This is a genomic window from Agromyces sp. NPDC127015, assembly GCF_042725165.1.
Classification (GTDB): domain Bacteria; phylum Actinomycetota; class Actinomycetes; order Actinomycetales; family Microbacteriaceae; genus Agromyces; species Agromyces chromiiresistens.
Genome location: NZ_JBHXDI010000001.1, coordinates 285763 through 341369, shown reverse-complemented (window position 1 = coordinate 341369; position 55607 = coordinate 285763). Strand labels below are relative to the sequence as shown.

Here is a 55607-nt window from a genome sequence, read left to right as displayed (position 1 = left end):
TCGGACGGCCGGTCGCGCGAGCGGCGGGAATGAGCCGGCCGGCCTCGGGCGCGAGGTCGAGCACGATGGCCGCGGCATCCGCCATCGCCTGGCTCACGGATGCCTCGGTCGCCTGCCGCGACTCGGCCGACGCCTCGCCCGGGGAGGAGAGGTAGAGCGACACGCGCTCGCCGGCGGGGGTCATGAGGTTGAGGTGCCGCTCGGTCGCGCCGGTCGGCCCGACGATGAGTTCGACCCCGGCCGCCTGCAACGCCGCCGATACGCGAGCGCCGTCGGCGTCGGCCCCGATGAGCGTGTAGAACGCGGGGCGGCGGCCGAGGCCGGCGAGGCCGAGCGCCTTGCCCGCCGAGGTGCCGCCGACGGTCTCGTGTTCGGAGAGTGCGAACTGCATATGCGGCACCGGCTCGGGCAGCCGGTCGAGCAGGACGATGCGGTTCCAGGACGCCGGGCCGGCGATGAAAACGTTTGCAGTCACGAGCTCCATCCTGTCGGACGCGGACGCCTCGCGCGATGTCGGTCTCGGCGGGCTCGCATTCGTCGAACGGATGGCTCAGAGGGATTCTGCGCCCGTGACTCGCGTGGCCCGGTCGTCGGCGCGCTGCCATTCGACGAGGGGCTGCAGCAGTTCCATGAGTTGGAGTGCGCGGGTGCTCGGCGTGTAGTGGATCGTGACGGGGGTCGTCGGGCGCACGTGCCGCTCGATCAGCCCGTCGGCCTCGAGCTCTCGCAGTCGTGCGGTGAGCACCCGGTCGGAGATGCCGTGCACGGTGTCGCGGTACTCGCTGAAGCGCCGCGCGCCGCGCACTCCCGCGAGCAGGATCGCGGCGTTCCACTTGCGGCCCGCGAACTCGATCGCGCCCGTGAACCGGCGGCACGCCTCGTCGTCGATGTGCCCGAGCTCGCGCAGGCGCGCCGAGCGGCGCGCGCCGAGCTCGTCGGCCGAACGCCCGGCCGAGCCGCCCTCGGCCTCGCGGGAATACTCCATGTGCTCCGCTCCTTCACTTACTTCGAGTAAGCAGCTTACCTGCTGTGTGCGCGGGTCGCGGCATCCCGGAATGATGGAAACCCGACCCCCGCTGGAACGGAGCACCATGCACTACGGACGCGAACTGCAGTTCGGCACCTTCGTCACGCCCGTCAACGACCCGCCGCAGCAGGCGGTGCGGCTCGCCGAGCTCAGCGAGACGCTCGGCTACGACCTCGTGACCTTCCAGGACCACCCGTACCAGCCGGCGTTCCACGACACGTGGACGCTCATGAGCTGGGTCGCCGCGCGCACGAGCCGCATCCACGTCGCCGGCAACGTGCTCAACGTGCCGCTCCAGCGCGAGCCCGCCGTGCTCGCCCGCGCCTCGGCCAGCCTCGACCTGCTGAGCGGCGGCCGCTTCGAGCTCGCCCTCGGCGCGGGCGGCTTCTGGGACGCGATCGCCGCGATCGGCGGTCGCCGACTCACGCCCGGCCAGGCGGTCGAGGCACTCGACGAGGCGATCCGCATCATCCGCGGCACCTGGGACGCCGGCAACCGCGACCGTTTCACCGTGCCGGGCGAGTACTACCACGTCGACGGCGCGAAGCGCGGGCCGGCGCCGGCGCACGACATCCCCATCTGGATCGGCGCGCTCAAGCCCCGCATGCTGCGCCTCATCGGCCGCGCGGGCGACGGCTGGCTGCCCTCGCTCGCGTACCTGCAGCCCGGTGACTACGCCGACGGCGCCGCACGCATCGACGAGGCCGCACTGAAGGCCGGGCGCAACCCGGCCGAGATCCGCCGGCTCATCAACGTCGCCGGGCGGTTCACGAACGGCGCGGGAGGCGGGGGCGACGTACGGCGCCGCGGCGGCGCGATCGAGGGCGCGCCCGCCGACTGGGTCGAGCAGCTGCTGCCGTTCGTCGTCGACGACGGGGCCGACACGTTCATCCTCGCGGGCGACGACCCGACGAGCATGCAGCGCTTCATCGAGGAGGTCGCGCCCGCCCTGCGCGAGGCGGTCGAGCGGGAGCTCGGGCCGGATGCCTCGGCCGCCGTGATCCGCTCGACCGCGTCGCTCGCGAAGCGCCGCGACGGGATCGACTACGACGCCGTGCCCGCCTCGCTCGCGGCATCCGCGATCGAACCGGGCGACGCGAAGTTCGCGCGCGTGCGCTCGACCTACCTGCGCGGCGGCGACCCCGGACTCGTGCTGCAGCCGACCACGACCGCCGAGGTCGTCGACGCGGTCGCGTTCGCACGCGCGAACCCCGACGTGCCGCTCGGCATCCGCAGTGCCGGGCACGGCATCAGCGGCCGCTCGACGAACGACGGCGGCATCGTCATCGACCTCTCGCGCATGCGCGCGATCGACGTGCTCGACGAGGCATCCCGGCTGGTGCGCATCGAACCGGGCGCCCGCTGGAAGGACGTCGCCGCCGCCCTCGAACCGCACGGCTGGGCGCTGAGCTCGGGCGACTACGGCGGGGTCGGCGTCGGCGGACTCGCGACGGCCGGCGGCATCGGCTGGCTCGTACGCGAGCACGGCCTCACGATCGACCACCTGCGCGCGGTCGAACTCGTGCTCGCCGACGGCAGCGTCGTGCGCGCGAGCGCCGACGAACGGCCCGACCTGTTCTGGGCCGTGCGCGGCGCGGGTGCGAACATCGGCATCGCGACGGCCTTCGAGTTCGAGGTCGACGAGGTCGGCACGGTCGCGTTCGCGCAGCTCACCTTCGACGCGAGCGACACGGAGGCATTCCTCCTCGCGTGGAGCGACTGGGTCGTCGACGCGCCGCGCGACCTGACGAGCTTCCTGCTCGTGCAGCCCGCGGGCGGCGGCAGGCCGCCGATCGCGCACGTGATGGCGGTCGTCGACTCCGACGACGCCGACACCGTGCTCGCCCGGCTGCAGCCGATCGCCGACGCCGCCCCGCTCGTCGGGCAGGACGTGCGCCTCACGAGCTACCGCGGCATCATCTCGAACTCGAGCGACGGCGGCCACAGCGCCGAGGGCGAGCCGCTCTCGCGCACGGGCCTCATCGGGCGCTTCACGCCCGAGTTCGCCCGCGACGTCGCGCGGTTCCTCGAGACGGGGGCGAGCTACTTCTTCCAGGTGCGGGCCGCCGGCGGTGCGGTGCACGACGTGCCGGCGGATGCCACGGCCTACGCCCACCGCGACGCCGAGTTCTCGGTCGTCGCGATGGGGACCCGCGCTCGCCGGACTTCGGAGACCTGGGACGAGTTGCTCGCCCCGCACATGTCGGGCGCCTACCTGAGCTTCGAGACCGAGGTCGGGCCGGCGCAGCTCGCCGCCGCCTTCCCGCCCGCGACGCTCGAGCGGCTGCGCCGCATCAAGGCCGAGGTCGACCCGGGCAACCTGTTCAGGGACAACGCGAGCGTCGCGACCGAGGTCGGGGTGTAGGCCTACTCGTCCTTGCTGCCGAACCTCGGCGGATTGTCGACGGCCGGCCGCTCGGCGACGACCGGGAACGCCCCCGTGTGCCCCTCGCGCTCGAGCGCCGCCTCGGCGATGCGCTTGCGGAAGGCGAACCAGCCGATGACCAGCAGCGGGATGAGCGCGAGGCTGCAGATCAGCACCCATCGCCCGGTCGGCGAGAACGCCATCGTGACGAGCACGAACGCGAGGAACGCGAGCGTGAGGTACCCGGTCCAGGGGGCGCCCCACAGCCGGAACGACGGCCGCTCGAGACGCCCCTCCTTCGCCCACTTCGCGAGCTTCATCTGGCAGAGGATGATCGTCGCCCAACCGCCGATGATGCCGACCGCCGCGACCTCGAGCACGATCTCGAACGCCTCCGACGGCACGAGCGCGTTGAGCCCGACGCCGAACAGCGTGATGACCGCGGTGAGCAGGATGCCGCCGTAGGGCACGCCGCTCTTGCTCATGCGCTCCGTGAAACGGGGCGCCGAGCCGTTGACCGCCATCGACCGCAGGATGCGCCCGGTCGAGTAGAGGCCGGCGTTGAGCGACGACAGCGCCGCGGTGAGCACGACGAAGTTCATCACCGACGCAGAGACCGCGCCCGCCTCCGGCGATCCGATGTGCGAGAAGAACGTCACGAACGGCGACTCGTCGGCCTGGTACACGGTGTACGGCAGCAGCAGCGAGAGCAGCAGGATCGAGCCGAGGTAGAACACCGCGATGCGGAGCACGACCGTGTTGACCGCCTTCGGCATGATCTTGCGCGGCTCGGCGGTCTCACCGGCGGCGGTGCCGACGAGCTCGATCGCCGCGTAGGCGAACACGACGCCCGAGATCGCGAGGATCGGCGGGATGATGCCCGTCGGGAACCACCCGCCGTTGTCGGCGATCACGCTGAACCCGGTCGGGCCGACGTCGGTCTGCCCGATGAAGACGATGAAGATGACGCCGATGACGAGGAACGCGATGAGCGCGGCGACCTTGATGAGCGCGAACCAGAACTCCATCTCGCCGAACATCTTCACCGAGACGAGGTTGAGCGACAGCACCACGATGAGCGCGACGAGGGCGATCACCCACTGGGGGATCGCCTCGAGCGCCGGGAAGTACTGGCCCCAGAACTTCACGTAGAGGGCTGCGGCCGTGACATCCACGATCGAGGTGAACGCCCAGTTCAGGAAGTAGAGCCAGCCCGCGGTGTAGGCCATCTTCTCGCCGTAGAACTCGCGCGCGTACGAGACGAACGAGCCCGACGAGGGTCGGTGCAGCACGAGCTCGCCGAGCGCGCGCAGGATCAGGAAGGCGAAGAACCCGCAGATCGCGTAGACGATCAGGAGCGACGGGCCCGAGCTGTTGAGCCGCCCGCCGGCGCCCATGAAGAGGCCCGTGCCGATCGCGCCGCCGATCGCGATCATCTGGATCTGCCGGGGTTTGAGGCTCTTGTGGTAGCCGTGCTCCTCGTTCGAGAAGTCCTGCACGGCGAGCATCTCGTCGCCGATGCGCTCCCGCGTGTTCTCGAGGTCGTCGACCGGATCGTGATCCGGGATGTGATCGTGCTGGGTCGTCATCGCGGTTCCCCCTCCGCCGAGACGGTCGCGATCGATGCCGGGACGGCATCGTCACGGTCGGCTGGGTCACACGATACGCGCGGCCCGGGCGGGTGCGCGAGCGTTTCGGGGGTGCGGCAGGCGCACGAGGGCGGATGCCTCGCCGCCGCGGTCGGGCGTCAGGCGGCGTGTCGCGCGCGCGGGGCGGACGCTGCGGCGAAGGTGAAGCGCGACCGGTGCTGCCCGTGCCGACGCGCCCGCACGCGCTGGGCGCGCGGCGGTACGGTGGCGGCGGCCGCCGCAGCCACCAGTCGGCCGTCGAACTCGTCGGCGATGCGCGACTCGGAGTTCGGGCGCAGGTGGTTGGCGCCCCGCGGGCAGGAGCAGGCCAGGCGGGTCTCCTCGCCGAGCGGTCCGAACACGAACTCGAGGTGGTGGGCCATGGCGCTTCCCCTTCCTGACGGCAGAACTGATGGCTCTACCCGAAGAGATGCACCGCGACGCCGATCATGACGCGGGTTCGCGCCAACGTTCCCGCAGCCATGCCAGTCCGGCTTCGCCCTCGCTGCGCTGGAAGGCGCGAAGGGTCGGCATCCCGGGCGGCGCGGGCCGTCGTGCCTTGTCGAAGAACATGCCGGTCACGGCCGCGAGCACCGCGTCGATCTCGTCGGCGGAGACCCCGGCGAAGACGGGATGCGCCGCCAGGGTCGCCTCGGCGTCGAACGCCTCGCGGCGGTGCCGGGCGTCGAACACGTACATGAGCGCGTCGAACCAGGGCGCGCCGATCGCGGCCCACGGCCAGTCGACGATCCAGATGCGCCCGTCGGCGTCGACGAGCAGGTTGTCGGCGCGCGAGTCGAGGTGCACGAGATGGTCGCCGGCGACGGCCGACGGTGCACGACGGGATGCCTCGGCGAGGCGCCCGAGATTCGACCGTGCCCACTCGGGCAGCGTGTCGAGTGCGGCGTCGTGCGCGAGATCGTCCCAACCGCGGGCGTCCTCGGCGATCTCGTCGGAGGCATCCGGCAGTTCGATCGCGAGCGTGCCGCGCACGCGCGGCAGCGAACCGAGCGCATCGAGCACGCGCGCCAGGTCTGAACCGTCGAGGCCCGCCCCGGGGTGCACCCCCGCGATGTCGTCGAGCACGAGCGCGACCCAGCCGCCGCGGTCGACACCGCCGAGCAGGCTCGGGGCGGCGACGCCGTCGGGCATCGCGCGCATGACGGCGAGCTCCCGCCGGTGCAGCGCGGTGGTGCCGGCGTTGTGTCCGTCGAACGCCGTCTTGACGAACGCACGGCGACCCGACGCCGTGACCACGCGGTCGGCCGTGCCCGACGAGAATCCGTGCGACTGGCTCACGGCCTCGACGACGGGCGAGCCGAGCACCGCCTCGATCTCAGCACGCAGGTCGTCGGGCAGTTCGGACCACGTCATCCGCGCCTGCGGCTGCGGCTGAGCGTCGCGCAAGTCCTCGAGCAGGACGCGCGGGTGCTCGGCCGGCGCGTCGATCCGCGTCTCGACGCGGCGGATGAGCCCCGCGCCGATGACGAACGTGATGCGCCGGTACAGTGTCGCGCCGCCGAACTCGAAGGTCTCGAGGCCGAGCGCGTTCACGAGCCGCAGCTCGGGGTCGGCGAGGAGCGGGTACGGCAGATGCAGGCGTTCGGCGGCCTCGCGCTGCTCCTCGTGCCGTTGGGCGGAGAGGCCGAGCAGCCGGTAGCCGATCTCGCCGAACTCGGCGTTCAGGTCGCGGAACTCGCACGACTCGGCGGTGCACCCCTGCGCCCCCGGCAGCGCCGCCCACTGCTCGGCGTCGGGCTCGCCGGGGCGACTGATGCGCGGGTACACGAACAGCACGGCGTCGCCGAGCATCGGATCGGCCAGGTCGACGGGCGCGCCGGTCGTCGCGGCGAACGAGAGGGGCGGCAGCGCGCGGCCCACGAGTTCGGGGCGTGGCGACGAGCGGGCGGAGGTCACCTTCTCGAGACTATCGACCGGAGGGAGCCGTACCCGCCGCTGCGTGTTGACGGCGGTCGCACGCAGCGGTAGACAGGCCGCAGGCTCTGCCGGGCGTCCGCTTCGGCGGGGAGGGAGGGGCGGAGATGACCGACGACGACGAGCGCCCGCCGATGCGGGAGATGCGGTCGGCCGAGTGCTGGGAGCGGATCGAGCAGGCGCCGTACGGCCGGGTCGGCACGTACGCCGGCGGCGAGATGGACCTGTTCCCCGTGAACCACGGCGTAGATCGGCACAGCATCGTGTTCCGCACCGCACCCGGCACGAAGCTGCTCGCGATGACCGTGGAGCGGGACGTCCTGTTCGAGGTGGACGGCGTCGACGGCGGCGAGGCGTTCAGCGTGGTCGTGAAGGGGCGCGCTGCACGACTCGAACAGGAACGGGAGATCGACGCCGCCGAGCGCCTCGGCATCACGACGTGGGCGCCAGGCCGGAAGGATCGCTGGGTGCGGATCAGCCCCCGCGACATCCAGGGCCGGGCGTTCGAACTGCCGCCCGGGGCGGCCGCCGATCGCTGAACCGCGCAGGCGGTCGGGGCGAGGGTCAGCCTTCGACGCCCCGGATCTCGAGGCTGATCTGCTCGGCGTCGAGTCCTTCGAGCGCGGCGTTGAGCGCGGCGGCACTGAAGCGACCCTCGTCGCGCGCGTCGAGCAGGGCGTCGCGCTCGGCCTCGATCATGCGCACGCGCAGGCGGCGCACCTGCCCGGGGTCGACCCTGGGGGCCGTCCGGCCGGGCTCGGCGCCGCTCGCGGCCGCGGTCGCGATCATGGCCGTGTCGAGTTCACGCCGGTCGCCGCTCGAGGGGGCGCGAGCCTCGACGGCGTCCGTCGCGTCCGCGCCGTCGGGCTCGTCGGTGCCCTCGTCCATCGACAGCTGCCAGGCAGCGCGCAACTTCTCGGCGACCGCGCGCAGTTCGGGGTCGTCGGAGTCCGCGAGCTCGCTCATCGCCGCCCGGCGCAGCACCCCGCGCAGTTCGCGCCGCTCGGCCGCGTCGGCACTCGTGTCGCGCGCGGGCACGAGCCAGCGCACGAGCCACGGCAGCGTGCCGCCCTGCACGAGCAGCGAACCGACCGCGACGAGGAAGGCGATGAACACGAGCAGCGACCGACTCGGGGTGTCGGACGGCAGCGTCTGCGCGGCGGCCAGCGTGACGACGCCGCGCATGCCCGCCCACACGACGATGGTGCCCTCGCGCCATCCGAGCCGCTCGTCGAGGTAGTAGTCGATGTCGGCGACCCGGCGGCGGAAGATCGCACGGAACCGTTCGGCCTGCGCGGGCGTCGGCTCGGGGTCGCCGCGGCGTGGGCGCTTCGCGCGCCGCGCCTCGTATTCGGCTCGCCGCCGCTCGAGCTCGGGCGTCGTCGACGGGATGCCCCTGGCCCGGTCGTCGAGCACCGACTTGATGGTCGCCGCACGCTTCGCGCGCCTCGCGAGCCCGCCGAACAGCGAGGCGACGTAGGCCGCCCTGATCAGCACCGTCGCCACGAGCGCGATGGCCGCGAGCCCCGCCGCGTGCCAGGCACCGGCATGGGATGCCTCGACGTCGTCGACGATCGCGGTCAGCTCGAGTCCCATGACGAGGAACACCGCTCCCTCGAGCACGAGCTCGACCGTTCGCCAGTTCTGCACGTCGGAGAGGCGGTGCTGCGGGCTCAGGAACTTCGCGGCCCCGCGTCCCGTCACGATACCGGCGACCACGGCGGCCACGAGTCCCGAGGCACCCAGGCGCTCGGCCGGCAGCGACGCGATGAACGGCATCGTGAAGGAGATCACCGTGTTCACCGTCGGGTTCGAGACGCGGGCGCGGACGCGCAGGTTGAGCCAGCCGACCGCCCCGCCGATGATGACGGCCACGACGACGGCGTAGACGAACGAGCCGGCGACCGACCACAGCGACACCGAGGCGGCGATGCCCGCGATCGACGCGCGCAGCAGCACGAGCGCCGAGGCGTCGTTGAGCAGGCTCTCGCCCTCGAGCAGGGCGACGACGCGCGGCGAGACGCCGAGGCGTTTCACGATCGAGGTCGCGACCGCGTCGGTCGGGCTCACGATCGCGCCGAGCGCGATGCCGCCGGCGATGCCGAGGTCGGGGATGAGCCACGCGAACAGCAGGCCGAGCAGCACCGAGGTGACGACGACGAGCACGACCGACAGCCCGCCGATCGTCGAGAAGTCGCGGCGGAACTCCATCGTCGGCATCGACACGGCGGCCGAGTAGAGCAGCGGCGGCAGCACGCCTGCGAGGATCCACTCGGGGTCGATCTCGAAGGCGGGCACGACCGGCAGCAGGCCGATGCCGAGGCCGAGGAGCGTGAGCAGCAGCGGGGCCGCCACCCCGAGCTTCGGCCCGAACGCGGTGGCGGCGGCGATGGCGAGCAGGGCGAGCACTCCGGCCAGCAGCAGGTCCATCCGCCCATTCTGGCCCCGCAGAGGGTCGAGGGGCAGCGAACCGACGTCCGGTCCTCGTCGGCGGCGATATCCGTCGCGCGGGGGATCCGTCGGCGCCGAGGCATCCGGCAGCCTTGAGCCGATGGACCTCGATCTCCTGAGCGCCGCCGCCCTCACCGGCCCCGCGCTGCTCGGCGCACTCGCGCTGCTCGCGCTCGTCGACTCGACGAGCTTCGGCACCCTCCTCATCCCGACCTGGCTGCTCCTCGCCCCCGGCCGGCTCCGACCCGGCCGCATCCTCGCGTACCTCGCGACCGTCGCCGGCTTCTACCTGCTGGTCGGGGTCGTGCTGCTCACGGTCGCCGGGGCGGCGCTGCCGCAGCTCGCGGCGATCACGACGACGCCGGCGTTCCTCTGGGGGCAGCTCGTCGTCGGTGCCGGCCTGCTCGTCGGCTCGTTCTTCATCGGCGGCAAGCGCAAGCGCAGCGGCCCCGGCAGGTTCTCGCGCTGGCGCGAGCGGGCCGTGACGGACGTGTCGGGCGACGAGGGCGGCCTGCTGCCGCTCATGGGGCTCGCGATCGCGGCCGCGGCGGTCGAGGTCGCCTCGATGCTGCCCTACCTGATCGGCATCGGCCTGCTCTCGACCTCCGACTTCGACGCGGGCGCGCGCCTGCTCGTGCTCGCCGGGTACTGCCTCGTCATGGTGCTGCCTGCGCTCGTGCTGCTCGTGCTGCGCATCGTGGCGGCGCGAGCGATCGAGCGTCCGCTCGAACGCTTCGGCGCCTGGATGGAACGCAGTGCCGCCGACCTGACCGGGTGGATCGTCGGCATCATCGGCTTCCTGCTCGCCCGCGAGTCCGTCGTGGCGCTCGGCCTGTTCGGCGGCACGGTCGGGTACTGAGCCCCATCGCGCGCCGGCCGCGCGTCGCCGGCACGCTGTCGGACGGTCGTGGTCGACTCGTGGCATGGGTTTCGACGCGACGTTCCTGGGGGTGGCGGCGCCGATGCCGCGGGTGGCCGGGCCGGGCGCCCCCGAGTGCGTCGAACTCGACTACGTGCACTTCACGGTCGTGCTCGACCCGGCGCGGCGGCTCGCACGGGTCACGGGCGTCAACGTCGACGGTGCGGCGCTCGTCGACCTCGACCGGGGCGGTGACGAGTGGCGACTCGACGACCGGGTGCCCGCCGACTGGCAGGCGGGCCCCGTGGTCTACGCCGACAACGACTTCGATCGCGGTCATCTCGTGCGGCGTCGCGACCCGGTGTGGGGCGAGCGCGCCGTCGCCGCGAGGGCGAACGCCGACACCTTCCACTACACGAACGCGGCGCCGCAGGCGTCGGGCTTCAACCAGTCGAAGGAGCTCTGGCTCGGCCTCGAAGACCACGTGCTCGCCTACGCAGAGGCGACCGCGCAGCGGCTGAGCGTGTTCACGGCGCCCGTGCTCGCCGCCGGCGACCCCGAGTACCGAGGCATCCGGGTGCCGCTCCGGTTCTGGAAGGTCGTCGCCTGGAACGCCCGTGGCGCGCTCGCCGCGACCGCGTTCATCGTCGACCAGGCGCCGCTCGTCGACACGAGCGAGGCCCGGCCGGTCGTCGGCGGGGCGCCGCCGCTCGGCCCGTTCCGCACATTCCAGGTTCCCGTGGCGGATGTCGCGGAGCTGACCGGCCTCGAGATGCCCGAGCTCATTGCCGCCGACGTGCTTCCGCCGACCGCGATCGCCGCCGGCTGGCGGCGCATCGAATCGTTCGACGAGGTGCTGCTGCACGCATCGTCGGTCGAGTAGGCGCGAAGCGCCGTATCGAGGCCACGGGCGGGGTCTCGATACGCGTGCTCCTTCGTCGTGCGCTACTCGGCCGGCGGGGGGTGGTGCCACGATGGAGGCATGGAAGCGGCGAGCGGCTCCATCACGACCGACGTGCTCATCGTGGGCGCGGGCCCGAGCGGCCTCATGCTCGCGGTCAGCCTCGCGAAGCTCGGCGTGGACGCGCTCATCGTCGATGGCAAGAGCGGCCCCACCCGCGAGTCGCGTGCGCTCGGCGTGCAGGCCCGTTCGATGGAGCTCTACGACCAGCTCGGCCTCGTCGACCGCGTGCTCGCCGAGCGCGCGCCCGCCGCCGCGATCGCGCCGGGGGCGGGCCTTCGGGCGTTCGGCACGGTCGAGTTCCGCGGACTCGGCGACGGCATCACGCCCTACCCCGACATCACCGTCTTCGAGCAGAGCCGCAACGAGCGGCTGCTCGTCGACGCGCTCGCCGAGGCCGGCCGCGAGGTGCTCTGGGGGCATCGCCTCGAGCGCCTCGAGGTCGAGCAGGGCGCGGGCGCCGAGGCATCCACCGTCGTCGCCGAGCTCGCCGCGCCGGGCGGTGACCGCCGCACGGTTCGCGCGCGGTACTGCGTGGGTGCCGACGGCGCGCACTCGAGGGTGCGTGAGTCGCTCGGCATCGCGTTCGAGGGCGTCACGAACGAGTACACGTACTACATCGCCGACGCGCTCGGCGTGTCCGGCCTCGTCGGCGACGCGATCAACCTGCGGTTCACGACCGAGCACTTCATTCTGGCGTTCCCGATGGGCGGCACGCGCATGCGGCTGCTCGGCATCGTGCGCGACGCCGACCTCGACGCCGACGGGAACCTGCACGAGGAGCGCGTGCGCGAGCTCGTCGGCCGCGAGTTCGGCGTGGAGTACTCCGAGAGCGCCTGGTTCACGACCTACCGGGTGCACCACCGGCTCGCCGCACGGTTCCGCGAGGGGCCGTGCTTCGTCGTCGGCGACGCGGCGCACATCCACTCGCCGGTCGGCGCTCAGGGCATGAACACGGGCCTGCAGGAGGCGCACAACCTCGCGTGCGCGCTGGCCGACGTCATCGTCGGCGGCATGCCCGACGCCCGGCTCGACCGGTACGAGGCCGAGCGCCGCCCGGTCGGCGAGACCCTCGTCGCGACGACGGACCGGCTCTTCGGCGAGGTCACGTCCGAGTCGCGGTTCGCGCGCTTCGTGCGCGGGCGCGCGCTGCCCGCGCTCGGTCCGATCGGGGTCCGGTTGCTGCCGTTCGTGGCGGGTCGCCGCGTGTTCGGCTATCTCTCGCAGACGCGCATCAGGTACGAGGTGCCGGATGCCTCGGCCGCGGGCCGATCGCGGCGGGAACGTCGTCGCGGGGCGGTGGTCGGAGTGCGGCTGCCGTGGACGGGCGGCAACTACGAGGTGCTGCGATCGATGCAGTGGCAGCTGCACGGCTACGGCGTGCCCGAGCGGGTGGTGCTGCGCATCGCGCGCGAGCTCGGCGTCGAGCCGCACGTGTTCCCGAGCGACCGCGGGGTGCGGGGGCGTCCACGGCTGCGCCACGACCGGGTGTATCTCGTGCGTCGCGACGGGTTCGTCATGGCCGAGGTGCGTGCACCGGGGCTCGGCACCGACCTCGATGCGGCGCACGCCGCGATGTTCGCCGACGCCCGCTGAGCGCGCCGAGTGTGCGCAAACGCACACCGCGTGTGCGGGATCGGGGCTTGCCGCTCGCATCGATGCACGGTGAGAATCGCCTGCATCGCGACCCCCGATCGCGGGCCACACTACAAGGAGGTAGTCCCTATGGCTGTCGACGCTTCGACGCCCCGCACGTCCCCGAATCCCCCCGGCTCGTCCGTCCCCACCGGACTGCGAAAGGTCGTCGCCGCCTCGATGGCCGGCACCATCGTCGAGTGGTACGAGTTCTTCCTCTACGCCACCGCCGCGACCCTCGTCTTCAACGTCATCTTCTTCCCGCCGAGTGACAACCCGCTCGACAACATCATCAAGGCGTTCCTCACCTACGCCGTCGGCTTCGTCGCCCGCCCGCTCGGCGGCATCGTGTTCGGCCACTTCGGCGACAAGTACGGGCGCAAGAAGCTGCTGCAGCTCGCGATCATCCTGGTCGGCGTCACGACGTTCCTCATGGGCTGCCTGCCGACGTTCGACCAGGTCGGCTATGCGGCGCCCATCATGCTCATCATCCTGCGCTTCTTCCAGGGCTTCGCGGTCGGCGGCGAGTGGGGCGGCGCCGTGCTGCTCGTCGCAGAGCACTCGCCCGACAAGCAGCGCGGCTTCTGGGCGAGCTGGCCGCAGGCCGCGGTGCCCGCGGGCAACCTGCTCGCCACCGTGGTGCTGCTGATCCTCTCGCGCACGCTCACCGAGGCGCAGTTCCTCAGCTGGGGCTGGCGCGTCGGCTTCTGGCTGTCGGTCGTCATCGTCGCCGTCGGCTACTACATCCGCACGAAGGTCACCGATGCGCCGATCTTCATCGAGGCCCAGAAGGAGGTCGAAGCCGCGAAGAAGACGAACTACGGCGTCATCGAGGTGCTCAAGCGCTACCCGCGCGGCGTCTTCACCGCGATGGGCCTGCGCTTCGGCGAGAACATCATGTACTACCTCGTGGTGACCTTCTCGATCACGTACATGTCGGCGCACCTGCAGATGGACACGTCGACGATCCTCACGCTCATCCTGTTCGCGCACGTCGTGCACTTCTGCGTCATCCCGGTGGTCGGCCGCTTCAGCGACAAGCTGGGCCGCAAGCCGGTGTACGCGGCCGGCGCGATCCTCGGTGCGGTGTGGGGCTTCGTCGCCTTCCCGCTCTTCGACACGAAGAACGACTGGCTGATCGTCGGCATCCTGATCGTCGGCCTCATCATCCACGCCCTCATGTACGCGAGCCAGCCGGCGATCATGGCGGAGATGTTCCCGACCCGCATGCGCTACTCGGGCGTCTCGCTCGGCTACCAGGTCACGTCGATCATCGCCGGATCGGTCGCCCCGATCATCGCGACGATGCTGCTGTCGAGCTTCGGCTCGTGGGTGCCGGTCGCGATCTACCTCGCGCTCGCCGCCGGTGTCACGCTCATCGCGGTCGTCGCGATGCGCGAGACGAACGGCATCTCGCTGCGATCGATCGACGACGCCGACCGCGCACGGGTCGCGGAGGAGGCGAACGCCTCGTAGGCGGCACGGCCGACGGATGCCTCGGCCCGGCTGGTTCCTTCGGATCCGGCCGGGTCGAGGCTTTCCCCGGCTCCTAGCCCGGCCAGGGATGCAGCCAGGACTCGACGACGACTTCGTCGGGGCCGAACTCGGCGTCGAACGATGACTGCACCTCGTCATCGCTCTCGAGCGGGACGAGCACCTCGACGACCTCGCCGTTCGTGCCGACCGAGAGGATGCCCGATTGACGACGCGAGGCTATGGCCGCGGCGATCGTCGCCAGCTCCGCCTGGCGTGCCGCATCGGCGGACGCGGCGGGAACGGTCGGCGTCGGCTGCACGCCCGCCGCCGGTGGCGGCATCGGGTCGCGGGTGAGGGTCAGCGCCCCCTCCTCGAACGTGCCGACCAGCCGCGTCCATCCCCAGGTCACGCCGTCCGCACGCTCGAAGAGCCCGGACGGGAGGTCGGCGACATCGACCCCCTGCACCGGGATCCCGCCGCCGCACTGCGGCGGATAGCTCTGCATCTCCGCGTAGCAGACGCTGACCTGCTCGTCGGTGATGTGGAGCAGTCCGACGACCTCGAACTCGACGACGCTCGGAGCGGCGGCCTTCGGGACGGCGGGTTGCGCCGACACGCATGCCGTGCACGTCAGCAGGACTCCGATGACGGCGAATGCGCCGAGCAGCCGACGGATGTTCAACGGTCGTACCTCCACAACTCCAGGTCCAGGGATGCGCATGACGACGCGTCACCCGGGATGACGCCGGGACGTCCGTCGGGGAGCGCGCAGACGACGAGCCTCAGGCGGTCGTCGGCCGGTGACGGTGTCGTCCCCGATCCCGACTGGAATCGGACGACGGCCCGCCCCAAGGTGCCGTCGTTCCACAGTGCTCGGCAGGCCGCCTCGACCTCGCGAGGGGACACGCCGCCATGCCGAGGCGCGATCGCGACGCTCTCGGCGTCCGCGGCGCCTTCCACGGCGACGAGGTCGGCCTCGTCGAGGCACGCGGCCTCGATCGGGAGCGGCGCTCGATCGGCCGTGCTCCACAGCGCCGCGGCGGTCATCACCGACGCTGCGATCGCACCCGCGGCAACGATACCTGCCGCTCGCCTCGGGTGGCGATGCTTCCTTGCGGCATCGTCTCGGACCAGGGTCTGCAGTGCGGACCGCAGCCGATCGCGGTACTGGTCGTCGATCGTCTGTTCGTCGGCGTCGATCACGATGCCGTCCCTCCGATCTCGGGCGACGCGGCCACCCGGTGCTCGTCCTGCAGTGCCGCACGCAACCGGGTCTTCGCGCGGCTGAGCCGCATTCGCACCGTCCCGGCCGGGAGCCGGAGCACCCGTGCGACATCGACCGGGGCGAGCTCCTCGACCACGCACAGCATGAGGATCTCCTGGTCGCGTGCGCTCAACCGGGCGAAGGCGTCCTTCACCCGCTCGCGGGTCGCGGGTCGCGCGATCGAATCGAGCACCGCATCGGCATGGTCGGGAACCGTCTCGATGCGCACCTTCCGGAGCAGGGCTTCATGTCGTCGGCGCGAGCGCTCGCGGTTGCGTGCGATGTTCGTGGTCGTCACCAGCAGCCAGCCGACGAGCGAGCCGTTCACGAGACGTACGCTCCGGCGCTTGCGCCACGCCTCGAAGAACACCATCGCCGTGACATCCTCGGCATCGGAGCGGCTGTCGACGAGACGCCGCGCCTGTCGGTGCACGCGGGCGACATGGAGATCGAACACGGCCGTGAACGCGGTGTCGTCGCCGGCGAGAACGCGCTGCCAGAGCGCGAGTTCATCGCCTGCGTCGTCGGTATCGCTCACACCGGGGAATGTCCGGCCGATGCCATCCGTCACACCCCTTCGGCCGGAGCGGGTTCGTACTCGATCAGCGACCGGAAGGCCGCCGCCACCGCCGGGTTGCGCAGGCTCTCCTCGCGGGTGACCGCCCAGTACGCGATCGGGTGGTCGTACTCGTCGGCGAGCACCCGCACGAGGCTCGGCTCGCGCGCCGCGAGGAAGTCGGGCATGAGCCCGACGCCCGCACCGGCGACGGTCGCCGCGAGGTGCGCGAACACCCCGGTCGAGCGCATGCTCGGCAGCGTCGGCGGCAGTTCGTCGACGGCCAGGTCGAGTTCGTCGATCTGCAGCGCCGACTCGATGTAGTAGTTGAGGCGGTGCCCCGACATCTCGGCGATCGTGCGCGGCTCACCGTGCTCCGCGAGGTACGCCTCGCTCGCGAAGAGCGCGAGCGAGTACTCGAGCACGGGTGTCGCGAGCGCCTTGCGGACGTCGGGCCGGCCCACGGCGACCTCGATGTCGACGCCCGAGCGGTTCTGCCGCACGCGCTGCGTCGCGCTCAGCAGCTCGAACGACAGCCCGGGGTTCGCGGCCTGCAGCGGCGCGAGCGCGGGCACGGCGTAGAGCGCGGTGAAGGCGTCGGGCGCCGCGATGCGCACGAGCCCCGCGAGCCCCGGCTGGTCGACCTCGACGAGCGAGCGCATCTCGAGCTCGATGCGCTCGGCGACCGCCATCGCGCGCTGGCCCAGCGGCGTCGTCGCCCACCCGCCCGCGGCCCGGATGAGCACGTGCCCGCCCATCGCCGACTCGAGCGCGGCGATGCGCCGCGACACCGTCGAGTGGTTGACCCCCAGCACTTGGGCGGCCGCGGTGTACCGGCCGAGCCGGGCGACGGCCAGAAAGGTCATGAGCCACTCGGGGTTGGGGTCGTGCGTCGTCATCGTCACCCACACATCGTGCATGAATGCACAGCGCGAGTGCAATATTCGCGGTTCTCGCCCGTTGAATGTGCATTCATCGCGACCATATGGTGATTCAGCGCGGCGCCTTGGGGGAGGCGCCGCCGCACACGCCGAAGTCGAGGAGGACACGATGGCGACGATCGCATGGATCGGACTGGGCAACATGGGCGGTCCGATGACCGGCCGGCTCATCGAAGCGGGGCACGAGGTCGTCGGCTTCGACCTCGACGAGCGGGCGAGCCGGGCGGCCGCCGAGCGCGGCGCGCGCGTCGCGAGCTCCGTCGCCGAAGCGGTGGCGGACGCCGACGCCGTCTTCACGATGCTGCCGAAGGGCGACCACGTGCGCGCCGTGTACGAGGGCGACGGCGGGGTCTGGGCCAACGCGCCGCGGACCGCCCTGCTGCTCGACAGCTCGACCGTCGACATCGAGACCTCGCGCTGGTGCCACGACGGCTCCGCCGAGCGCGGGTTCCGATTCGTCGACGCACCGGTCTCGGGCGGCATCTCGGGTGCCGCGGCCGGCACCCTCACGTTCATGCTGGGCGGCGGCGAGGCGGATGTCGCGGACGCCGCCGACTTCGTCCGGCCCATGGCCGCCAACGTCTTCGCCGTCGGCGGCCCGACCCAGGGCATCGCCGCGAAGCTCGCGAACAACATGATGCTCTTCATCTCGCTCGTCGCCGCGGCCGAGGGCTCGCAGCTCGCGTCGAGCCTCGGCATCGACCCCCGTACGTTCTGGGACATCGCCCGGGTCTCGTCGGCCGACTCGTGGGCGCTGCGCACCTGGTACCCGGTGCCGGGGATCGTCGACTCGGCCGCCGCGAACCGCAACTTCGACGCGACCTTCGCGACGACCCTCGCCCTCAAGGACGTCTCGCTCGCGCTCGGCGCCGGGGAGGCCGCGGGCCTGAACCTTCCCGCCGCGCGGCTCGCGCGCGAGCAGTTCGAGGAGCTCATCGCCGACGGCCTCGGCGGCAAGGACTGCAGCCTCATCGCCAAGCTCGTGCGCGCCGACGGCGCCGTCGCGGGCTACACCGCCTGAAAGGAACGCCCATGACCGACACCCTCACCGCCGTGCGGACCATCCCGCACGTCATCGCGGGCGGCAACATCGACGACGACGCCCGTCGCAGCCCCGTCTTCAACCCGGCGACCGGCGAGCAGACCGCCGAGGTCGTGCTCGCCGACGACGCCCGCGTCGCCGAGGCGGTGGCCGCGGCATCCCTCGCCCAGAAGACGTGGCGCGCGACCGGACTCGCCAAGCGCTCGCACGTCATGTTCAAGCTGCGCGAGATCATCGAGGCGCGCAGCGGCGAGCTCGCGCGCATCATCACCGCCGAGCACGGCAAGACCGTCGACGACGCCCTCGGCGAGGTCGCGCGCGGGCTCGAGAACGTCGAGTTCTGCGCCGGCCTCATGCACCACCTCAAGGGCGACTACGCCGAGCAGGTCGCGCGCGGCATCGACGTGCACCAGGTGCGCCAGCCGCTCGGCGTCGTGGCCTGCATCACGCCGTTCAACTTCCCGGCGATGGTGCCGCTGTGGATGGTCACCACCGCGATCGCGGCGGGCAACGCCGTCATCCTGAAGCCGAGCGAGCGCGACCCCTCGGCGGCGGTCTGGCTCGCCGAGGCGTTCCGCGAGGCGGGGCTGCCCGACGGCGTTCTCAACGTCGTGCACGGCGACAAGGTCGCGGTCGACGCGCTGCTCGGCCACCCCGACGTGAAGGCGATCTCGTTCGTCGGCTCGACCCCGATCGCCAAGTACATCTACACGCGCGCCGCCGAGCAGGGCAAGCGGGTGCAGGCCCTCGGCGGAGCGAAGAACCACATGGTCGTCATGCCCGACGCCGACCTCGACGCGGCCGCCGACGCCGCGATCTCGGCCGCGTACGGCTCGGCGGGCGAGCGGTGCATGGCCGTCTCGGTGCTCGTCGTGGTCGGGCAGGTCGCCGACCCGCTGATCGAGAAGATCACCCAGCGGATGTCCCGGCTCGTCGTCGGCGACGGCACCGATCCCGCCTCGGAGATGGGTCCCCTGATCACGCGCGAGGCGCGCGACCGCGTCGCCGGCTTCGTCGAGGGCGCCGCGGCCGAGGGCGCGAACGTCGTGGTCGACGGCCGCGACCACCGCTTCGAGGGCGACGGCTTCTTCATCGGCGCCTCGCTCGTCGACCGGGTCGAGCCCGGCATGCGCGTCTACGACGAGGAGATCTTCGGGCCGGTGCTCTCGGTCGTGCGGGTCGACGACTACGACGCGGCGGTCGCGCTCATCAACGCGAGCCGCTTCGCCAACGGCGTCGCCGTGTTCACCCGCGACGGCAAGACCGCGCGCAGCTTCGAGTTCGACATCGAGGTCGGGATGGTGGGCGTCAACGTGCCCATTCCGGTGCCCGTCGGCGCGTTCTCGTTCGGCGGCTGGAAGGACTCGCTCTTCGGCGACACCCACATGTACGGCCCGGAGAGCTTCAACTTCTACACGCGACGCAAGGTCGTGACGACGCGCTGGCCCGAGCCGAGCGAGTCGCAGATCGACCTCGGCTTCCCGACGCACTGACGGGGCCGCGGCGATGTCGATCCGCATCCGCGGGGCCGTGCTCGAGGAGCTCGGGCGTTCCCGGCCCTTCGCCGAGTCGCGGCCGATCACGATCGGCGAGCTCGAGCTCGAACGCCCCGGTCCCGACGAGCTGCTCGTGCGCATCGAGGCGGCGGGCATCTGCCACTCGGATCTCTCCGTCGTCGACGGCAATCGCCCGCGCCCGGTGCCGATGCTGCTCGGCCACGAGGCCGCCGGCATCGTCGAGGAGCTCGGCGCCGAGGCATCCGCGGCCGGCTTCTCGGTGGGTGACCGGGTGGTGATGGCCTTCCTGCCTCGCTGCGGTGAGTGCGAGGGATGCCTCGCCGGCGGCGCCCTGCCGTGCACTCCGGGCACCGCCGCGAACACGGCGGGCACGCTCTTCGACGGCGACATGCGCCTCCACCGCGACGGCGAGCCCGTGCGCCACCATCTCGGGGTCTCGGGGTTCGCGACGCACGCGGTCGTCGACCGGCGCTCGGCGGTGGTCGTCGGGCACGATGTGCCGCCCGAGGTCGCGGCCGTGCTCGGGTGCGCCGTGCTCACCGGGGGCGGAGCCGTGCTCAACGCGGGTGCCGCGCGCGAGGGCGACGACATCGTCGTGGTCGGGCTCGGCGGCGTCGGCATGGCCGCGCTCATCACGGCGGCGTCGCTCGGCTACGGCCGGGTCATCGGCGTCGACGGCGTCGCCGACAAGCTCGAGCGGGCGCTCGAGCTCGGCGCCGACGCGGCGTACACGCCCGCCGAGGCGGTGGCCGCAGGGCTGCGGGCTCCGCTCGTCGTGGAGGCGGCGGGCCATCCGCGCGCCTTCGAGACGGCGTTCGCGCTGACCGCACCCGGCGGACGAACGGTCACCGTGGGGCTGCCGCCCGCATCGGCCGTCTCGCAGATCGCGCCGCTGACCGTGACGGCCGAGGCGCGCACGATCATCGGGTCGTACCTGGGGTCGGCGATCCCGTCGCGGGACATCCCGCGCTATGCCGAACTCTGGCGGCAGGGCCGGCTGCCCGTCGAGGCGCTCATCTCGTCGACCGTCGAGCTCGACGACGTGAACGCGGCGATGGACACCCTCGCGGAGGGGCGGGCGATCCGGCAGGTCATCCGGTTCTGAGCGTCTCCCCGGTCGCGGGGGCGCGCGGCGGCGTCTCGAGACCGGCGCGATCGACCGACTCGCGACGCTCCTCCGTCGCTCCGCAACGCGCGCGGCCTCGGCGTATCGTGGGGACGGAGAGCGCTTCACGTCGACGAGGTCGGGAGGGCAGGCCCATGGCGAACATCGCCTGGATCGGACTGGGACACATGGGCGGACCCATGTCGGCGAATCTCGTCGCGGCGGGTCACGCCGTGCGCGGCGTCGACCCGATGTCGGAGGCGCGGGAGGCCGCGGCGTCGCGGGGGGTCGCAGTGGTCGACTCGGTCGCCGAGGCGGTCGCGGGCGCCGACGCGGTCTTCACGAGCCTGCCGCGCAGTGAACACGTGCGCGAGGTCTACGCGGGCGACGGCGGGGTGTGGGCGACGGCACCCGCCGGGGTGCTGCTGCTCGACACGTCGACGGTCGACGTCGAGACGTCGCGCTGGTGCCACGAGGAGTCGGCACGGCGCGGGTTCCGTTTCGTCGATTCGCCGGTCTCGGGCGGAATCGCGGGGGCCGCCGCGGGCAGCCTCACGTTCATGCTCGGCGGTGACGCGGATGCCACCGCCGACGCCCGCGAGCTCGTCGAGCCGATGGCGGGCCATGTCTTCGAACTCGGCGGGCCGACGCTCGGCATCGCTGCGAAGCTCGCCAACAACCTGATGCTGTTCGTGTCGTTGCTCGGCGTCTCCGAGGGGGCGGCGCTCGCCGACTCGCTCGGGCTCGACCCGAAGAGGTTCTTCGAGGTCGCGTCGGTCTCGTCGGGGGAGTCGTGGCCGCTACGGCTCTGGTACCCGGCACCCGGCGTGGTCGAGACGAGTCCGGCGAATCGCAACTACGACGCGACGTTCACGACCGCGCTCGCCGAGAAGGACCTGTCGTTCGCGGTCGACGCCGGCACGACGGCCGGCCTGCCGATGCCTGCCTCGCGGGTTGCGCTCGAGCAGTTCGAGCGCCTCATCGACGAGGGCTTCGGCGGCAAGGACTGCAGCCTCATCGCGAAGTTCGCGACCGCCGACGGCGGCGTGCCGGGGTTCACCCCGCCGGCTGCCTGACGCCTGCGCCGCGTCAGCCTCGCTGCACCGCCGCGATCACCTCGGTGAGCCGGTCGCGCAGCGCGCCGAGCTCGTCGAGGCTCATGCCGAGCCGGTCGACGACCTGGGGCGGGATCGACAGCGCCCGCTCGCGCAGTGCGCGCCCGCTCTCGGTGAGGGCGACGTCGAGGGCGCGCTCGTCGTGCGGGTTGCGTGCTCGGGTGAGGTAGCCCTGCGCCTCGAGGCGCTTCAGCAGGGGCGACAGCGTCGCCGGCTCGAGCTGGAGCGCCTCGCCGAGGTCGCGCACCGTGCGCGGATTGCGCTGCCAGAGCGCGAGCATCACGAGGTACTGCGGGTGGGTGAGCCCGAGCGGCTCGAGGATCGGCCGGTACACGCCGATCACACCGCGCGCGGCGACCGCGAGGGCGAAGCACACCTGGTTCTCGAGGGCGAGCAGGTCGACTGCGCCGTCGCCGTCTGCGGGGGCGGATGTCTCGGCGGTCGCCGTTCGTGCGGCTGCGGTCTGCTCGGTCATCAGGCTTCCAGTATGACGTGGGGACAAATAGTTAGTACACTAATGATTGTGACACGAAGAAAGCGACCGGTCGAGCCAGGAGTGCAGCGCGGCTACGCCGGATTCATCGACCGCCTCAACGCGAAGCTGCTGCCGTACATCGGCCCGCCGCCGCTCGGTCCGTACGACGAGGAACCGAAGCCGGCGGCTCCGCCGGCCTGCCCGCTCTGCGGTGCCGCGATGTCGGCGCACGAGATCGACCGCTCGGGCGAGCGCACGCAGCTGCACTGCCCGGTGCCTGCGGCGTAGCCGCGCACCCGCCTCAACCTCGAAGGCCGCGGTCCTCGCGGGAGAGGTTGAGCCAGCGATCCGCGAGGAGGAGCTTCGAGCCTGCGCGATCGGGGTTCAACCACCTGAGATCGTCGACCGTGACGCCGAATCTGGCGGTCACTCCGATCGACGTGTCGCCGGCCGCGATGCGGTAGCGGAGCGGCGTGCCGTCGTCGTCGAGGACCGCCTCTCCGGTCGCGCCCTCTGCAGCCCCGTGGTCGACCACCCGCAGGCCGGGGTTCAAGTCGGGAAGGTTCCAGGTGAGCGGGGCGGTCGCGACGACCTCGTCGAATCCTCGCTCCGCTCCGGCCGCCGGTGCCCAGAGCACCGCCGTGCGCAGGTAGCTCGGGTCGTTCGTCACGAACCCGCCCGTGCCCGGGGTCGGTACGCGGAAGGCCTGGTCGGCCGTCGTCGCGAGCGGGTCGTAGCGGTAGTAGCTGAAGCCCTCCTTCAGCACCTCCCGGGTGGCGGTCGACGGCTCGGAGTTCAGCTCCAGCGTCATGCCGGCGGTCGGCGCCGGCGAGATGCCGGTGAGCACGACCTCGAACCCGCTGGGTGTGCCGTTCGCCCGGAGCTCGATCGCGCCGCTCGTACCGCGGTCGTGGAACTCTCCGGTCGCGAGGACGGTGCCCGGCGCCAGGCCGGCGATGCTCTGCGGCGCGGCTTCGGCGTCGGGTTCATGCTCGGCGTCGCCGAACGCCGCGGCCGAATCGGTCGGTGGAGCCGAGGTGACGGGTCGTGCGTCTCCGGCGGCGGGGATGCAGCCGGTCAGCATGAACGCGAGCGCCGCAGCCGTCGCCGCCGAACGCAGCGCTCGGCGCACCGTCAATCGATCCATCATCGAAGACTAACGACGTGAGCCCGCCCGTGGGGCCGAATGCGCGGGTTGTGGAGAAGTCGTCGCCGGTCTGCTCAGTCGAGCCGCGGCCGGGCGAGATGCCGACTCACCCAGCGGTCGTACTGCGCCCAGGGGTCGTCGACACCGACGGCGAGCCCGGCGATGTGCTCGAGCAGCGCGTCGTGCACGTCGAACCACTCGGTGCCGGCACCGCGGTACCGCGCGAACTGCTCGTGCCGACGCCGTTCGAGTCGCCGGCCGCCGCGTTCGAACGCGAGCACCTCGTCGTGCGGCAGGCTCGCGACGCGCTGCCGCGGGTTCGCCGAGGTGCCGATCTTCACCCGGTCGCGATAGCGCAGGTAGTAGACGACCTCGACGGGGTCGTCGCCGAGCGCTCGATCGGGCAGCTCGCCGTAGCGCCATTCGCAGTCGGCGCAGATCCAGCCGGAGGGGTAGTGCACTCCGACCCGGGCCCCGCACGCCGGGCACGGCCCCGGCAGCAGGTCGAGCTCGCCGACCTCACGCGCGACCCAGTCGTAGGCGACGAGCAGGTGCCCCGCGCAGAGCGCGATCGGCGTGCCGGCAGCGACGGGCCGCGAGCAGTGCACGCCGTCGGCCTCGACGATCGAGCAGCGCGCGGCCGAGGCATCCCTCTCAACCATGCGGCAACGGTACGACCGACCGCCGACACGACCGCCCGTCACCCGCCCGCGATAGGCTCGTTCTCCGACGTCGAGTGGCGTCGGACATCGGTGTTCGAGGGGCGTGAAGCATGGCGTTCTGGCGCAGGAGGCGAGCGAAGCGGTTCAAGCCGTTCGACCGCAGCGCCCTGCCCGAGGTGGTTCCTCCCACGTTCGACGAGATGCTCGCCGAGGGCCTGCTCGTCGCCGAGGCCGCAGGTCGGATGGCCCTGCGCAACCGCTTCGTGATGCACGCCCTGCGCGGCGACGAGCCCTTCGACAACGACCGCGCCGCGGCCGCCGCCCGCGAGGTGCTCTACGAGCTCGTGCAGGAGGCCGACGAGGTCGCCGAGCGCACCGCCGACGACCGCAGCGTCGCCGCCAAGCGCGAGGGTCGCGCGTCGAACGAGCACGACTACCGCCGCGCCGACGCCGCGAACCTCCGACGCCGCGAACAGGTCTACGCGGCGATCGCGAAAGAGCTGTGGACGCGACGGGGTGATCCCGAGTACCTCGCGTCCTTCGCCGAACGCGCTCGCAACGAGGCCTGGGACGACGTCGCCGGGGCGATCGACGCGCGGCTCGCCCGGGAGTGGGGCAGCGGCTGGCCCGAGATCGAGGTCGACGAGACCTACGAGGCCGAGCGCGACGACCGCCTTCGCGACCTGCTGGGCGATCTCGAGCGCGACCTGCGCGAGGCCGAGTCCGAGCGCGAGCGCCGCGGCGAGGAGGCCGATCCCTTCCGGGGGTACGTCGGCTGATGGGCGAGGCATCCGCATGAGCGCGACACTGAGCGACGATCGCCGGGCGGTGCTCCATCGGCGCATCCGCTGGATCGTCGCGATCACCATCGGGTACAACCTCGTCGAGGCGGCGGTCTCGATCGCGGCCGGTGCCGCGTCATCCTCGGTGGCCCTGCTCGGATTCGGGCTCGACTCGCTCGTCGAGGTGCTCTCGGCGGCGGCGGTCGCCTGGCAGTTCACGCGCCGCGAACCCGAGAAGTACGAGCAGCCCACCCTGCGGGTGATCGCGTTCGCCTTCTTCGCGCTCGCCGCCTACGTCGGGGTGAACGCGGTGCTCAGCCTCGTCGGGGTGCTGCCCGAGGCCGAGCATTCGGCGCTCGGCATCGCGATCACCGTGCTGAGCGTGGTCGTCATGCCGTTCCTGTCGCTCGCCGAGCGCCGTACCGGGCGCGAACTCGGCTCGGCGACCGCCGTCGCCGACAGCAAGCAGACGCTCATCTGCACCTATCTCTCGGCCGCCACGCTGCTCGGCCTGCTGCTCAACTCGCTGTTCGGCTGGGCGTGGGCCGACTCGGTGGCGGCGCTCGTGATCGTCGTCTTCGCGGTGCGCGAGGGCCTCGAGGCATGGCGTGGCGACACGTGCGCGACGCCGGTCGGCATGCTGCTCGAGGGGGCCGACGAACACGACGCGTGAGGCATAGACTCTTGTCTATGAGTCCAGCCCACCAGCTCTCGGCGACGGTCTCCGACCCGACCCGTGCTGGGATGCTGCAGCTCATCCTCGATCAGCCCGATGGGCGCGAGACCGTGACGCGGATGGCCGAACGGCTCGGCCTGAGACAGCCCACGATCACCCATCACGCGAAGGTGCTGACGGAGGCGGGCGTGCTCGAGCGCCGTCCCGAGGGCCGCCGGGTCTGGTACTCGATCGCGCCGGAGCACCTCGATCGCGTGCTCGAGCTGCTCGGGTCGGAATCCGGCGCCGAGCCCGATGATCCCGTCTTCGCGCGGATCGTCGACGACCTGTCCGTCCGGTTCGCCGGAACGTTCAACCGGGACACCGTCGAACGCTTCGTCGACGAGAGCCGCCTGCTGCTCGCCCGGGTGGGTGGCGGTGCGCGGTTGGCATCGCGCACGGCCGAGTTCTCGGAGCAGCGGCTGGCCGCGGTCGCGGCGCGAGACCGGGACCCCGGCGGAGCGCCGGCCGTGCTGTTCGTGTGCGTGCAGAACGCGGGGCGTTCGCAGATGGCGGCGGCACTGCTTCGCCGGCTCGCCGGCGACCGCGTGCAGGTGCGAACGGCAGGTTCCGAGCCTGCGGCGACCGTGGCGCCGACGATCGCCGCAGCGTTGGAGGAGATCGGGGTGCCGCTCGGCGGCGAGTTCCCGAAGCCGCTGACCGACGAGGTGGTGCGTGCGGCCGACGTGGTGATCACCATGGGCTGCGGCGACGCCTGCCCCGTCTACCCCGGCACCCGGTATCTCGACTGGGAGCTCGACGATCCGGTTGGGCGACCACTCGCCGAGGTGCGCGCGATTCGCGACGACATCGATCGGCGCGTGCGCGAGCTCATCGCGTCCCTGGGGCGGTCTGCCGCGTGAACAACGGCTGAATTGGCGGGCACGGCGTCCCGTCATCCATAGATGATGGTCTATGGTTGAAGTGCTCGAGCCCGAGGAGAGGATCTGCGATGTCCGAGAAGCCCACCGTCCTGTTCGTCTGCGTGCACAACGCGGGCCGGTCGCAGATGGCCGCCGGGTATCTGCGCGAACTGGGCGGCGACCGCGTCGAGGTGCTTTCCGCGGGATCGGAGCCGAAGGACCGGATCAATCCGGTCGCGGTCGAGGCGATGGCCGAACAGGGCATCGACATCGCGAGCAACGTGCCGAAGGTGCTGACCACCGAGGCGGTCCGCGATTCGGACGTGGTGATCACGATGGGGTGCGGCGACGCCTGCCCGATCTTCCCGGGCAAGCGCTATGAGGACTGGAAGCTCGACGACCCGGCCGGCCAGGGCATCGACGCGGTCCGCCCGATCCGCGACGAGATCCGCGGCCGCGTCGAGGCGCTGCTCGCCGAGCTGCTGCCGCAGCGTGCCGACGCGCGACCGGCGAACTCGGACTGAACCACCCGCACGACGTGCTGCGCGCATCGGAGCGTCAGCCGACCCCGTTCCGGGTCGAGCGGCGCTCGATGAGGACGGTGTCGCGCCAGTGCCCGGCGTGCGGGCCGAGCGTCGAGCGAGCGATGCGCTCACGTCGACCGACGACGCGGAATCCCGCCTGCTCATGTAGCCGGAGGCTCGCGATGTTCTCAGGGAAGATGCTCGACTGAATCGTCCAGAACCCGGACTCGTCGGCCGCGGAGACGAACGCGGCGAGGAGTGCGCGGCCGATGCCTCTGCCGCGCGCATCCTCGTGCACGTAGACCGAGTGCTCGATGACGCCGCGGTAGACCGGGCGGCCCGACACCGGCGACGCGGCCGCCCACCCGAGCACGAGGCCGTCGACTTCGGCGACCAGGCGCGGCGAGGCGATCTTGCCGGCGTCGAACGCCTCCCAGCTCGGCGCCGTCGTTTCGAACGTCGCCTCACCGCCGCGGATGCCCTGGTCGAAGATCTCCCCGACCATGGGCCAGTCCGCGGCGCGCATCGGGCGGATCAGCACGTCGGGCCCGAGCAGCAGCTCGACGAGCCGCCGAGGTCGGTCGAGCACACGCCCGTCGCCGGCAGCACGAGTTCGACGTTGGACGCCGAGGCGAGGTCGCCCGCGAGCCACGCCGTGACCGACCGCACCTGCTCGTAGCCGGTGGCCAGCAGGAAGGTGGGGGCGCGCCCGTACGACTTCATGCCGACGATGAAGAACCCGTGCTCGGGGTGGGTGAGCTCGGCGAAGCCGTGCGGCTCGACCGTGCCGCACGAGTGGACGTTCGGGTCGATGAGCGGCGCGAGGCGCTTGGGGGCCTCGACGATCTCGTCGAGCTCGAGGCGGATCTCGCGCAGCAGGTCGAGGTTCGGCCGGAAGCCGGTCGCGTTCACCACCACGTCGGTCGCGTGCACGGCGAGCTCGCCGCCGTGCTGTCCGACGAGCTCGGCGCCGTCGCCGGCGCGACGGGCGCGGAGGATCTCGAATCCGTCGACGAGCCGGATGTCTCCGCGGCGGACCGCGGCATCGACGCGGCCGCCGAGCTTGGCGCGGTCGGCGAGCTCGTCATCGGCCGACGACGAGACGCGCACGGCCTTGGCGTTGCGGATCAGCCAGCTCACCTCGGTGCCCGGCACCTCGCGTGCGAGCTGGACGAGCGCGAGGAGCGTGTTGGCCGCCGAGTGCCCGGCGCCGACGACGGTGGTGTGCCGCCCCGCGAACGCGTCGCGGTCGCGGCCGAGCACGTCGGGCAGGGCCGGCTGCACGCGATCGGCGATCTCGTCGAAGCCGAGCAGGTCGAGCCCGCTCGAGTTCAACGAGTTCGGCGAACGATACGTGCCCGAGGCGTCGATGACCGCGCGGGCGGTCAGTTCCTCCACCCCGGTGACCGTGCGGAGTCGGACGAGGAACGGCGTGGCCGAACGGTTCGCGGTGCGCGTGCGGTCCATTCCCTCGCGGCTGACCGCGAGCACCTCGGCACCGGTGCGGATGCGCGACGCGATCGGTTCGAGGCGGCTCAGCGGCAGGAGGTACGCGTCGACGAGCTCTCTGCCCGCAGGCGCGCGCTCGAGGGCCGGCAGCGCCCAGCCCTCGGCCTCGAGGAGGCGGCGCGACGCCGGGTCGACCAGGTGCTTCCACGGCGAGAACAGCCGCGTGTGACCCCAGGCGCGCACGCTGTCGGCGATGTCGTCGCCCGCCTCGAGCACGACGAAGTCGATACCGCGCTCCACCAGGTTCGCCGCAGCGGCGAGGCCGATCGGGCCGGCACCGATGATCACGACGGGCAGCGTGGACAGCCGGTCGTTCGTCACGGGTCGGGTGGTCAAGTCGAGCAGCGTCACTGCATCCTCCTGATATCGATGAACTTCGATATCAGGATGCCGCGATATATCGATGGTTGTCAATATCGAGTAGTATCGATGCATGGTCACGATGCTCGAGGTCCGCGATGTCAGTATCGAGGCATGCTGCGCGCCGCTCGTGCGCGAGACGATCACCGCCGACGAGGCCGAGCGGTTCGCACGCCGGCTGAAGGCGCTCGCTGACCCGGTGCGGCTGCGGCTCGTCTCGATCGTCGCCGCCTCGGCGGGGCAGGAGGCGTGCGTCTGCGACCTCATCGAACCCGTCGGACTGAGCCAGCCGACGGTCTCGCACCACCTCAAGATCCTCACCGAGGCCGGGTTCCTCTCCCGCTCGAAGCGCGGCACGTGGGCGTACTACCGGCTCGTGCCGGGAGCGCTCGAGGCCGCCGCTGCGCCACTGCTCGACGCCTGATCGCTCGGCCGGGGCGGCCGGGCCCCGGCCGCACGTCGCCCGGGACACGGGGCACGGGTAGCGTGGGCGCATGATCGGGCGAACGGTGACGTGGAGCGAGGGGCACTGGACGAGGGAGCCGGCGTCGACTCGCGTCGAAGACGGCGCGCTCGTCGCGCAGGCGCTCGAAGGCAGCGACTACTGGCGGACGACCCACTACGGGTTCGTGCACGACGACGGTCACGGACTGCTCGCCGAGTGGCCCGCCGACACCGCCGTGGAGGTCGACTTCGACACGTCGTCGCTCACGGGGCTCTACGACCAGGCCGGGCTGCTGCTCTTCGCGAACGAGGCCCAGTGGGTGAAGGCGGGCATCGAAGTGAGCGACGGAGTGCTGCACCTCGGGGCGGTCGTCACGAACGGGGTGTCCGACTGGTCGCTCGCGCCCGTGCCCGAATGGGCGGGATGCCTCGTGACCATCCGCGCGAGCCGTGGCGGCGAAACCGGTGACGCCGTCACGCTTCGGGCGCGAGCCGACGGCGGGCCCTGGCGCACGTTGCGGGTCGCGCCGTTCACCGCCGGCGACGCGCAGGCTGGGCCGATGCTGTGCGCGCCGCTGCGGGCCGGTCTCGAAGTGCGATTCCCGCGCTGGGCGTTGGCGCCGGCGGATGTCGAGTTGCACGCCGATCCGCCGGGGGAGTGATCGGAGTCGGGCTCGGATGCGGACGATCCACAGACTTTGTCTGTCATGTTGTGAATATGTCAGAACCTAGTACCCTTGACCGCGGAGACAGCGCAGGTGCGTCTCCGCGGTTGAGAGGAACCTCGGTTGATCCGAACAGCGAACGCCCCCGTCAGCTACGGCGTCTTCGAACTGTCCATTCCCGATCTCGTTCCGCTGCCCGACGGTGAGCAACTCGCCGGCTGGGTCGCCGAGGCGGGGTACGACGGCATCGATCTCGGCCCCGTCGGCCTCTTCGGCGACCGCGAGACGCTGCCCGCCCTGCTCGGCCGACACGGCCTGGCCCTCGCAGGCGGATGGGTCGACCTGCCCTTCGCCGCCGATGACGACGAGTTCGAGGCATCCTTCGCGGGGCTCGCGCACGTGCTCGACCTGTTCGCCGCCGCCGCTGCCGCAGCGCCCGCCGGCGCGCTCGCGCCGAAGCCCACGATCGCCGACTCCGGCTCCGCCGAGCGCAAGGCCCGCCCGGGCGGCGCCCCCGAGCTCGAGCTCGACGACGACCGGTGGGCCCGGTTCGCCGCCCGCGTGCAGCGCGCCGCCGATGCGACCCGCGCCGCCGGCCTCGAACCGACGTTCCACCACCACGCGTGCACGTACGTCGAGACTCCGCACGAGATCGAACGGTTGCTCGCCGACACCGACATCGACCTGACCTTCGACACCGGCCACCTGCTCATCGGCGGCGGCGACCCCGTCGCCGACTTCTCGCGCTGGGCGGACCGCATCAACCACGTGCACCTCAAGGACGCCGATCGCTCGGTGCTCGCCTCGGCCGCCGGCTCCGACGACCCGATGCGCGACGTCTGGCAGCGCCGTGTGTTCGTGGCCCTCGGCGACGGCGACCTCGAGGTCGACCGCATCGTCGACCAGATCGTCGACTCGGGCTACGCCGGCTGGCTCGTCGTCGAGCAGGACGTCATCCTGCAGAGCGCGGCCGACGTCGACCGCGCCCGAACGGATCAAGCGGCCAACCGCGAGCGCCTGCGGCGGTGGTTCGCATGACCGGCTTCGACGCCCCCGACCGTACGAGCGAGCAGGCGGATGCCGCGACCCACGAGCGCGTGAACCTCGCCGTCATCGGCCTCGGCGCCATCAGCCAGAGCGTGCACCTCCCGCTCATCCGGCGCAACGCCGACCGCATCGCCCTCACCGCCGTCGTCGATCTCTCACCGTCGCGCGCGCGGGGCGTGGCCGAGGCATCCGGCACGGGCGTCGCCGCGCTCGACTCGATCGACGCGCTCATCGACGCCGTCGTCGCGGGCGAGGTCGCCGTCGACGGCGCCGTGCTCGCGACCTCCGGCTCGCACGCGCCCGACGTCGCGAAGCTCGTCGGCGCCGGCATCCGCGTGCTCGCGGAGAAGCCCCTCGCGTTCTCGCTCGCCGAGGTCGAGTCGCTCCGCGCCCTCGCCGCCGAGCGCGGCGTCGACCTCGCCGACTGGGTGCGGGTCGGCTACATGAAGGAGCACGACCCGGCCTCGGCCGAGGTGAAGGCCCTGCTGCAGAGCGTCGAGCTGCGCGCGGTCACGGTCGAGGTGCTGCATCCGGCCGACGGGGCCCAGCTCGCGTTCGCGAACCTGCAGGCTCCGCCCGCCGACGTGCCCGCCGACCTGCTCGCGGCCCTCACAGCCGCGACGGATGCCTCGGTCGGGACCGCGATCGGCGAGGCGGCGGGCGACCTGCCGAAGCTCTACACGAACGTCGTGCTCGGCTCGATCGTGCACGACATCGGCCTGCTGCGGTACCTCGTGGGCGGCATCGGGGCGGTCGACCGGGCCCGTCACACGGGCGGGTTCCCGGGATCGCTGAGCCTGGGCGGCACCCTCGCCGAGCACGCCGACGTGCCCTGGTCGGTCGACTGGCACTTCATCCCGCGCTACCCCGAGTACCGCGAGACGGTCACGTTCCACCACGAGGAGGGCAGCATCTCGCTCGTCTTCGCGGTGCCGTACGTGCTCAACGTGCCCACCGTGCTCACCGTCGTCGAGAACGCCGACCGCCTCGGCGCCCGGCGCTCCGAGACGCGGTGGATGCAGGAGGAGGCGTTCGAGCACGAGCTCCGCGCCTTCGCGGCGCTCGTCGCAGGTCGTCCGGCACCGGGCCCCTCGGTCGACGAGGGCGCCGCCGACATCGTCGTGGGCCAGCGGATGCTCCGCGCCCTCGCCGATTCCGCCGGCACGCCGATCGGCGCCGGCACCGAGGCATCCGCCTCGTAACCCTGAGCCTCGCGCTCGGGACATGCAAGACCCGAACCCGCAGCACCACCCGCGCGCCGGTCACCCTGCCGGCCGCGAACCAGAGAGAGGTCGAAGATGATCCACCACGCAAGGCGCAAGACCGTCGCGGCGATCGCACTCGCCGCAGCCGGCGCACTCGTGTTCACCGGATGCTCCGGTGACTCGAACGATGACGAGAACGGTCCCGTCACCCTCACGATCACGGCGAACGCCATCACCGGCGGCAAGAACGCTGCCGAGGCCGACTGGGTCACCGACTGGGTGATCCCCCAGTTCGAGGACGCCATGAAGGAGGAGGGCAAGGACGTCACCGTCGAGTTCGAGCCCCAGGGCGTCGACGACGAGAACTACAAGACCAAGATCGCGCTCGACCTGCAGTCGGGCGAGGGCGCCGACATCATCGGCATGGACGGCATCTGGGTCGGCGAGTTCGCCGAGGCCGGCTACATCAAGCCGCTCAGCGACGTCGGCGGCGACGCCGTCGACGGCTGGGAGGGCTGGGACCAGATCCCCGAGGCCGTGCAGAACGCCGTCTCGTTCGACGGCGACCGCTACGGCGTGCCGCAGGGCGCCGACGGCCGCGTGCTCTACTACAACAAGGACCTGTTCGAGCAGGCGGGCCTGCCGGCGGACTGGCAGCCCGAGAGCTGGGACGAGGTGATCGAGGCCGGCAAGGCGCTCAAGAAGCTCGACGGCGTGACCCCGATCCAGCTCAACGCCGGCACGGCGATGGGCGAGGCGACGACCATGCAGGGCATGCTGCCGATGCTCGTCGGCACCGGCGAGCAGGTCTACGAGGACGACAAGTGGGTCGGCGACACCGACGGCATGCGCGACGTGCTCGACCTCTACAAGACGATCTACGTCGACGAGGGCCTCGGCGACGCCGTGCTGCAGCAGGAGGCGTCCGGCCGCGACACCTCGTTCCAGATGTTCGCCGCGAACCAGATCGGCATCCTGCTCGAGGGCGACTACTTCTGGCGCAGCGTCATCAATCCCGAAGAGGGCGTCGGCACCGCGCCGATGGCGAACCGCGACGACGTCGTCGGCTACACCAAGATCCCCGCGATGGAGCCCGGTTCGGGCATCGACGACCAGGACTTCGTGTCGATGTCGGGCGGCACGGGTCGTGTGCTCAACCCCAACAGCGACCACCCCGAGCTCGCGTGGGACCTGCTCGCCTTCATGAACTCGAAGGAGGCCTACGAGGCCCGCAACGAGGGCACGATCTCGATCACGCCGCGCACCGACGTCAATGACGAGATCCTCTCCGAAGACCCGATGCTGACCTACGTGAGCGAAGAGGTGCTGCCGATCACCGCGTACCGGCCGCCGCTCGCGGCGTACCCGCAGGTCTCGACCGCGATGCAGCAGGCAAGCCTCGACGTGGTGTCGGGCACGAGCGTCGACGACGCCCTGGCGACCTACGTCGACTCGCTCAAGGACATCGTCGGCGACGACGCGGTCTCGGGTGACTGATGACGGCGAGCACCACCACCCCGGCGGGGAGCCTCACGGCTCCCCGCCGTCGGCGGGCCGACGACGTCGCGGGCCTCGGCACGGCCCGCGCCGGCATCTTCGTCGCCCCCGCCCTCATCCTCATCGGGCTGTTCCTGCTGTTCCCGGCGGTCTGGACCATCTGGCTCGGCATGACCGACTACCGGCTGACCGGCCTGCAGGCCGCGTCGCCCGAGTTCGTCGGCCTCGACAACTACGTCGAGGCGCTCACCGACCCGTCGTTCTGGAACTCGCTGTGGCTGACCCTCGTCTTCGTGGTCGCCTCGGGCATCGTGGGCCAGACCCTCATCGGCTTCGCGCTCGCATGGTCGGTCCGCAACATCCACGGCTGGGTGAAGGCCCTCATCGAGGGCCTCGTGCTCGCCGCCTGGGTGATCCCGGCCTCCGTCGCCTCGTTCCTCTGGCTCGTGCTCATGGACCGGCGCTCGGGCACCCTCAACGGACTCCTCGGCACCGACGGCTACGCGTGGCTGATCGAGCATCCGATGGAGGCGATCATCCTCTTCAACATCTGGGTGGGCACCGCCTTCTCGATGCAGCTGTTCTCGTCGGCGCTGAGCGCCGTGCCACCGTCGCAGATCGAGAGCGCGAAGATGGTCGGCGCCTCGGGATGGCAGCAGCTGCGCGACGTGATCATCCCGAACATCAAGGGTCACATCCTCACGAACACGCTGCTCATCACGCTGTGGACGTTCAACACCTTCACGCCCTACCTCGTCACGGCGGGCGGCCCGAACGGCAAGACCGAGATCCTCTCGGTGTACATCTACGAGACGGCGATCCCCGGCGGCCAGCTCGGCCTCGGCGCCGCGATCTCGCTCATCATGCTGCTCATCAACCTCGTCATCGCGCTCGCCTACATCCGCGTGTCGAGAGGAAGGAAGAAGGGATGACCGGCAGCACCGAAACCGTGCGCAAGGTCGCGTCGAACACGACCGTGCGGCACTACCTCGCCCGCGTCGCCTTCGGCCTCGTGCTGACGATCGTCGGCCTGCTGTTCGCGCTGCCGCTCGTGTGGCTCGTGCTCGCGCCGTTCGACGCGACCCCGACGCTCTCGCTCGAGTGGCCCGACTGGACGCTCGACAACTTCGCGCGCCTCTTCCAGAACCCGTACGCCATGCGTTCGATCGGCAACTCGCTGCTGCTCGGCGTGGGCACGATGATCATCGTCGTCGTGCTCGGCGCGCTCGCCGCCTACGCGATGAGTCGCATCCGCATCCCGGGGCGCGACGGCATCCTCTACGGGCTGCTGCTGCTCTCGTCGATCGTGACCGGCACGGCCGCGATGGTGCCGACGTTCCAGATCATCACCTCGCTGGGGCTCATCAACACCTACACGGGCGTGCTGCTCGTGCTGGCCGGCGGCATCCTGCCCACCGTCATCTTCATCCTCAAGGACTTCATGGATTCGATCCCGAAGTCGTACGAGGAGTCGGCTCGGCTCTACGGCGCAGGTCCCTTCCGCATCCTCCGCGACGTCGTCGTGCCGATCGCGCGGCCGGGCCTCGCGTTCATCGCGATCTGGACGATCGTGCAGGTGTGGGGCAACTTCCTGGTGCCGTTCATCCTGCTGCGCAGCCCCGACCTGCAGCCGGCCGCCGTGCTCATGTACACCTTCTACACCGAGAGCGGACAGGCCGACCTCCGGCTCATCTCGGCCTTCGCCCTGCTGTTCTCCGCTCCCGTCCTCATCATCTACTTCGTCGTGAACCGTCGCTACGGTTTCCGCTTCCATGGAGGTATCAAGTCCTGATGGCCGGCATCAACGCCACCCGACTCGTCAAGGAGTACCCCGGCGGGGTGCGCGGCGTCGACGAGGTCGACGTCGAGATCAACGACGGCGAGTTCTTCGCCCTGCTCGGCCCCTCGGGCTGCGGCAAGACCACCCTGCTGCGCTCGATCGCGGGCCTCGAGGCGATCTCGTCGGGGCAGCTCGTGATCGGCGACCGCGACGTGACCGACGCCGAGCCCGGCGCCCGCGGCGTCGCGATGGTCTTCCAGGACTACGCCCTGTTCCCGCACATGGATGTCGCGGACAACATCGCCTACCCGCTGCGCATCAAGCGCGTGAAGCGCGACGACCGCCGTGCGACGGCGGAGAAGGTCGCCGACGGCCTGAGCCTGCAGGGCCTCATCGAGCGCCGGCCCGGACAACTCTCTGGCGGCCAGCAGCAGCGCGTGGCCCTCGCCCGGGCGGTCGCCACCCGGCCCGACGTGCTGCTGCTCGACGAGCCGCTGTCGAACCTCGATGCGCGGCTGCGGCTCGAGGCGCGCACCTTCCTCAAGGAGCTGCAGCGCGACCTCGGCGTGACCACGGTGTTCGTGACCCACGACCAGGCCGAGGCGCTCGCGCTCGCCGACCGCATCGCGGTGATGAAGGCGGGCAAGCTGCAGCAGATCGGCTCGCCGCGCGAGGTCTTCCAGCGGCCGAACAACACGTTCGTGGCGGGCTTCATCGGATCGAACCCGATGAACCTCGTGCCGGCCACCGTCTCGGCCGGGGCGATCGCGATCGGCGACGCCGTGTCGACGACTCTGCCCCCGGGCACGGAGGACCATGTGCGCGAGGGCCAGTCGGTCGTGTGGGGCGTGCGCCCCGAGTACCTGCGTTGGACCACGGCCGACGAGCCGGGCGCGATCGCGGCCGAGGTGAGCGTCGTCGAGAACCTCGGCGCGAGCGTGCTCATCGCGGTGCACGTCGACGGCCACAAGCTGCAGGTCGTCGTGCCCGAAGACCACGAGCCCGCCCCGGGCGACCGCGGCTACCTCGTGCCGACCGGTTCGAAGACCCTGCTCTTCGACGCCGAGTCGACCGAGCGCATCGGGTGACGCGGTGACGACGATCCGCCGCACCGTCCCCGTCACGGTCGACGTGCAGAACGCCGATCGGTACCTGAACGTGCCGTTCGAGGTGCCCGCGGGCACCGACTCGCTCGAGGTCGTCATCCGCTTCGACCCGAGCGAGTCCGGCATCGACCTCGGCTGCGCCGGTGCCGGCGGCTGGCGCGGCTGGTCGGGCGGCGCGCGCACCGAGTACGTCATCACGGCGACGGATGCCACGCCCGGGTACCTTCCGGGCGAACTCGAGCCGGGGGAGTGGAACGTCGTGCTCGGTCTCCACCGCGTGCCGCTCCAGGGCGTCGAGGTCGAAGTCGAGATCACGATGCCCTCGTCGCGACCGGTGCCACCGGTGCCCGAGGCCGCACCGGTCGCCCGCGCGGTGCGCGGCAGCGATCGCGGGCTCCCGGCCGAGGCGGGACTGACCTGGTTCGCCGGCGACTTCCACGGGCACACGATCCACTCCGACGGCCGACTCCCGATCGGCGGGCTCGCGGCACTCGGCGTGGCATCCGGCCTCGACTTCATGGCGGTGACCGACCACAACACCGTGAGCCACCACGCCCACCTGCCCGGCGAGGGTGCGAAGCACGGCATCACGCTGCTGCCGGGCCAGGAGGTCACGACCCATCGCGGCCACGCGAACGCGTTCGGCGAGATCGGCTGGATCGACTTCCGCGAGCCCGCGCAGCATTGGGTCGACGAGGTCGACCGGCGCGGAGGCATCCTGAGCATCAACCACCCGATCTCGGGCGACTGCTCGTGGCTGCACCGTCTCGAACGCCGCCCCGCGGCGGTCGAGCTGTGGCACGCGACGTGGTTCCTCGAGCTCATCTCGACGGCGCCGTTCGCCTGGTTCCGCACCTGGCCCGCCGGCGCGACCCTGCTCGGCGGCAGCGACGTGCACATGCTCGAGGAGCCGCAACGACCCGGCACCCCCACCACGTGGGTCGCCGCCGAGGATGCCTCGGCCGAGGCCATCCTCGAGGGGGTGCGCGCCGGTCGCACCGCCGTCACGGGCAGCGGTCGCTTCGACGGCACGGTGCTCATGCCCGAGCTCATGCGCGCACCCGCCCTCGTGCGTCTCGGCGACGAGGTCGTCGCGGTCGACGCCGAGGGGCTCGTGCTCGTCGACGGTTTCGGCCGACGGCGATCGGTGCGTGCCGCGCGGGAGTCGTTCGCGGCCGACCCGGCTGACGGGCCCCACTACCTGGTGCTCGCCGACCGCCGCATCATGGCGCTCTGCGCCTGAGCCCAACTCCTTCTCCTTCACCTCCGCCCCTTCCTTCTTCACCCGGAGCCGCCCATGGACACCCCCGACGAACTCGTGATCGTGCCGCACACCCACTGGGACCGCGAGTGGTACGAGCCGCACGACGTCTTCCGGCTGCGCCTCGTGCACATGGTCGACCGGCTGCTCGACACGCTCGAGCAGAACCCCGGCTACCGGTTCACGCTCGACGGGCAGGCCGCGGCCGTCGACGACTACCTCGAGATGCGGCCCGAGCAGCGCGAGCGCATCGCCGCTGCGGTCGAGCGGGGGCAGCTCGCGGTGGGGCCGTTCCTCATCCTGCTCGACGAGTTCCTGTGCGACGGCGAGACGATCGTGCGCAACCTCGAGCTCGGGCTGCGCTCGAGCCGCCGGCTCGGGACCGAGATGCGGCTCGGGTACCTGCCCGACATGTTCGGCCACTCGGCGCAGATGCCGCAGCTCCTGCGCGGTTTCGGCCTGCGCGACGCGATGCTGTGGCGCGGAGTGCCCGCCCGGGTCGACTCGCACGCCTTCGCGTGGACCGCGCCCGACGGCTCGACCGTGCGCACCGAGTACCTGATGGACGGCTACGGCAACGCGCTCGACCTGTTCGCCCTGCCGGGGCAGCTCGACCGACTCGTGCGCGAGTATCGCGACCAGGTCGCGGGCCGCTACGGCTCTGAGCCGATCCTCGGCATGCTCGGCACCGACCACAGCGCGCCGCCGGCCGATCTCATGCAGGTCGTCGAGGCGGCGAACGGCGAGATCGAGCTCACCGTCGACACCGCCGAGGGCTACGTGCGCCGGGTCGCACCCGGGTGGGCGGCCGGCGACGACGGCGCGCTCGCGGGCCTGCCCGTCGTCGCGGGCGAGCTGCGCTCGCACGCGCGGGGCAACCTGCTGCCCGGCGTCTTCTCGATCCGCACGAACCTCAAGCAGGCGATGGCCGACGCCGAGCGTCGCCTGGGCGTCGCCGAGCGGCTCGACGCCGCGTTCGGCTCCGACGACCACCGCGCGTTCTTCGACACCGCCTGGTACCGGCTCGTCGAGTCGACCGCGCACGACTCGGTGACCGGTTGCGGCGTCGACGCCACCGCGAGCGAGGTCGAGGGCCGGCTCGCCACCGCCGCGCACGTCGCCCGCGGCGTCGTGCTGCGCACGATGGAGCGCATCGCCGCCTCGGTGACGCCCGACCGGCACGTCGTCGCGAACCCGACCGGCTTCGCGCGGCGGGCGCACGTCGAGATCCGACTGCACGACCCCGAGCGGCTCGAGCTCGGAAGCGGCGTGCAGCTGCTCGACGCGCTGCCCGAAGTGCTCGGCGACGAGACCATGGCGACCCGCGAACTGCGCAAGCTGCTCGCCCGTATCCACGGCCGCGAGCTGTTCGGCCAGCTCATCAACGACTGGACCTTCACCGACCACGGCGTCCGGTTCCAGGTGGCCGAGGCGCCCGTCGGCGACTTCGATCTCGCCGCGTTCACGGAGGAGCTCGAGCGGCGCATCGCCTCCGACCCGACCGGCGAGCGCACCTGGCGGGTCGAGATCATGGCCGACCCCCGCCGCGTCGCACTCGTCGGCGTCGACGTCGGCGGCATCGCGCTCGCCGAGCTCGACCCCGCCACCGCGACGGTGTCCGACGACCCGGTGACGGCCAGCGGCCGCACCCTTGCGAACCGGCGGCTCACCGCCACCGTCGACGAGCGCGGCAACGTCACGATCGAGGCCGCCGACGGCACCGTGCTCCGCGACGCGCTGCGGCTGGTCGACGAGGGCGACCGCGGCGACTCCTACAACTACGGCCCGGTGTCCGCGGCGACGGCCGTGACCGACCCCGACGAGGTCGAGGTCGCGGTGCTCGAAGCGGGCCCGCTGCGCGGGCGGCTGCGCGTGCGGCGCCGGTACGCCGTGCCCGCGCGGCTCGACGCCCGCGACCACGACGCCCGCGCCGAGGCATCCGTGCCGCTCGTCGTCGACACCGTGCTCGAACTGCGCGAGGGCGAGCCGATGCTGCGGGTCGAGGTCGACTTCGTGAACCCCGCAGCCGACCACCGCCTGCGCGTGCTCGTACCCACGGCCGAGCGGGCGCTTGCCGGTTCGTCGGCCGCCGGGCAGTACGTCGTCACCGAGCGCGGCCGCGAGGGCGAGGGAGGTTGGGGCGAGTTCCCGCTGCCGACCTACCCGGCCGCCCGGTTCGTGCACGCGGGGCGGGCGAGCCTCATCGTGACGAAGCACTCGGAGTACGAGGTCGTCGCCGACGAGCGCTCGGGCGACGATGCGATCGCGCTCACCCTCGTGCGCGCCGTCGGCATGATGAGCGTCAACGTGCACCCGCTGCGCGACGAGCCGGCCGGCGGCCAGTTCGAGGTTCCGGGTGCGCAGTACCTCGGCACCCGCGTGCGCACCTCGTTCGCCGTGCTGCCCTCGGCCGCGGGCTGGGCCGAGTCGGGCGCGGCCCGCTGGTCGGAGCTCGTGCGCACCGAACCCGAGGTCGTGCGCGGCACTCGCGGCGGCCCCGCGGTCGTGGGCGGCGTCGCGGGCGCGGGCGGAGCCGCCGGCGCGGCCGACGACCTGCCCGCCGGACCGGTGCTCGAGGTCGGCGGCGATGTCGTGCTCGAGTCGCTGCGTACGGTGACGGATGCCTCGGGCACGCCCGTGCTCGAGGCGCGATTCGTGAACTACCGGGGTGCGGCGCAGCCGCTCGCCGCCCGTGCCGACGGCGTCTGGGACCGCACCGACCTCACCGGCACCGCGCTCGAGACCGACGTCGACCTCGCGTCGTTCGAGATCGGGGCGGCGCGCATCGAGACGTTCCGGCGGCGATCCGCGTGACCCTCGGTCACGGGTGAACCGCGAGACCCGCCGACCGTCTACTGTCAGAACATCCGAACAACTGGAGAAACGATGGCCCAGCTCCCCGAGCAGCGACTTCCCGTCGAGCTGTTCCTCGACCTCGACCGCTCGGGGCCGGTGCCGCTGTACTACCAGATCTCCAGCCGGCTCGAGCAGGCGATCCGCGACGAGACGCTGCCCGCGGGGTCGCGTCTCGAGAACGAGGTGGCGCTCGCGGCCCGCCTCGGGCTGTCGCGACCGACGATCCGCCGTGCCATCCAGGAGCTCGTCGACCAGGGGCTGCTCGTGCGCCGGCGCGGCATCGGCACGCAGGTCGTGCACGGCAAGGTCACGCGCAACGTCGAGCTGACGAGCCTCTACGAAGACCTCGAGCGATCGGGCCAGAAGCCCGAGACCGCGGTGCTCGCGGTCGAGCAGGGCGCCGCCGACGAGCGGGTCGCCGAGGCGCTCGGCGTCGAGCTCGGAAGCCCCGTGCTGCACATCCGGCGCCTCCGCAGCGCCGACGGGGTGCCGCTCGCGATCCTCGACAACGTGCTGCCCGAGCCGTTCATCGACCTCGACCGAGAGGCGCTGGAGAAGCACGGGCTCTACCAGCTGCTGCGTGCCCGCGGCGTGACCATGCGCGTCGCCAAGCAGCGCATCGGCGCCCGGGCCGCGACCGCCGGCGAGGCCGAACTGCTCGACCTCTCGCGCGGCGCGCCCGTGCTCACGATGTCGCGCACGGCGTTCGACAACTCGGGTGTCGCGGTCGAGTTCGGCCAGCACTGCTACCGACCCGACCGGTACTCGTTCGAGGTGACGCTCGTCGATCGGTGAGCGGCGGGGTGCGGCGGCGCGCTCATCGGTGATCGTGAGGAAACTTTCGCTGGTCGATGCGGGGCGCGAGGGGCTAGCGTTTCAGCACCGATGCTCGAAGAGGCTGGAGAGCGGTGCGATGAAGCGCCTGATGTCAGTGGTCGCCGTGATCCCGATCGCGTTCGCGCTCTCCGGATGCACTCCGCTCGAGGCCGGTGGCACACCCGGGTTCCCGATGTTTCGGGGCGGTGAGGTGTGCGCCCCGCTCGAGGCGGGTGGAACGCTCTTCATCGGTGATGTGCTTCCGTCGCCCGAAGCCGATATCACGGTGCGCGACGTGCAGCTCATCCGCGCCGACGGCCTGTCCATGGGAGAGGCGTATGTGATCGCGAACACGGGGGCCATCATCGCGGCGGAGTATCCGCCGGCGATTCCCGAACTGGAAGACCGCGTGCCGGCGCGGGGCACGACCGTGAAGGCGGGGGACCCGCTGTCGGTCGCTGTGATCGTCGAACGCGGAGAAGCACCGGGTCACGCCGAAGGGATCCGCGTCGTGTACGAGGTCGCGGGCGTCGAGTCCGTCGCGATCGGTGGCATGCAGTACGACCTCGTCGACCGCTGCTCCTGAACCGTCCTCCGAGCCGCGCCGATGCGCTCACTAGGCTGGCCCGCATGACCCCGCGCCGACGGCCGCCGAACGCTGCTCGCGCGATCGCCGGAGCGCGCATCGGTGCGGCGGCGGTGTGCATCGCGGTGCTCGGATACGCCTACGCACTCCGTGTCTCCGTCGGCGACGGCAGCGCCTTCGACTTCTTCGGCTACTTCACGAACCAGACGAGCCTGCTCACGAGCGTCGTGCTGATGGGCACCGGCGCGATTGCGCTCCGAGGTCGCCGCGTGCCCGACTGGCTCTTGACGGCGCGCGGCATCGCCGTCGCGTGCCTCGTCGTCGTCGCACTTGTCTACAACCTGCTCGTGCCGGGCACGGGGTCGGCGCCCCCCTGGGTGAGCGCCCTGCTCCACCTCGTCTTCCCGGTCGCGGTCGTGCTCGACTGGATGCTCGTCGCCGACCGACCGGCGCTGCCGTGGCGGCGACTCTGGCTCGTCCTGCCGTACCCGATCGCCTGGCTCGTCGTCGTGCTCGCACGCGGCGTCACCGACGGCTGGGTTCCCTACGGATTCCTCTTGCTCGAGCGGGGGCTGCCGTCGCTCGTCGCCCACGTCGTCGGCTTGCTCGCCGCGCTGCTCGCGGCGGGTGCACTCGTGTGGGCGGCCAGTCGACTGCGGGTGTTCACGATCGCCGATGCGGGCCCGCCCACGGCAGTGCCGTCTGCGCCCCCAGCACCATCGTCGGCGCGGATGCCTCGGGGTTGAACACCTCGTCGGAGGTGACGACCGCACCGACGATGTGAGCGGCCGTGCGGTGGCGGTGCCGCGCGCGCACGAGCCAGGGCAACGCGACGAGGCAGAGCACGAACGGCGTGACGAAGATGCTCGCGAGTGCGAGTGCCGGCCAGGTCTCGCCGGTGACGCCCATGGCCGTAGGGTACGCCCGCACGCCGTCGGCGTCGACAGCGCGGGCCGCCATGGGCGGTCGGCCTAATCGGTCGGTTCGTCGGCCGGGTCGGGGAGGTACGCCGTGAAGTCGATCGGCACAGTCGGCGGCTGGGTCGAGTCGGGCGGCCCGAGTGGGAGCATCGTCGGTTCCTTTCTCACGCCGGGCGCGAAGCTGGTGCGGCGGCCGGTGCAGACGGCCGCCGCACTATAGATATGTCCGGCACCGGCCGAAAGGTTCCACCATCTCCGAAATCAGTGACGTGCCACGGCCTCGACGAACCGTTCGACGGTCATGTCGTCGGGAAGCGCCACCACGAGATGATCGCCGGTCATCGGCTCGACCACCGCCACCTCGATGGCCCCGTGCGCAGTGGTCGCCGCACCCGCAACGCCGACCGAAGCGCATCCGGTCGGAAGCAGCACCGACAGGCCGACTCCGCAGACCGCACCGACCCCGCGGGCCCTATCGACGAAAGCACCCACTGACGGCCTCCCCATCGAGTCCCACCGGTGCGTGGATGCGCCCGGGGTCCTCACGCCATCGGTGCCCGGGCGGCCCGTACAGGTGTCGGCGCCGGAGAACGCTCGACGGGCTCAGCCGACCAGCGGGCGCTGCGCCTTGCGTGCCTCGTCGTACCCGGCGCGAGCCTCCTGGATGCTCGGCGTCGACGAGACCTCCGACACGGGCACGTCCCACCAGCCGCCGCCGTCGGGCCCGCCGAGCAGCGGGTCGCTCTCGACGTGGATGAGCGTCGTGGTGTCCGAGGCCTTCGCAGTCGCCATCGCCCGGCCGAGCTCGGCGATCACGTCGGGACCGGGCGCGATCTCGATCACGTCGACTCCGTAGCTGCGCGCGTTCGCGGCGAGGTCGACGGGCAGCACCGCACCGGCCTGGAAGTTGCGCGCCACCTCGTCGTACTCCCGGTAGCGGGTGCCGAAGCGCTGCGAGCCGACCGACTCCGAGAGGTTGCCGATCGAGGCGAAGCCCTGGTTCTGCACGAGCACGACGATGAGCTTCTGCCCCTCGGCGACGGCGGTCACGAGCTCGGTGTGCAGCATCAGGTACGAGCCGTCGCCCACCATGACGATGACGTCGCGGTCGGGCGCCGCACGCCGCACGCCCAGGCCGCCCGCGATCTCGTAGCCCATGCACGAGAACGCGTACTCGACGTGGTAGCCGAGCGGGTCGCGCACCCGCCACATGCGGTGCAGGTCGCCCGGCAGCGAGCCCGCGGCCTGCACGACCACGTCGCGCGGGTCGCTCGCCGCCTGCACCGCGCCGATGATCTCGGCCTGACTCGGCCGATCGCGGCCCGACGGCTCGAACGCGGCGTCGACCGAGGCATCCCACTCGGCCTTCTCGCGCGCCATGCGCTCACGCAGGTCGTCGCCCACGCGGTAGCCCTCGAGTGCTCGCGCGAGGGCCTCGAGGCCCTCACGCGCGTCGGCGATGAGCGGCAGCTGCGTGCCGTGCTTGTAGGCGTCGAAGCTCGCGACGTTGAGGTTCACGAACCGCACCTCGGGGTGCTGGAACGCGGTGCGGCTCGCGGTCGTGAAGTCGCTGTAGCGAGTGCCGACGCCGATCACGAGGTCGGCCTCGGCGGCGAGCCGGTTTGCGGCGGTCGTGCCCGTCGCACCGACGCCGCCGAGGTAGGCCGGGTGGTCCCACGGCAGCGAGCCGCCGCCCGCCTGGGTCGTGCCGACGGGGATGCCGGTCGCCTCGACGAGGCGACGGAGCGCCTCCTCGGCGCCCGAGTAGAGGACGCCGCCGCCCGCGACGATGAACGGGCGCTCCGCGGCGCGGATCGCGGCGACCGCCCGCTCGAGCGGCCCCGCTTCGGGCACCGGCCGGCGCACGTGCCACTCGCGGTCGGCGAGGAACGCGATCGGCACGTCGATCGCCTCGGCCTGCACGTCCTCGGGCAGCGCGATCGTCACGGCGCCCGTCTCGACGGGGTCGGTGAGCACGCGCATCGCGGCGAGGGCGATCGAGAAGAGCTGTTCGGGCCGCTCGACCCGGTCGAAGAACCGCGACAGCGGTCGGAACGCGTCGGTCACCTGCACGCTCGTGTCGTGCGGCAGCTCGAGCTGCTGCAGCACGGGGTCGGCAACCCGGGTCGCGAACGTGTCGCTCGGCAGCAGCAGCGCGGGCAGCCGGTTGCTCGTCGCGAGGGCCGCGCCCGTGAGCATGTTCGCAGCGCCCGGCCCGACCGACGCGGTGCTCGCGAACGTCGCCCGCCGGCGGCGCATGCGCGCGTAGCCGACCGACTGGTGCACCATCGCCTGCTCGTTGCGCGCCTGGTAGTACGGCATCTGCTCGGGGTCTGCGGCGTTCGACTCCATGAGCGCCTGGCCGAGCCCGGCGACGTTGCCGTGGCCGAAGATGCCGATCACGCCCGGGATCGTGCGCTCCCGCACGTCGCCGTCGACGGTCCACTGGTGGGCCAGGAACTCGACGAGTGCCTGGCCGACGGTCATGCGCTTGGTGGTCACTGCGGGGTTCCTTCGTTCGGCGCGGTCGCGGTGGCCGCGGTCGGGTGCGAGGCCGGAGCCGACGCCGGGTACGGCAGCCGCGGGTCGACGATCTCGTCGTCCCACGTGTCGCGCACCCAGGCGTGGGCGGGCTCGTCGGTGATGCGCCAGACGCGCTCGCCGGGGCCGGCCATCACGTTGAGGTAGTAGAGGTCGTAGCCCGGCGCCGCGGCGGCCGGCCCGTGGTAGCCGCCGGGCAGCAGCGCGACGTCGCCGGTCGTGACCCGCTCGTCGATCGCGATCTCGGTCACCGACGAGGATGACGCGGAGAACAGCGCGAACGGCTCGGCGGTGCCGTGCGGCGCCGGCCGCGAGGCATCCCCGCGCGTGACGGCCGCCTCGAAGTAGTAGATCTCCTCGAGCTGCGACTCGACGCCGGGCACCTCCTCGTCGTGCTTGTGCGGCGGGTACGACGACCAGTTGCCGGCGGGCGTGATGACCTCGCACACGATGAGCCGATCGGCCGCCATGACGGCGGGCGTGCCGAGGTCGTGCACCTGCCTGCTCGCCTGCCCGCGGCCGCGCAGTTCGACGGGCGCCTCGTCGCGACCGATGAGCCGAAGCGGATGCCTCGTGGTCGCGGGCGCCTCGGCCACCGCGAGCCTGCCGGGGCCGGTGACGACGGCGCTCGCCCCGACGGGAAGGTAGAGCGTGTCGGTCGGCCCGTCGAACACGGAGCCGCGGCCGTCGAGGTCGAACGCGTGAGCGGTGCCGTCGGCGTCGACGACCTCGACGTGCACGCCGCCGCCCCCGAGCGGCACGAGCTGGCGCTCGATCTCACCCGCGGGCAGCTCGAGACCCGCATCGCCGCGGTGGCCGAGCTCGGCGACCCGCAGGCCCGTGTGCCGCCAGCCGGGCAGCGAATCGTCGACGACGATGCTCCAGCCGTCGCGGGCGAGCGAGCCGTGCGGGTGGAACCAGGCGGCGTCGGTGCTCATCTCTCGTCTCCCAGGTCTCGCGTCAGGCGTCGTGCACGAGCGCGGCGGCGGTGTCGACGGCGTGCTGCACGTCGTGATCGGGCGGATACAGGAGCGTACGTCCGACGACGAGGCCGCGCACGCCGGGCAGCGCGAGCGCGTCGCGCCAGTTCGCGTAGGCCGCATCGGGGTCGGCGGTGCGCTCGCCGCCGAGCAGCAGCGTCGGCATCGTGGTCGCAGCCATCACCCGCGCCATGTCGTCGACGACGGGCAGCTTCATCCACGTGCAGGCCGAGCTCGACCCGAGACCCGCCGCGATCGCCACCGATGTGATGACCGCCTCGGTGCTGAGCTCGTTCACGACGCGGCCGTCTCTCCGCGTGCTCATGAACGGCTCGAGCATGATGGGCAGGCTCGCCGCCGAGGCATCCGTCACGGCTCGGGCGGTCGCCTCGATCGTCACGGCCGTGGCGGGATCGTCGAGGTCGATGCGCAGCAGCGTCTTCGCGAAGTCGAGCCGGTCGCGCACGATGCCGTCGATGTCGTAGGCCGTGAACCGGTCGTCGAGCTCGAAGCTCGCGCCGCGGAGGCCGCCGCGGTTCATCGAGCCGACGACGACCTTGTCGTCGAGGAGGCCGAGCAGCGCGAGGTCGTCGACGATGTCGGGGGTTCCCAGCACGCCGTCGACGCCCGGGCGCGAGAGCGCGAGCGCCAGCCGGTCGAGCAGCTCGTAGCGGTCGGCCATCGCCATCGGCTCGTCGCCGACTCCGAGCGCGCCGCGCGCCGGGTGATCGGCGGCGAGGATGAAGAGGCGCCCGTCTTCGCCCAGCAGCGGGCGGCGGGTGCGGCCGGCGTGGGCGTCGGCGATCGCACCGGGCCCGGCCGCGCGCAGTTCGCGCAGCCGGTCGAATCGGGCCTCTTCGAGGTATCGATCACCGTGCGACATCGGACGCTCCTTCCGGCAGACGGCTCGCGGGGCCGGTTTCGCCCGCGGCGCGCCCGGGACCGGCACTGCGCCGGGCCTCGACCTCGGCGGTCGTCGGCATCGCCGTCGAGCACTCACGACGCGAGGCGACGATCGCTCCGGCGACGTTGGCGAAGGCGATCGTGCGATCGAGGGGCCAGCCCGAGAGCAGCCCGTGGCACAGCGCGCCGCCGAAGCCGTCGCCCGCACCGAGCCCGTTGACGACGTCGACCGGGAAGCTCGGGGCCTCGACCGTCTCGTCGCGAGTCTTCGCGAGCACGCCGTCGGGACCGCGTTTGACGACCGCGAGCTCGACGCCTCGGGCGAGCAGCGCATCGGCGGCGCGGTGCGGGTCGCGCTCGTCGACGGCGATCTCGCACTCCTCCTGATTGCCGACGGCGACGGTGACGTGGTCGAGCGCGCGGCTCACCTCACGCCGGGCCTCGTCGGGCGACGACCAGAACATGGGTCGGTAGTCGAGGTCGAGGATCGTGAGCGGCCGCCGCTCGCGGGCGGCCCACGCGGCGTGGTGCGCGGCTCGGCTCGGCTCGGCGCTGAGGCCCGTGACCGTCGCCCAGAACACACCGGCGTCACGGATCGCGTCGAGCGGCAGGCCCTCGGCCGTGATCTCGAGGTCGGGCGCCTTCGGGCTGCGGTAGAACACCAGCGGGAAGTGGTCGGGCGGGAAGATCTCGCAGAACGTGATGGGCGTCTGCAGTGCGTCGACGGTGCCGACGAACGCGGTGTCGACGCCGAAGCCGCCGAGCTCGCGGCGGATGTAGCGGCCGAAGGCGTCGTCGCCCGTGCGCGTGATGACGGCGCTCGACCGGCCGTGCCGGGCCGCCGCGATGGCGACGTTCGTCGCACTGCCGCCGACGGACTTCGAGAACGTGTCGACGTCTTCGAGATGCACGCCGTCCTGCAGCGGATAGAGATCGACGCCGACCCGCCCCATCGTGATGATCTCGAACCGGCTCGTTGCGGTGGTGCTGGTCATACTGCGCCGTACAACTTTCTCTCGGGGCCGCGAGCGCTTCCCCGGCGCTCGCGGTGCGATCAGTCTACACAGAATGTCCTAACAAAGTTTGACAGATATGACGGCCGAGGACGGTTCGGGCCGGGCACGACGAAACCCGGGCCGCGGCGGGTGCCGCGACCCGGGTGCGTCACGAGGGCGCTCAGCCCGCCGGTGCGATGTTGTGATTGCGCCGGAACGCGTTGCCCGGGTCGACCTCGGCCTTGATGCGGCGGAGTCGCTCGAGCGTCGCCGGCGGGTACATCGATGCCGTGATCTCGTCGCTGCGGTTCGCCTCGAAGCCGCCGTACGAACCGGTCGTGAACGCGATCGCCGCATCACTGCCCGCCTTCACCGCGGCGACGAGCTCGGGAGCGGCATCGGCCGGCAGCACGCCGTTGACGACGACGAGCGCCTCGGCGTCGCGATGGGCGATCGCCGTGTCATCGGCAGCGACCCTCGAGAACGCGCCGCCGAGCCAGCGCAGCAGCGCCATCGTCGGCACGTCGCGCGCGTACGCCGCGGCGACCGCCTCGAGCAGTTCGTCGGAGACCTCGGGCGCGAAGCCGTTGCCGCCCACGAACTGGAACGGCGGTCGCCCGGGCGGGGCGTCTTCGAGCAGGTCGCCGTACGCGAGCGGTGCGAGGTCGACCTTCGTGACCGACGGCAGCGCGAGCAGCGGTGCGGCGAGCTCGCGCAGTTCGGCCTCGGTTCCGCGGAGGGCGATGCCGACCTGCGGGCCGCCGGGCATCTCGGGACCCATCGGGGGCATGAGCATGATCGACGAGTTCAGGTCGTCGGAGCCTGCGCGCATGACCTCGCGCCAGGCCCGCAGCACGGTCGGCACGTCGGAGCGGTCGAAGTGGATCGAACCGCCGACGAGTCCGTCGACGGAGCTCGCCTGCACGGTGAAGCGCGTGACGACGCCGAAGTTGCCGCCGCCGCCGCGCAGCGCCCAGAACAGGTCGGGGTGCGACTCGGCGTTCACGATGAGCACCTCGCCCGCTGCGGTCACGAGTTCGACCTCGCGGAGCGCGTCGATCGTGAGGCCGTAGGTGCGCACGAGCCAGCCGATGCCGCCGCCGAGCAGAAGCCCGCCGACGCCCACCTGGCGGGTGTCGCCGGAGCTGATGCCGAGACCGCGGGGCGCGAGCGCCGCCGCGACGTCGCCCCAGTGGGCGGCCGGGCCGAGGGTGACGAGGCCGGCGTCGTCGACCTCGATCGTGTCGAACTCGCCCATGTCGACGACGAGCCCGTCGTCGACCGGGAGGAGGCCGTGCCCGCCGCTGCGGACGGCGATGGAACGGCCGGCCGACGATGCCGCGGCCACCGCGGTCGCGATCTCGTCGACCGTGTGCGGCCGCACGACGGCCTCGGGGTCGCCGGCGCCCGCGAAGACGGTGCGGCCGGTGTCGTATTCGGATGCGCCGGGACCGAAGGCCCGGCCTGGGAGTTGCTCGCTCAGATCGGTGAGAAGAGACATTTCGTCAGTCTGGCAGCGGCCGCCGACACGCGGAAGCGTGCTCGCTCACCGCTGAATGGATGCGCGCGCATGGGACCGCGTCGGGGTCGTAGCGGGTGTCGGCGCCACGGCGTATGGTGCTCGGCATGACGTTCGACGACGGCCTGGTCACGGCCAACATCACGGTTTCACTCGACGGCTTCGTCGCCGGCCCGAACCAGTCGCTCGAAGATCCGCTCGGGGAGGGCGGCGAGTCGCTGCACCGCTGGATGTTCGAGCAGCCCGACGAGGCGCAGCCCATCGTCGACCAGATCCTCGCGCCGCGCGCGTACATCATGGGCCGCAACATGTTCGGCCCCGTACGAGGCGAGTGGCCCGATGACTCGTGGAAGGGCTGGTGGGGCGACGACCCGCCGTACCACGGCCCCGTCTTCGTGCTCACCCATCACCCGCGCGAGCCCGTCGAGATGGAGGGCGGCACGACGTTCCACTTCGTGACGACCGGCATCCACGACGCGCTCGACCGGGCGAGGGCCTCCGTGGGCGGCGGCGGCCGCATCTCGATCGCCGGCGGCGCGAGCACCGTGCAGCAGTACCTGAGGGCCGGGCTCATCGACCGCATCATCGTGAGCGTCGCGCCGATCACGCTCGGCTCGGGCGCACGCCTGTTCGAGGGCCTCGACCTCGAGTTCACGCCCGTCGACGTGCTGCAGACCGACCTCGTGACGCACATCACCTACGACGTGCAGCGGTGAACGATCACGTCACTCGCCGCTCGGGTGCGCTCCCGCCGCGTCGATGACCCACGCGTACGCGAAGGCGCGCTCGCGCCAGGCCGCGTAACGGCCCGACACCCCGCCGTGCCCGGCGGCCATCTCGATCTTCAGCAGCGGGTCGGCGCCCGCGTCGCGCAGCTTCGCCACCCACTTCGCCGGCTCGACGTAGAGCACCCGCGTGTCGTTGAGCGAGGTCACCGCGAGGATCGGCGGGTAGTGGTTGACGTGCACGTTCTCGATGGGGGAGTACGACTTGATGTACGAGTAGACCTCCTCGTCGTCGAGGGGGTTGCCCCACTCGTCCCACTCGATGACGGTCAGCGGCAGCGACGGATCGAGGATCGACGTGAGCGGGTCGACGAACGGCACCTCGGCGAGGAATCCCGAGAAGTACTTCGGCGCGAGGTTCGCGACTGCGCCGATGAGGAGGCCGCCGGCGCTGCCGCCCTGGGCGACGAGCCGGTCGGGGGCGGTGATGTCGTTGTCGACGAGGTGCCTGGCGGCCGCGATGAAGTCGGTGAAGGTGTTGCGCTTCTCGAGCTTCTTGCCGTGCTCGTACCAGAGCCGCCCCATCTCGCCGCCGCCGCGCACGTGCGCGACCGCGAAGACCATGCCGCGGTCGAGCAGCGACAGCCGGGGGATGCCGAAGCCGGGGTCGATCGAGTGCTCGTACGACCCGTAACCGTACAAGAGGGTCGGCGCCGGCTCGCCGAGCGTGACGAGGTCGTGCCGGTACACGAGCGAGATCGGAATGCGCGTGCCGTCGGTCGCCGTCGCCCACTCGCGGCGCTGCGCGTAGCGGGTGGCGTCGTAGTCGCCGAGCACGGCCTGCCGCTTGCGCAGCCGACGCTCGCCCGTCGCGACGACGAGGTCGAGCACGGTCGACGGGGTCGTGAAGCTCGTGTAGCCGAGGCGCAGCGTCGGCTGGTCCCACGCGGGGTTGCCGGCGAGCCCGACTGAGAAGAGCTCCTCGTCGAAGGCGAGCTCGTGGAGGGTGTCGTCGGGCGTCGCATCGGCGGGGAGCCCGCCGGCCGGCACCTTCGCGACCGCGACCCGGGGCAGCCCCTCGCGCCGGTACTCGAGGGCGACGAAGTCGCGGAACGCGTCGACGCCCTCGATGCGCACGTCGGCGCTGTGCGGCAGCAGCATGCGGCGCGGACCCTGCGGGTCGTCGGCCGCGACCGAGACGAGCTCGAAGTTCACCGCGCCGTCGTTGTGGGTGATGAGCAGCCGGTCGCGTCCGCCCGCGACGACGTGCTCGACGTCGTACTCGACGCCCTCCTTGCGCGGCCACACGACCGAGAACTCACCCGTCGGATCCGAGGCATCCAGCAGCCGGGTCTCGCTCGTCACGTTCGACCCCGCCTCGATGACGAGGAAGCGGCGGCTGCGGGTCAGCCCGACGCCGAGCCAGAAGCGCTCGTCGGGTTCCGAGAACACGACCACGTCGCCGGATGCCTCGGCGCCGACCTCGTGGCGGTGGATCGTGTCGGGCCGCCAGGACTCGTCGACGGTCGCGTAGAACACGAAGCGTCCGCTCGGGTCGAACACCGCGCCGGCCGCGGTGCCCTCGATCTCGTCGGCGAACTCGCGCGCCGAGTCATCCAGCGCCCGGAGCCGGATCGTGTACCGCTCGTCGCCCTCGACGTCGACGCCGTAGAGCAGCAGGGCGCCGTCGGTGGACACGTCGAAGCTGCCGAGTGCGAAGAACTCGTGGCCCTCGGCCTCGACGTTCTCGTCGAGCAGCACCTGCTCGCCCGGAAGCGCCGCGCCCGAGCCGTCCATGACCGGCGGCTCCCAGTCGTCGGGGCCTGCCGCCGCGACGCGGCAGTGGATCGGGTACTCGAGCCCCTCCACGGTCCGGCTGTAGTACCACCAGTCGCCCTCGCGCACCGGGACCGAGAGGTCGGTCTCCTTCGTGCGGGTGCGGATCTCCTCGAAGACCTGCTCCTGCAGGATCGTGAGGTGCTCGGTCTTCGCGTTCGTGTAGGCGTTCTCCTCGTGGAGGTGCGCGATGACCTCGGGGTCGTCCTTGTCGCGCAGCCACTCGTAGTCGTCGACGACGACGTCGCCGTGGTGCACGCGTTCGATCGGTCGCTTCGGAGTCTTGGGCGGAGTCAGCACGAGGTCCACGCTACTCCGGGGGTCGTTGGGGGGTCACGGCCCCCGGCCGCTCGAACTCCATGGGTAAGGAAACTGAAGTTTGCTCCGCTGTCGACTTAGGTTAGCCTTAGCTCAGCCCTTCAACGGCTCAGCCCCCACATCGTTCATCCCTGGAGACGCGCGTGCTCGCCAACTACCTGATCGGCCTTCGCGAAGGCCTCGAGGCCGGTCTCATCGTCGGCATCCTGCTGGCGTACCTCTCGAAGATCGGGCACCGCGAGCTGCGCGGCCGGCTCTGGATCGGCATCGGCATCGCCGTTGCGGTCTCGCTCGGGGTCGGCGCCCTGCTCACCTGGGGCCCGTACGCGATGACGTTCCAGGCGCAGGAGATCCTCGGCGGCGTGCTGTCGCTCGTCGCCGTCGCGATGGTCACCTGGATGATCTTCTGGATGGGCACCCACGGCCGCACGCTCTCGAGCGAACTGCGCGGGCGGGTGGATGCCGCGGTCGAGCGCTCGACGTGGGCGCTCGTGCTGCTCGGCGCCCTGTCGGTCGGGCGCGAGGGCATCGAGACCGCGCTCTTCGTGTGGGCGAACGTCTCCGGAGGCAGCGACCCGGTGCTCGGCACGCTCGGCGCCCTCGCGGGCATCGCCACGGCCGTCGTCATCTCGTGGGGCATCTCGAAGGGCCTCGTGCGATTCAACCTCGGCACGTTCTTCACGTGGACCGGGCTCTTCCTCATCCTCGTCGCCGCCGGCGTGCTCTCGTACGGCATCGGCGACCTGCAGGAGGCCTCGGTCATCCCCGGCTGGGGCACCGCGGCCTACGACCTCACCGCGGTCGTGCCCGCGGGCGGCTGGCTCGACTCGCTGCTCGGCGGCATCTTCAACTTCACCCCGCAGCCGACGTGGGCGCAGGTCATCGGCTGGGTCGTCTACGTCTCCGTGACGGTGACGCTCTATCTCGTGATGCTGGGGCGCCGCCATGCTCCCAAGCCCGCCCCGGCGGCGGCCTCGGCCGTCGTCGCGGCCCACTGATTCTTCCCTCATCACCCTCGAACCAGGAGCCACCTATGACCCGTCGTGCCCTCGCGGCCTCCGTCGCCGTGACCGCACTCACCGCGCTCACCCTCACCGGGTGCGTGGCGAAGGCCGATCTCGCACAGGCGATCGGCGTCGACATCACCGACGACGGCTGCGCCGTCGCCGTCGACACCGCCCCCGCCGGCGCGGTCACCTTCGCGCTCGAGAACAACGGCACCGAGGTCAACGAGTTCGAGATCCTCGCCGACGACAAGCTGCGCATCGTGGGCGAGAAGGAGAACGTCACCCCTGGCCAGCAGGTCGACTTCACGGCGCAGCTCGAACCGGGCACCTACTACACGGCGTGCAAGTTCCAGCAGGTCGGGGCGCCGGTCGGGCTCGCCGAGTTCACGGTCACCGGCGAGGCCTCCACCGTGTCCTCCGGAGAGCAGGAGCTCAGCGACCAGGCCGTCACCGAGTACCTCGCGTACGTTCGCTCGCAGACGAGCGAGCTGCTGCCGCTCGTGCAGGAGTTCGCCGACGCGTACAAGGCGGGCGACGACGAGACGGCGCGCTCGCTGTTCGCGGCGGCGCGCGTGCCCTACGAGCGCATCGAGCCGACCGCCGAGGCGTTCGGCGACCTCGACCCGAAGATCGACTTCCGCGAGGTCGACGCCGTCGCCGACGGCCTCGAGTGGACGGGGTTCCACCGCACCGAGAAGGACCTCTGGGCGCCGCAGCCCGGCGACCTCAACTCCGACGGCCAGGACGCCCTGAAGGGCTGGGCGCCGTCGACGCCCGAGGAGCGCACGGCGTACGCCGAGGGCCTCGTCGCCGACGTCACCGAGCTGCACGAGCTCGTCACCGACGAGTCGTTCTCGGTCGGTCTCGCCGACATCTCGAACGGCGCGATCGCGCTGCTCGACGAGGTGGCCTCGGGCAAGATCACCGGTGAGGAGGACTGGTGGAGCGGCACCGACCTCTCGGACTTCGCGGCGAACGTGCAGGGCGCCGGCGTGGCGTTCGGCGCGGTGCGCCCGCTCGCCGAGTCGAAGGGCGACGAGGGCACCGAGCTCGCGGCCGAGATCGACGAGCAGTTCGCCGCACTCGAGGCCGAGCTCGCGAAGTACGGCTCGCTCGAGGAGGGCTTCGTGAACTACAGCGAGCTCACCGACGCCGACAAGAAGGCGCTGAGCGACCAGGTCAACGCGCTCGCCGAGCCGCTCTCGCAGCTCACGGCCACGGTGCTCGGGGTCTGACATGTCTGACACGGAGCCCACGTCGGCACCCCAGGAGGAGACGCCGAGCGTCTCGCGCCGGGGCCTGCTCGGCCTCTTCGGTGCGGGCGCCGCGGGCGCAGCGGTCGGCTTCGCCGGCGGGGCCGCCGCGGTGGGCGCCGCGATGTCGTCGGCGTCGGCCTCCGTGAGCGGCGCCGGCTCTGCGGCATCCTCGTATGCCTTCTACGGAATGCACCAGGCGGGCATCACGACGCCCGCGCAGGATCGCCTGCACTTCGCCGCGTTCGACGTGGATGCGTCGCTCGATCGCGAGGGCCTCATCGAGCTGCTCACCGACTGGACGAACGCGGCCGCACGGCTGTCGCAGGGCCTCGACGTCGAGGAGGGCGGCGCCGTGGGCGGTTCCGACTACGCGCCGCCCGCCGACACCGGCGAGGCGCAGGGGCTCCCGGCCGCGGGCCTGACCCTCACC

General features: G+C 71.8%; 54 protein-coding genes (2 of these 54 only partly in view). 32 read left to right on the top strand and 22 right to left on the bottom strand.

Annotated elements, in window-relative coordinates:
- A protein-coding gene (locus ACFWGP_RS01490; RefSeq protein ID WP_231429198.1) for a carbohydrate kinase family protein crosses the window boundary here: on the bottom strand, window positions 1–475 show its 5' portion. It extends 398 nt beyond the left edge of the window; 475 of the gene's 873 nt are visible here — the first part of the coding sequence; the start codon lies at window positions 473–475; the stop codon falls past the left edge of the window.
- A gap of 75 nt (window positions 476–550) precedes the next feature.
- Window positions 551–985 carry a helix-turn-helix domain-containing protein gene (locus ACFWGP_RS01485; protein ID WP_231429197.1) on the bottom strand — a complete coding sequence of 145 codons (435 nt, stop codon included), beginning with the start codon at window positions 983–985 and terminating at the stop codon, window positions 551–553.
- 106 nt (window positions 986–1091) lie between these two features.
- Between ACFWGP_RS01485 and ACFWGP_RS01480 the strand changes: the two genes are divergently transcribed.
- Window positions 1092–3392, top strand: coding sequence for an LLM class flavin-dependent oxidoreductase (locus tag ACFWGP_RS01480; RefSeq protein ID WP_376929980.1), 2301 nt, complete (start codon window positions 1092–1094; stop codon window positions 3390–3392).
- A gap of 2 nt (window positions 3393–3394) precedes the next feature.
- On the opposite strand, the gene ACFWGP_RS01475 is transcribed toward ACFWGP_RS01480, so the two are convergent.
- The 3 genes from ACFWGP_RS01475 to ACFWGP_RS01465 all read right to left on the bottom strand — a co-directional run bounded on the left by ACFWGP_RS01475 (window position 3395) and on the right by ACFWGP_RS01465 (window position 6937).
- The gene (locus ACFWGP_RS01475) at window positions 3395–4900 is read right to left on the bottom strand and encodes an amino acid permease (RefSeq protein ID WP_231432213.1); all 1506 of its coding nucleotides are present in this window, start codon (window positions 4898–4900) and stop codon (window positions 3395–3397) included.
- A 239-nt stretch (window positions 4901–5139) separates the two neighbouring features.
- Entirely contained in the window at window positions 5140–5403 is a 264-nt protein-coding gene (locus ACFWGP_RS01470; protein WP_231429195.1) for a hypothetical protein, read from the bottom strand.
- A gap of 64 nt (window positions 5404–5467) precedes the next feature.
- On the bottom strand, window positions 5468–6937 hold the full coding sequence (locus ACFWGP_RS01465) for a redoxin domain-containing protein (protein WP_376929979.1): 1470 nt from the start codon (window positions 6935–6937) through the stop codon (window positions 5468–5470).
- A 125-nt stretch (window positions 6938–7062) separates the two neighbouring features.
- On the opposite strand from ACFWGP_RS01465, the gene ACFWGP_RS01460 reads away from it, so the two are divergent.
- Complete coding sequence (locus tag ACFWGP_RS01460) at window positions 7063–7494, top strand: pyridoxamine 5'-phosphate oxidase family protein (protein WP_231429194.1); 432 nt, start codon at window positions 7063–7065, stop codon at window positions 7492–7494.
- A gap of 25 nt (window positions 7495–7519) precedes the next feature.
- On the opposite strand, the gene ACFWGP_RS01455 is transcribed toward ACFWGP_RS01460, so the two are convergent.
- On the bottom strand, window positions 7520–9385 hold the full coding sequence (locus ACFWGP_RS01455; RefSeq protein WP_376929978.1) for a cation:proton antiporter: 1866 nt from the start codon (window positions 9383–9385) through the stop codon (window positions 7520–7522).
- Between the two features lie 121 nt (window positions 9386–9506).
- On the opposite strand from ACFWGP_RS01455, the gene ACFWGP_RS01450 reads away from it, so the two are divergent.
- The 4 genes from ACFWGP_RS01450 (at window position 9507) to ACFWGP_RS01435 (ending at window position 14337) form a co-directional block, all read left to right on the top strand.
- Window positions 9507–10265, top strand: a complete 759-nt coding sequence (locus ACFWGP_RS01450; protein WP_231429192.1) for a GAP family protein — start codon at window positions 9507–9509, stop codon at window positions 10263–10265.
- A gap of 64 nt (window positions 10266–10329) precedes the next feature.
- Window positions 10330–11148, top strand: a complete 819-nt coding sequence (locus ACFWGP_RS01445) for a DNA/RNA non-specific endonuclease (RefSeq protein ID WP_376929977.1) — start codon at window positions 10330–10332, stop codon at window positions 11146–11148.
- A 99-nt stretch (window positions 11149–11247) separates the two neighbouring features.
- Window positions 11248–12822, top strand: a complete 1575-nt coding sequence (locus tag ACFWGP_RS01440) for an FAD-dependent monooxygenase (protein ID WP_376929976.1) — start codon at window positions 11248–11250, stop codon at window positions 12820–12822.
- 129 nt (window positions 12823–12951) lie between these two features.
- A complete protein-coding gene (locus tag ACFWGP_RS01435) occupies window positions 12952–14337 on the top strand; it encodes an MFS transporter (RefSeq protein WP_376929975.1) in 1386 nt (461 codons plus the stop codon).
- A gap of 73 nt (window positions 14338–14410) precedes the next feature.
- Here ACFWGP_RS01435 and ACFWGP_RS01430 read toward each other — a convergent pair whose 3' ends face one another.
- Genes ACFWGP_RS01430 through ACFWGP_RS01415 form a run of 4 tightly spaced genes read right to left on the bottom strand, consistent with a single transcriptional unit; the run spans window position 14411 to window position 17056 of the window.
- Window positions 14411–15019, bottom strand: a complete 609-nt coding sequence (locus tag ACFWGP_RS01430; RefSeq protein WP_376929974.1) for a hypothetical protein — start codon at window positions 15017–15019, stop codon at window positions 14411–14413.
- Window positions 15016–15540: a hypothetical protein gene (locus ACFWGP_RS01425; protein ID WP_376929973.1), complete on the bottom strand. Its 525-nt coding sequence runs from the start codon at window positions 15538–15540 to the stop codon at window positions 15016–15018. Before ACFWGP_RS01425 ends, ACFWGP_RS01430 begins: the two co-directional genes overlap by 4 nt.
- Window positions 15537–16139 (bottom strand): RNA polymerase sigma factor, encoded by a 603-nt coding sequence (locus tag ACFWGP_RS01420; RefSeq protein WP_376929972.1) that lies wholly within the window; start codon window positions 16137–16139, stop codon window positions 15537–15539. Before ACFWGP_RS01420 ends, ACFWGP_RS01425 begins: the two co-directional genes overlap by 4 nt.
- Window positions 16140–16168: 29 nt before the next feature.
- Window positions 16169–17056 carry a LysR family transcriptional regulator gene (locus ACFWGP_RS01415; RefSeq protein WP_376930424.1) on the bottom strand — a complete coding sequence of 296 codons (888 nt, stop codon included), beginning with the start codon at window positions 17054–17056 and terminating at the stop codon, window positions 16169–16171.
- Between the two features lie 151 nt (window positions 17057–17207).
- On the opposite strand from ACFWGP_RS01415, the gene ACFWGP_RS01410 reads away from it, so the two are divergent.
- The 4 genes from ACFWGP_RS01410 to ACFWGP_RS01395 all read left to right on the top strand — a co-directional run bounded on the left by ACFWGP_RS01410 (window position 17208) and on the right by ACFWGP_RS01395 (window position 21838).
- Window positions 17208–18119, top strand: coding sequence for an NAD(P)-dependent oxidoreductase (locus ACFWGP_RS01410; RefSeq protein WP_231429188.1), 912 nt, complete (start codon window positions 17208–17210; stop codon window positions 18117–18119).
- Between the two features lie 11 nt (window positions 18120–18130).
- Complete coding sequence (locus ACFWGP_RS01405) at window positions 18131–19633, top strand: CoA-acylating methylmalonate-semialdehyde dehydrogenase (RefSeq protein ID WP_376929971.1); 1503 nt, start codon at window positions 18131–18133, stop codon at window positions 19631–19633.
- Window positions 19634–19652: 19 nt separating this feature from the next.
- Window positions 19653–20762, top strand: coding sequence for an alcohol dehydrogenase catalytic domain-containing protein (locus tag ACFWGP_RS01400; protein ID WP_376930423.1), 1110 nt, complete (start codon window positions 19653–19655; stop codon window positions 20760–20762).
- Window positions 20763–20917: 155 nt separating this feature from the next.
- Window positions 20918–21838 (top strand): NAD(P)-dependent oxidoreductase, encoded by a 921-nt coding sequence (locus ACFWGP_RS01395; protein ID WP_376929970.1) that lies wholly within the window; start codon window positions 20918–20920, stop codon window positions 21836–21838.
- A gap of 13 nt (window positions 21839–21851) precedes the next feature.
- Here ACFWGP_RS01395 and ACFWGP_RS01390 read toward each other — a convergent pair whose 3' ends face one another.
- Entirely contained in the window at window positions 21852–22352 is a 501-nt protein-coding gene (locus ACFWGP_RS01390; protein ID WP_376929969.1) for a MarR family winged helix-turn-helix transcriptional regulator, read from the bottom strand.
- 48 nt (window positions 22353–22400) lie between these two features.
- Here ACFWGP_RS01390 and ACFWGP_RS01385 point away from each other — a divergent pair, with 48 nt between their 5' ends.
- Complete coding sequence (locus ACFWGP_RS01385) at window positions 22401–22640, top strand: hypothetical protein (protein ID WP_231429184.1); 240 nt, start codon at window positions 22401–22403, stop codon at window positions 22638–22640.
- Window positions 22641–22653: 13 nt separating this feature from the next.
- Here ACFWGP_RS01385 and ACFWGP_RS01380 read toward each other — a convergent pair whose 3' ends face one another.
- Together ACFWGP_RS01380 and ACFWGP_RS01375 are read right to left on the bottom strand one after the other, a co-directional pair.
- Window positions 22654–23499, bottom strand: a complete 846-nt coding sequence (locus tag ACFWGP_RS01380; protein WP_376929968.1) for a hypothetical protein — start codon at window positions 23497–23499, stop codon at window positions 22654–22656.
- 74 nt (window positions 23500–23573) lie between these two features.
- Window positions 23574–24161 (bottom strand): GIY-YIG nuclease family protein, encoded by a 588-nt coding sequence (locus ACFWGP_RS01375; protein ID WP_376929967.1) that lies wholly within the window; start codon window positions 24159–24161, stop codon window positions 23574–23576.
- A 110-nt stretch (window positions 24162–24271) separates the two neighbouring features.
- Between ACFWGP_RS01375 and ACFWGP_RS01370 the strand changes: the two genes are divergently transcribed.
- From ACFWGP_RS01370 to ACFWGP_RS01355, 4 genes are all read left to right on the top strand, one after another.
- Complete coding sequence (locus tag ACFWGP_RS01370) at window positions 24272–24940, top strand: hypothetical protein (RefSeq protein WP_231429181.1); 669 nt, start codon at window positions 24272–24274, stop codon at window positions 24938–24940.
- 16 nt (window positions 24941–24956) lie between these two features.
- A complete protein-coding gene (locus ACFWGP_RS01365) occupies window positions 24957–25616 on the top strand; it encodes a cation transporter (protein ID WP_376929966.1) in 660 nt (219 codons plus the stop codon).
- Between the two features lie 17 nt (window positions 25617–25633).
- On the top strand, window positions 25634–26521 hold the full coding sequence (locus tag ACFWGP_RS01360; RefSeq protein ID WP_376929965.1) for a metalloregulator ArsR/SmtB family transcription factor: 888 nt from the start codon (window positions 25634–25636) through the stop codon (window positions 26519–26521).
- A gap of 89 nt (window positions 26522–26610) precedes the next feature.
- Window positions 26611–27045 carry an arsenate reductase ArsC gene (locus ACFWGP_RS01355; RefSeq protein WP_231429178.1) on the top strand — a complete coding sequence of 145 codons (435 nt, stop codon included), beginning with the start codon at window positions 26611–26613 and terminating at the stop codon, window positions 27043–27045.
- Between the two features lie 34 nt (window positions 27046–27079).
- On the opposite strand, the gene ACFWGP_RS01350 is transcribed toward ACFWGP_RS01355, so the two are convergent.
- Together ACFWGP_RS01350 and ACFWGP_RS01345 are read right to left on the bottom strand one after the other, a co-directional pair.
- Window positions 27080–27571, bottom strand: coding sequence for a GNAT family N-acetyltransferase (locus ACFWGP_RS01350; RefSeq protein ID WP_376930422.1), 492 nt, complete (start codon window positions 27569–27571; stop codon window positions 27080–27082).
- Window positions 27572–27579: 8 nt separating this feature from the next.
- Window positions 27580–28890 (bottom strand): FAD-dependent oxidoreductase, encoded by a 1311-nt coding sequence (locus ACFWGP_RS01345; RefSeq protein ID WP_275505938.1) that lies wholly within the window; start codon window positions 28888–28890, stop codon window positions 27580–27582.
- Between the two features lie 97 nt (window positions 28891–28987).
- Here ACFWGP_RS01345 and ACFWGP_RS01340 point away from each other — a divergent pair, with 97 nt between their 5' ends.
- From ACFWGP_RS01340 to ACFWGP_RS01280, 13 genes are all read left to right on the top strand, one after another.
- Entirely contained in the window at window positions 28988–29338 is a 351-nt protein-coding gene (locus ACFWGP_RS01340) for a metalloregulator ArsR/SmtB family transcription factor (RefSeq protein WP_376929964.1), read from the top strand.
- 70 nt (window positions 29339–29408) lie between these two features.
- Entirely contained in the window at window positions 29409–30020 is a 612-nt protein-coding gene (locus ACFWGP_RS01335; protein ID WP_376929963.1) for a DUF1349 domain-containing protein, read from the top strand.
- A gap of 126 nt (window positions 30021–30146) precedes the next feature.
- Window positions 30147–31061 carry a TIM barrel protein gene (locus ACFWGP_RS01330; protein WP_231429174.1) on the top strand — a complete coding sequence of 305 codons (915 nt, stop codon included), beginning with the start codon at window positions 30147–30149 and terminating at the stop codon, window positions 31059–31061.
- Window positions 31058–32272 carry a Gfo/Idh/MocA family protein gene (locus ACFWGP_RS01325; RefSeq protein ID WP_376929962.1) on the top strand — a complete coding sequence of 405 codons (1215 nt, stop codon included), beginning with the start codon at window positions 31058–31060 and terminating at the stop codon, window positions 32270–32272. Before ACFWGP_RS01330 ends, ACFWGP_RS01325 begins: the two co-directional genes overlap by 4 nt.
- A gap of 96 nt (window positions 32273–32368) precedes the next feature.
- Window positions 32369–33772: an extracellular solute-binding protein gene (locus tag ACFWGP_RS01320; RefSeq protein WP_376929961.1), complete on the top strand. Its 1404-nt coding sequence runs from the start codon at window positions 32369–32371 to the stop codon at window positions 33770–33772.
- Complete coding sequence (locus ACFWGP_RS01315; protein WP_275505942.1) at window positions 33772–34704, top strand: carbohydrate ABC transporter permease; 933 nt, start codon at window positions 33772–33774, stop codon at window positions 34702–34704. Before ACFWGP_RS01320 ends, ACFWGP_RS01315 begins: the two co-directional genes overlap by 1 nt.
- Complete coding sequence (locus ACFWGP_RS01310) at window positions 34701–35564, top strand: carbohydrate ABC transporter permease (RefSeq protein WP_231429170.1); 864 nt, start codon at window positions 34701–34703, stop codon at window positions 35562–35564. The genes ACFWGP_RS01315 and ACFWGP_RS01310 overlap by 4 nt, the downstream gene beginning before the upstream one ends.
- On the top strand, window positions 35564–36640 hold the full coding sequence (locus tag ACFWGP_RS01305; protein ID WP_231429169.1) for an ABC transporter ATP-binding protein: 1077 nt from the start codon (window positions 35564–35566) through the stop codon (window positions 36638–36640). Before ACFWGP_RS01310 ends, ACFWGP_RS01305 begins: the two co-directional genes overlap by 1 nt.
- Before the next feature lie 4 nt (window positions 36641–36644).
- Window positions 36645–37901, top strand: coding sequence for a CehA/McbA family metallohydrolase (locus ACFWGP_RS01300; protein ID WP_376929960.1), 1257 nt, complete (start codon window positions 36645–36647; stop codon window positions 37899–37901).
- Window positions 37902–37955: 54 nt separating this feature from the next.
- A complete protein-coding gene (locus tag ACFWGP_RS01295) occupies window positions 37956–40733 on the top strand; it encodes a hypothetical protein (RefSeq protein WP_376929959.1) in 2778 nt (925 codons plus the stop codon).
- A 72-nt stretch (window positions 40734–40805) separates the two neighbouring features.
- Window positions 40806–41570, top strand: coding sequence for a GntR family transcriptional regulator (locus ACFWGP_RS01290; RefSeq protein WP_231429166.1), 765 nt, complete (start codon window positions 40806–40808; stop codon window positions 41568–41570).
- 28 nt (window positions 41571–41598) lie between these two features.
- The gene (locus ACFWGP_RS01285) at window positions 41599–42177 is read left to right on the top strand and encodes a hypothetical protein (RefSeq protein ID WP_376929958.1); all 579 of its coding nucleotides are present in this window, start codon (window positions 41599–41601) and stop codon (window positions 42175–42177) included.
- Between the two features lie 44 nt (window positions 42178–42221).
- Window positions 42222–42923, top strand: a complete 702-nt coding sequence (locus tag ACFWGP_RS01280; RefSeq protein ID WP_376929957.1) for a Pr6Pr family membrane protein — start codon at window positions 42222–42224, stop codon at window positions 42921–42923.
- Here the strand turns inward: ACFWGP_RS01280 and ACFWGP_RS01275 are convergent.
- From ACFWGP_RS01275 to ACFWGP_RS01250, 6 genes are all read right to left on the bottom strand, one after another.
- On the bottom strand, window positions 42841–43137 hold the full coding sequence (locus ACFWGP_RS01275) for a hypothetical protein (protein ID WP_231429163.1): 297 nt from the start codon (window positions 43135–43137) through the stop codon (window positions 42841–42843). The genes ACFWGP_RS01280 and ACFWGP_RS01275 overlap by 83 nt on opposite strands.
- Before the next feature lie 563 nt (window positions 43138–43700).
- On the bottom strand, window positions 43701–45584 hold the full coding sequence (gene iolD, locus ACFWGP_RS01270; protein ID WP_376930421.1) for a 3D-(3,5/4)-trihydroxycyclohexane-1,2-dione acylhydrolase (decyclizing): 1884 nt from the start codon (window positions 45582–45584) through the stop codon (window positions 43701–43703).
- An 11-nt stretch (window positions 45585–45595) separates the two neighbouring features.
- Entirely contained in the window at window positions 45596–46576 is a 981-nt protein-coding gene (gene iolB, locus ACFWGP_RS01265) for a 5-deoxy-glucuronate isomerase (RefSeq protein ID WP_376929956.1), read from the bottom strand.
- Window positions 46577–46598: 22 nt separating this feature from the next.
- The gene (locus ACFWGP_RS01260) at window positions 46599–47501 is read right to left on the bottom strand and encodes a class I fructose-bisphosphate aldolase (RefSeq protein ID WP_376929955.1); all 903 of its coding nucleotides are present in this window, start codon (window positions 47499–47501) and stop codon (window positions 46599–46601) included.
- A complete protein-coding gene (gene iolC, locus ACFWGP_RS01255; RefSeq protein ID WP_376929954.1) occupies window positions 47488–48516 on the bottom strand; it encodes a 5-dehydro-2-deoxygluconokinase in 1029 nt (342 codons plus the stop codon). Before iolC ends, ACFWGP_RS01260 begins: the two co-directional genes overlap by 14 nt.
- Window positions 48517–48697: 181 nt before the next feature.
- Window positions 48698–50017: an FAD-binding oxidoreductase gene (locus ACFWGP_RS01250; protein WP_376929953.1), complete on the bottom strand. Its 1320-nt coding sequence runs from the start codon at window positions 50015–50017 to the stop codon at window positions 48698–48700.
- 125 nt (window positions 50018–50142) lie between these two features.
- Here ACFWGP_RS01250 and ACFWGP_RS01245 point away from each other — a divergent pair, with 125 nt between their 5' ends.
- Complete coding sequence (locus ACFWGP_RS01245) at window positions 50143–50751, top strand: dihydrofolate reductase family protein (protein WP_231429158.1); 609 nt, start codon at window positions 50143–50145, stop codon at window positions 50749–50751.
- Between the two features lie 9 nt (window positions 50752–50760).
- Here ACFWGP_RS01245 and ACFWGP_RS01240 read toward each other — a convergent pair whose 3' ends face one another.
- Entirely contained in the window at window positions 50761–52896 is a 2136-nt protein-coding gene (locus tag ACFWGP_RS01240) for a S9 family peptidase (RefSeq protein ID WP_376929952.1), read from the bottom strand.
- Window positions 52897–53057: 161 nt separating this feature from the next.
- On the opposite strand from ACFWGP_RS01240, the gene efeU reads away from it, so the two are divergent.
- The 3 genes in view from efeU to efeB are tightly spaced (at most 35 nt apart) and all read left to right on the top strand, a layout consistent with a single transcriptional unit that may run on beyond the window.
- The gene (gene efeU, locus ACFWGP_RS01235; protein ID WP_376929951.1) at window positions 53058–53912 is read left to right on the top strand and encodes an iron uptake transporter permease EfeU; all 855 of its coding nucleotides are present in this window, start codon (window positions 53058–53060) and stop codon (window positions 53910–53912) included.
- A gap of 35 nt (window positions 53913–53947) precedes the next feature.
- Entirely contained in the window at window positions 53948–55156 is a 1209-nt protein-coding gene (efeO, locus tag ACFWGP_RS01230; RefSeq protein WP_376929950.1) for an iron uptake system protein EfeO, read from the top strand.
- Between the two features lies 1 nt (window position 55157).
- Window positions 55158–55607, top strand: partial view of an iron uptake transporter deferrochelatase/peroxidase subunit gene (efeB, locus tag ACFWGP_RS01225; protein WP_376929949.1) — the 5' portion only. The gene runs 867 nt beyond the window's last position; 450 of the gene's 1317 nt are visible here — the first part of the coding sequence; its start codon is at window positions 55158–55160; its stop codon lies beyond the right edge, outside the window.

What these genes read in the sequence shown, in the direction of transcription:
- ACFWGP_RS01305 (WP_231429169.1), top strand. Translation starts at nt 35,564, where the DNA reads ATGGCCGGCATCAACGCCACCCGACTCGTCAAGGAGTACCCCGGCGGG.
- ACFWGP_RS01280 (WP_376929957.1), top strand. Translation starts at nt 42,222, where the DNA reads ATGACCCCGCGCCGACGGCCGCCGAACGCTGCTCGCGCGATCGCCGGA.
- ACFWGP_RS01480 (WP_376929980.1), top strand. Translation starts at nt 1,092, where the DNA reads ATGCACTACGGACGCGAACTGCAGTTCGGCACCTTCGTCACGCCCGTC.
- ACFWGP_RS01245 (WP_231429158.1), top strand. Translation starts at nt 50,143, where the DNA reads ATGACGTTCGACGACGGCCTGGTCACGGCCAACATCACGGTTTCACTC.
- ACFWGP_RS01250 (WP_376929953.1), bottom strand. Translation starts at nt 50,017, where the DNA reads ATGTCTCTTCTCACCGATCTGAGCGAGCAACTCCCAGGCCGGGCCTTC.
- ACFWGP_RS01350 (WP_376930422.1), bottom strand. Translation starts at nt 27,571, where the DNA reads ATGCGCGCCGCGGACTGGCCCATGGTCGGGGAGATCTTCGACCAGGGC.
- ACFWGP_RS01295 (WP_376929959.1), top strand. Translation starts at nt 37,956, where the DNA reads ATGGACACCCCCGACGAACTCGTGATCGTGCCGCACACCCACTGGGAC.
- ACFWGP_RS01335 (WP_376929963.1), top strand. Translation starts at nt 29,409, where the DNA reads ATGATCGGGCGAACGGTGACGTGGAGCGAGGGGCACTGGACGAGGGAG.
- ACFWGP_RS01475 (WP_231432213.1), bottom strand. Translation starts at nt 4,900, where the DNA reads ATGCTCGCCGTGCAGGACTTCTCGAACGAGGAGCACGGCTACCACAAG.
- ACFWGP_RS01320 (WP_376929961.1), top strand. Translation starts at nt 32,369, where the DNA reads ATGATCCACCACGCAAGGCGCAAGACCGTCGCGGCGATCGCACTCGCC.
- ACFWGP_RS01435 (WP_376929975.1), top strand. Translation starts at nt 12,952, where the DNA reads ATGGCTGTCGACGCTTCGACGCCCCGCACGTCCCCGAATCCCCCCGGC.
- ACFWGP_RS01340 (WP_376929964.1), top strand. Translation starts at nt 28,988, where the DNA reads ATGGTCACGATGCTCGAGGTCCGCGATGTCAGTATCGAGGCATGCTGC.
- ACFWGP_RS01360 (WP_376929965.1), top strand. Translation starts at nt 25,634, where the DNA reads ATGAGTCCAGCCCACCAGCTCTCGGCGACGGTCTCCGACCCGACCCGT.
- ACFWGP_RS01380 (WP_376929968.1), bottom strand. Translation starts at nt 23,499, where the DNA reads ATGGATCGATTGACGGTGCGCCGAGCGCTGCGTTCGGCGGCGACGGCT.
- ACFWGP_RS01450 (WP_231429192.1), top strand. Translation starts at nt 9,507, where the DNA reads ATGGACCTCGATCTCCTGAGCGCCGCCGCCCTCACCGGCCCCGCGCTG.
- iolD (WP_376930421.1), bottom strand. Translation starts at nt 45,584, where the DNA reads ATGACCGTCGGCCAGGCACTCGTCGAGTTCCTGGCCCACCAGTGGACC.
- ACFWGP_RS01275 (WP_231429163.1), bottom strand. Translation starts at nt 43,137, where the DNA reads ATGGCGGCCCGCGCTGTCGACGCCGACGGCGTGCGGGCGTACCCTACG.
- ACFWGP_RS01365 (WP_376929966.1), top strand. Translation starts at nt 24,957, where the DNA reads ATGAGCGCGACACTGAGCGACGATCGCCGGGCGGTGCTCCATCGGCGC.
- iolB (WP_376929956.1), bottom strand. Translation starts at nt 46,576, where the DNA reads ATGAGCACCGACGCCGCCTGGTTCCACCCGCACGGCTCGCTCGCCCGC.
- ACFWGP_RS01390 (WP_376929969.1), bottom strand. Translation starts at nt 22,352, where the DNA reads ATGACCGAGCAGACCGCAGCCGCACGAACGGCGACCGCCGAGACATCC.
- iolC (WP_376929954.1), bottom strand. Translation starts at nt 48,516, where the DNA reads ATGACCAGCACCACCGCAACGAGCCGGTTCGAGATCATCACGATGGGG.
- efeO (WP_376929950.1), top strand. Translation starts at nt 53,948, where the DNA reads ATGACCCGTCGTGCCCTCGCGGCCTCCGTCGCCGTGACCGCACTCACC.
- ACFWGP_RS01470 (WP_231429195.1), bottom strand. Translation starts at nt 5,403, where the DNA reads ATGGCCCACCACCTCGAGTTCGTGTTCGGACCGCTCGGCGAGGAGACC.
- ACFWGP_RS01355 (WP_231429178.1), top strand. Translation starts at nt 26,611, where the DNA reads ATGTCCGAGAAGCCCACCGTCCTGTTCGTCTGCGTGCACAACGCGGGC.
- ACFWGP_RS01375 (WP_376929967.1), bottom strand. Translation starts at nt 24,161, where the DNA reads ATGGTTGAGAGGGATGCCTCGGCCGCGCGCTGCTCGATCGTCGAGGCC.
- ACFWGP_RS01485 (WP_231429197.1), bottom strand. Translation starts at nt 985, where the DNA reads ATGGAGTATTCCCGCGAGGCCGAGGGCGGCTCGGCCGGGCGTTCGGCC.
- ACFWGP_RS01460 (WP_231429194.1), top strand. Translation starts at nt 7,063, where the DNA reads ATGACCGACGACGACGAGCGCCCGCCGATGCGGGAGATGCGGTCGGCC.
- ACFWGP_RS01315 (WP_275505942.1), top strand. Translation starts at nt 33,772, where the DNA reads ATGACGGCGAGCACCACCACCCCGGCGGGGAGCCTCACGGCTCCCCGC.
- ACFWGP_RS01455 (WP_376929978.1), bottom strand. Translation starts at nt 9,385, where the DNA reads ATGGACCTGCTGCTGGCCGGAGTGCTCGCCCTGCTCGCCATCGCCGCC.
- ACFWGP_RS01415 (WP_376930424.1), bottom strand. Translation starts at nt 17,056, where the DNA reads ATGACGACGCACGACCCCAACCCCGAGTGGCTCATGACCTTTCTGGCC.
- ACFWGP_RS01370 (WP_231429181.1), top strand. Translation starts at nt 24,272, where the DNA reads ATGGCGTTCTGGCGCAGGAGGCGAGCGAAGCGGTTCAAGCCGTTCGAC.
- ACFWGP_RS01395 (WP_376929970.1), top strand. Translation starts at nt 20,918, where the DNA reads ATGGCGAACATCGCCTGGATCGGACTGGGACACATGGGCGGACCCATG.
- ACFWGP_RS01410 (WP_231429188.1), top strand. Translation starts at nt 17,208, where the DNA reads ATGGCGACGATCGCATGGATCGGACTGGGCAACATGGGCGGTCCGATG.
- ACFWGP_RS01260 (WP_376929955.1), bottom strand. Translation starts at nt 47,501, where the DNA reads ATGTCGCACGGTGATCGATACCTCGAAGAGGCCCGATTCGACCGGCTG.
- ACFWGP_RS01440 (WP_376929976.1), top strand. Translation starts at nt 11,248, where the DNA reads ATGGAAGCGGCGAGCGGCTCCATCACGACCGACGTGCTCATCGTGGGC.
- ACFWGP_RS01310 (WP_231429170.1), top strand. Translation starts at nt 34,701, where the DNA reads ATGACCGGCAGCACCGAAACCGTGCGCAAGGTCGCGTCGAACACGACC.
- ACFWGP_RS01445 (WP_376929977.1), top strand. Translation starts at nt 10,330, where the DNA reads ATGGGTTTCGACGCGACGTTCCTGGGGGTGGCGGCGCCGATGCCGCGG.
- ACFWGP_RS01325 (WP_376929962.1), top strand. Translation starts at nt 31,058, where the DNA reads ATGACCGGCTTCGACGCCCCCGACCGTACGAGCGAGCAGGCGGATGCC.
- ACFWGP_RS01405 (WP_376929971.1), top strand. Translation starts at nt 18,131, where the DNA reads ATGACCGACACCCTCACCGCCGTGCGGACCATCCCGCACGTCATCGCG.
- ACFWGP_RS01290 (WP_231429166.1), top strand. Translation starts at nt 40,806, where the DNA reads ATGGCCCAGCTCCCCGAGCAGCGACTTCCCGTCGAGCTGTTCCTCGAC.